Consider the following 57,671-nt stretch of genomic DNA (forward strand, 5'->3'; position numbering starts at 1 on the left):
CAAATCCTACAACTAAATTAGATATAGCAGGGTCAGTAAAAATTACAGACGGTACACAAGGAAATAATAAAGTATTAACATCAGATGCCAATGGTGTAGCAACATGGAAGGATCTTCCAGCAACGACAGATACAAGCATTTATACAAACAACGGAACTCTTACAGGAAACCGTACTGTAACACAGGGTGCCAATACATTAGCTTTTACAAGTACAGCAACAACCGGGACAAACCATTTTTCGGTAGATGGTAATACCTTTTCTGTTGATGCGGCAAACAACAGAGTGGGAATTGGAACAACTTCTCCAACGACCAACTTAGATGTCAATGGTAATGTTAGGCTAAGAAGTGTTCCTGCTTCAAATGCAATGAATTCTACTGATAAAATAATGGTTCTTGGAAGTGATGGAGTTGCTAAACAGGTACCGGCAGATGCCATACTTAATAATGACGATATTAGAGTTATACAATATGCCAGAAGTTTTAGTAGTCCCATAGACAGCTCTACACCTACTAGTTCACAAGTATCAATTGGTAATCTTAGAGTGAGATTTAATGCTACCAGCCCTACCAGTAATGGATTTATAGAATATGGTGTTAATACACCTAATCATACCACTGTTTGGTACAGAAAAAGAGGGAGTTTAAGTTCTATGATAGAGCAGTGGGGGCAACTTTCAATCTCGTCGACAACCTCGTGGAATAGAGTACCCGGAGGTTCTGAAAACTATGTCATGCCTTCTGCTAGAGATACTACAGAAACTATTATTACATTACATAATTCTAAAGAAATTTATAGAATTACTTCAAATATCAATGGAAATATTATGGCTTCAGATGGAGTTCCTGGGGTTATATCATCAGCAACATTATTTGTTGAAAAACTTAACTGGAATTAATAAAAAATGTTAAATATGCATTTTTGAAATTATCCATTAAAAAAATAGAATTATTGATGTAAAAAATTTTTCTTCATTTTTAGTGATAATAAGTCAAAAATTTCCAGTCTCTTACAGCTTTTTATTATTTTATTTTTACGAAACACCATTCACTCACCATAAAACAATTGTTGTTTTTTCTCTAGTGTTTTTAGCCAAAGATTAATTCTTATTAGTCTTTGGTTTTTTTTGTTTAGATACATAAATATAGCAGACTATCAATGAGATGCTTCGTCTGCTTCGCACTCAGCATGACAGTGTTATAGATATTGCTTTTTTGCCATTCCGGATAGGATTTTCAGGTTTTAAAATTATATTTTATGGTTTTGAGTTTTAATTTTTATTCAAACCTCGCCAAAGAAACCTCCTCATGCAAAGGAATATTCTCTTCGATAAAATCATAAAGACTTTTAGAAAAATAGCACCCGTTCAGAATTCCCCTTGCTCCGAGTCCGTTGAAAACATATAAATTCGGATGTTCAGGATGTCTTCCTATGATCGGTCTTCTGTCCTTCACTGTTGGCCGGAAACCAAAATTCACTTCTTCAACTTCAAAATCGTAAGGATAAAACTCCGACAAACCTTTTATAAGCTGTTCTACCGCAGTTTCATCAATGTGGTGATGCAGTTGTTCCCTATCGTAAGTTCCGCCATAGAAATACAGTCCATCATTGATAGGAAATAAAAAATGTTTCTTTTTAATGGTAATATTTTCAGGAATCGGCTGAGAAAGTTTTACTTTAATCTGATGTCCTTTATTCGGATTTACCAGAACGTTTGAAAAATAGGGATTATCTTTTACTCCCATTCCCTCACAAAACAGAATATTTTTAAAATTAAAATTCCTGTATGTGGAATCCGATGCATTAAGTTGGGTATAATCGAATTTCTCGTTAATAAATTGCTCTCTTTCATTTAAAAAACTAAATAAACCGGTAAAAAATCCATTAACATCCAATCTGGCAGACTGATTCACCTTTCCTGAATTAAAATCGTTTTTTACTACGTTTAAATGACCAAAATTTTTGTCTAAAAAATTTACGAGCTCTTCATTTTCCGATTTTTTAAGCCAAAGCTTCTGCTCATTCTCATCATGAAAAATCCTGTGAATAGGAGATTCTATTAAATAATTCTTCCCTGTATAAGATTCTATTTCTTTCAGAGATGTTTTAAGAAAATCAATCTGTTCCTGAGCTTTCCAGAAAGTTGTAAACTTTTTCAGCACCACCGGATTGATAATTCCTGCGGAAACCTGGGACGCGCTTTTCCTGCCTTCTGAAAAGATTACAAATGATTTGTTATTCTTAATCAGCTGATGGGCAAAAAATAATCCTGCATATCCATCTCCTACGATAATATAATCTACATTTTCCATAATAAAAAAACCTGAGTAAAAATACTCAGGTTTTGTATAACTATCAAGTGAAATTTAGTAATTCCACATATCATTTTCCATTTGAAGGATTTGAGCTTTGATTCTGTCGCTCTCCTCGATCTGCTCATCAGCATCTCTAGGAATGTAATCTTTGATGATTCCATCACCTAAACCTGTTGAAGATTTGAAAATTACCGTAGAGAATCTTCTAGCATTGATCAAATCATCAAAAGATAAATCTGCAGATGAATTTTTTCTGTTGAATACGTAGTTATTAGCTAAAATATCTCTCGCATTCGGATAATATACCCAGAAAAGATCGATCAAATCATTAGCTCCCGGTAGAGGCTGTCCGTCCGGTGTTGTTCTACCGATCAATTTAGGATCCGGTCCCATTGCAGCAATACCTAGAGGTCTGTACTTCATTTGTCCGTCTCTCTTATCGATGAACCACATACCGAAGATTTTTAAAACTTTTACTTTTTCAGTAGTTGTTTCATAAACGTCGGTAAGCTCTTTTTTCTCCTGATCTGTTAATTGACGTCCACTGTTAAGGATGTTAATAGCTTCGTCATCAACTCTTACGTCTACCAATCTACTCTTGATTTGCTCAGGAGTAAGTCTTTGAACGAAGTTTTCATCGTCATAAACTTCTTTAATTTCGCCGCTTAAAGCTCCATCAAGTAAAAGTTTGTATAATGATTTTGTCTGTGTAGACAAAAGTCCGTCAGGATTATTATAATAGAAAGGCTGATTGATTTTGTCGTTCATATCAATAACTTCCCAAACAAACATGCTTTTCAGAATATCTTTCTCATCAACAAAACCATATTCAAGTGGCTTAACTTTCTTGTCGATAATCGTGTCTCCTACTTTCATTTTGTTCTCAGCTCTCATTTGTCTAAACTCTTCTGGAGAAGAAGCGTTTAGGATAGTTTGAGAAAACATGAATCCCGAAACTAAAACTAAAAAACTGCTAATATATTTTTTCATAATATTTTTTATTGAATATTAATTAATACAGGTGAAATATTTGGAACTTGCATACTTCCTAATCCAGTGGCAGTCGCTTTGATATCAAATATATAAACCCCATCTCCAGGTCTTAAATTTCTAAACATTCCGGATACACTTTGTAATGAGTTACCCTGAACTTGCATTGATGCTCTTCCCGGTACTCTTACCATGAACGAAGTCACTTGGAAAGACACAGGGAAATCGAAATCCGGAATAACTGCCTGTAAAGACTGGTTTTCCACAGACGTAGCTGGTAATGTCAACATATTTTTACCTCTGATCTGACCTTGTGGCGGAGGTACATTTTTAATTCTATACTCAAATACCTGAGATAAAGATTTTCCGTAAGGGTCTGTTCCTGATAAAGTAATCTTCAAGATGTTTCCTGAACCCGGTCTTACATCCCACTTACCAGGACCAGTGCTCTTCACAGTTGCTCCCGGAGCAGATAATGAAAGTTTCGCGTTATCGGCACCTAAGATAGAACCTGTAACAGGGTTATCAAGACCTCTATACATTACATTCATCTTATCAGCAGAAAGTAATAATCCTTTTTGAAGTTTTACTTCTTGCGGACCTGCAATTACATTATATGTATGCGTGAACGGGAAGTTTTGTGCTTTTCCGGTAGCATCAGTCAATGTAATATTTCCACTGAATACGTGCTCTCCGATTCCACTTGTATTAAGGGTAGCATAACCTTTACCATTCTCCTGTCTGCTTACACCTGACATTACAATTTTGTTACTGTTTGAGTAATTTCCTAGCATTACTACAGCTTCTGCAGGCTTACCGGCAACTACATCCACAGGAGCAGATACGATTGCTTCATAGCTTGAGAACTTGATACTAGCATCAACTTTTTCCTGTAACAATAATGCCAATGCATCAGATTGTACATTTCTTGCATCATTCTGAATAATCTCAAGATTAGACAATGCCGCAATTAGAGGCTGGTGATAGAATTTATTCTGCAACCAAGTCTTATTGTTAGGAGATTGTCCTTTTGCATATTCAGCAATTAATGATTTGTTTGCTCTGTCAACTAAATCTTTCAATTGAGGATTGTTCCCAAAAGTAGCGTTGATAAAGTTTCTTACATCATCAATTTTAGCTTTTAAATCTGTAGCTCCTTTAGATGCAGAATTTTCGTCTCCGTCTCTAAAGAAATATTTTGTAGTCGCTTCGTTGTTGTTCAGTGCAGAGAAATTCTCACTTACATCAATCAGCTTTCCTGTTTTAGGATCTTTTTCTACAAATTCAGATTCCTTTTTTAGTTTATCTTTGATCTGATCTGCGTGTGAAACCAACGCATTGATCTTCTCTTTTAATTGCTTGTACTGAGCCCAAGGCTGAGCATAGGTATCTGGTACCTGCTGAGCTTTAGCTTCAAGAGTTTTCTCGAAAATGTCTTCATTTTTTCTTTCAGTCAATAATCGAGTCTCTTTTAATGCAATTGTAGAATCATAATATGATCTGATGATTTCCGCATCAATATTTAGAGCCATCATAGCGATGAACACCAAATACATCAGGTTGATCATCTTCTGACGAGGGGTCTGTTTTCCTTGTGCCATTCTCTTTTCTTTGTTTTTTGATTAAGTAGTTAAATTTAGAAATGGTTAGGAAATTAAGACTTCATAGCAGTCAACATACCACCATAAACTCTGTTTAAGTTGTTTAAGTTTGATGTTAAACCTTGTAATTCTTGATTGAATTTTTCAGAATGTTCAACAGATTTTTGCATATCTTCAACGTATTTCTTAGCAAAATCAGACTGTCTTTGTCCGTTTTCTAATTGCATCGCATAAAGCGCGTTCATGCTTTCCATGTGCTGAGCAGCTTTGTTTAGCTGATCATTATATTTATGAGTAGAAGCTGAAACGTCAACAGTTTGGTTGATTTGATCAACAGAGCTGGAGAATTTATCAATACCAGTTCTTAGTCTTTCGAATAACTGAACGTCTAGTTTGGCATCCTGAAGCATTTTATCTAATTTACCTGAAAGAGAGTTTTCAAGTTCTGCAAAATGATCAATATTATTTTTAGAAGAAACGTTAGAATGTAAAGGGTTTGGATTAGCATGTTTGTCTAACAATTCCGGATATACATTTTCCCAAGCATAAGATTCTTCTGTTTTTGGCGGGTCGAAAGCGAAAATGATGAAGATGATCGCTTCTGTGATAAGTCCCACTGTAAGGGCAACGTTACCAGTAATAGGTCCGATGTTAATGTGAGTAATTTTAAGCCAAGCTCCAAGAATTACAATTGCAGCACCGAATGAATAGAAGAAATTCATCCAAGCATCTTTAGTCTTAAACATATAAGTTAGTTTTTTTTAATGTTAAATAAATTGTTATTGAAAAATAATAGTTCGATTGAATTATCTGTTAACTCTTTTCGCTTTAACAGCAGCTTCAGGGATATCTTGTACAGTTCTGAATCCGATATAGCTTCTAGCTGAATCTTTTCTCTCCCAATCTCTTGCTCCTGTCATTAACATATAACCTACATCTTTCCAAGAACCTCCTCTTACAGATTTTCTAGTATCAGTTTTATCTTTAATAGTAGGGTTTAGCGTAGAAGCAAATCCGTAAGTAGAGTTATTATATCCAGATTCTGTCCATTCAGAAACGTTTCCAGCCATGTCAAATAACCCAAATCCATTCTTCTTAAATTTCTTTACTGGAGCTGTATATGTATAAGTACCTTTCTTATCGTCTTCCATATAATTACCTCTCTTAGGTTTGAAGTTTGCCAGGTAGCAACCTCTGTCGTCCATTAGGTAAGGACCACCCCAAGGATAAGTAGCATTTTCCATTCCTCCTCTTGCAGCATATTCCCATTCGATTTCCGTAGGAAGTCTGAATTTCAATGGTCTTTGTTTTCTTCTCTTCAAGCTTTCGTTGTAATCAGACTTTAATTTTGATCTGAAGTTACAGTAAGCTCTAGCCTGATCCCAAGTTACCCCAACAACAGGATAATCTTTATAGGCTTTGTGCCAGAAATATTGTTCGAACAAAGGCTCGTTATAAGCAAAGTGGAAATCTTTTACCCAAACAGTTGTATCCGGATACACAGCGATGCTTTCACTTCTAAGGTAGTTTACACCTCTTTCTTTTTCAGCTAAAGCAACATCCATGTCTCCCCATCTGTAAGTGTATTTAAGTTTACTAACGTCAAGGATCCTTTCATTAGAAATTCTTGAAGAAGCAGGTAAATACATTGATTCTAAAACTTCAGCGTATTCTACATCAGGATATTTGGATGTATTCCAGTTCAATGGAACTTTCCAATCCAATTTTTTTGTAGGATCATAGCTATCATCTTCTCTACCTCCCTGTCCTTCTAGATATTCTTGATATGGTGTTAAATTTTCTTCCTTTTGAGCAAGGTATGCGTAATCTCCGATGCTTTGACCTTTACCTTTACCTTCACCACCTTCTCCGGCAGCTTCAGCAAGTAAAGTTCTAGCAATAGAATCTCTTACGTAATTAATGAATACCCTGTATTCTGCATTAGTAGTTTCTGCTTCATCCATGAAGAAAGAAGAAACAGTAACTGTTTTAAGGTTTGCTTTTTCAGGGCTGTTTGTAGGATCCTGATCAGCAAGACCTGCTACGAATGATCCGGCAGGAATGGCTACCATTCCGTATGGTCTTTCAGCAACAAATGATTTAGTTTTTTCTCTTGGTATCAACTCTCCTTTTGTTCCTGGCTTCCCTACAGAAGAAGTACCACCACCTGAACAAGATACCGACGCTACCGACGCAGACAATAATAAAAGAAATATCCTTTTCATGTTAATTTTTATAATTAAGCCGTAAATATATAATTTTTTTAAGAAACTTTTAAGATTTTTTTTGAAATAACGGAAGAAATCTAAATTTATTTTATTTACAACAAATTTTTTATTCTACAGTTACCGACTTTGCTAGGTTTCTCGGTTGGTCTACATTGGCACCTCTGTACACAGCAATATAGTATGCTAAAAGCTGTAAAGGCACTGATGCAACGATCGGCGAGAAACATTCTGCCGTCTCAGGAATCTCGATAACATAGTCTGCCATCTCTCTTACCTGTGTGTCTCCATTATTTACAACAGCAATTACTTTTCCTTTTCTTGCTTTAATTTCCTGAACGTTGCTTACAATTTTATCATAGTGTCCTTTTTTAGGAGCAATGATAACAATCGGCATATTTTCGTCAATTAATGCAATCGGACCGTGCTTCATCTCTGCAGCAGGGTATCCTTCAGCATGAATATAAGAGATTTCTTTCAATTTCAACGCACCTTCCAGTGCTGCAGGATAGTTATATCCTCTTCCTAAATATAGGAAATTTGTCGCATGTACAAAATCTTTTGCAATATTTTGCACCAAATCGTGCGTAGTGGCTAAAACATCTTCGATTTTTTTAGGAATAGCATCCAGCTCAGCAATTAAGCTCATGAATTCTGCATTTCCTAAATTCCCGTTATGTTTACCTAATTTAAACGCAATTAAAGTAAGAATCGTAAGCTGCGCAGTAAATGCTTTTGTAGAAGCTACCCCAATTTCTGGGCCTGCGTGAGTATACGATCCTGCATCCGTAATTCTTGCGATTGAAGAATCTACGACGTTACAAATACCATATATAAATGCGCCTTTTTCTTTTGCTAATTTCAATGCTGCCATTGTATCTGCAGTCTCTCCGGATTGGGAGATTGCAATCACAACATCTTTATCTGTGATAATCGGGTTTCTGTATCTGAATTCCGAAGCATATTCTACTTCTACAGGAATTCTTGCATATTCTTCAATAAGATACTCCCCGATAAGACCTGCATGCCACGAAGTTCCACACGCAATAATGATAATTCTGTTTGCATTCTTGAATCTTTCGATATGATCCCAGATTCCTGCCATTTTGATAACGCCTTCGTCAACAAGAAGCCTTCCTCTCATCGTATCGTGAACAGATTTTGGCTGTTCGAAGATTTCTTTAAGCATGAAATGCTCATACCCTCCTTTTTCAATCTGCTCTAAGCTTAATTTAAGCTCCTGAATTTCTGCTTCTATTTTAGAATTATCATTAATGGTTCTGATGTCTACTCCATTTTCTAATGAAATAGTAGCCATATGACCTTCTTCAAGATAGATTGCTTCTTTCGTAAACTCTACAAAAGGAGAAGCATCTGAAGCGATGAAATATTCTTTATCACCAATTCCGATTGCTAAAGGAGAACCTAATCTTCCTACTACCAATACTCCCGGATAATCCTCATGCATTACTGTAATGGCATAAGCTCCATAAACTTCATTAAGAGCATATCTTACCGCTGTAGGGAAATCCGTTTCAGCATTCAAATCCATAAAATACTGGATAAGATTTACTAAAACTTCCGTATCGGTTTCAGATTTAAAGGTAAATCCTTTTTCGCTAAGCATTGTTTTAATCGTATCATAATTTTCAATGATACCATTATGAATGATGGCGATCTTATTATTATTAGACAAATGCGGGTGAGAATTTCTGTCACTCGGAACTCCGTGAGTCGCCCAACGAGTGTGTCCCATTCCGATTTTAGCCTTTCCTCTTAATTGTCCGGAAATATTAACCAAATCATCTACTTTACCCTTGGTTTTTTCAACTTCAAATGTATTGTTTGTGTCTTCCAAAACAATTCCGGCACTGTCGTACCCTCTGTATTCCAGCCTTCTAAGACCATTAATTACTATATCGTAAGCGTCCTGAAAACCCGTATATCCAACGATTCCGCACATAATTATATCAAGTGTTTAAGTGTTCTAAGTGTTATTTTGTACCGTAAATTACTTTCAGCTGTACTCTGTTTGCATTACTTGGATCTGATCCTACAAATACTGCTCTGTTTGTATTAAATGCTCTGGATGTATATTGATATCCTGCCAATCCTGTTCCTGCAGAATTAGACAAGAAAGATCCCATGTCTATTCTGAAATATAATGTATTTCTTTTAATAGGATCATAACTTCCAGTTGAATAAGAATCTGAATCGTTCTTTTCTACAAGATCTTTTACAGATTTTGTAACAACAAACTCGTAATATGCCGGATTTTTATCTAAATCATAAGATTTATAAATTGTATACCCTGCAAGACCCGATAAATTTAGTAAATCATCTGTAAAGTTTGTTACTGTTTTATTAGGATCAGCTAATGAACCATCAGGTTTGTATTTTCCTTTATATTTTTGTAAGAAAGTAAATGCTGTAGGTTTTATATAACTATTGTCCCAAGAATTCTTATCAGTATAAATTCTGATTCTCGCACCTATGATGGCTGCTTTATTATTGTTATAAAATAGTTTCAGTGAATCTATTTTTTCCTTAGGAATTATAACTCCAATTGAAGGTCCTCCCATCCCTTGTGCAAATAATTTCTGATCTCCAGTAGTTCTATTTCCTATCACTGTATTCTTTAACGTAGATCCATCCCTATCATATTCGTACTGACCGATATGTGCATTTCCGGAACCCAGAGCGAATGTATAAGTCGTCTGTGGTCTCGTCGTTGTGCCATTATCTGTCTTATCATATTTATAATACATGATCATTTCCATGTCATTCGGAGAGAACTGGAATAAATATCCGTCATTCTCATCCACTGCTATCCTAAGACCTCTGAAATATCTGATAAAATTAGACGCATCCTGAAGCTCAGGCTGATCTTTTTTAGCAATGATCTTAGTTTGGAAGAAGTCTTTATCAAGTTTAATTCTGATTCCCGGAGTAGTTGTTGTAAACAGAGAACTGCCATCAGAATCTTTTGTAATGGTAACAGAGCTTACATCTCCTTTAAATTCTTTCGCACCTAAAGCTGTTGGGTTATAAGCAAATTGTTGATTAGACTTTACAGTATCACTGGCAGACTTTAAGAAATCGGTAACCTCAAAAACTTTAATGTTAAAAGTCGTTTTCCCATTTATTTTTGTCTTCCCATATTTGCTTACAGGATACGTATTCACTACTTTTTTAGCATCTACATTTCCGTCAACACCGGCGTAAACGAAGCTTTCATCTGTCGTTGTAGTCACAGAATCAGTAGCATAAATCGGTTTCATCACCAATACCACCGAGTCAACCACGGCATTCGTTCCGAAATCCGGATCGTAAGTCGATAATCTTAATTGAGTAAGATATGAAGCTTTTTGTTTACCAAACTGAGGCTCGTTGAAAGCACCAAGTACTGCAGAACCCAATTTACCCGCATCACTTCTGATACTATCATTATTATCAATGTTAAACGCAATAACGTCAAAAGACTTTTCATTACCTTGTGCAGCCCCGTCTAAAAACAACTGCTCTCCCAAAGAATCTGCATCCGGTTCGCAATTATAAAGCAATACACTTCCAAAAACCACCAGAGACAAAACGGTGATCGCTTTTTTAATAGTATGAATCATTAAAACTGTGTTTTTTTTAATAAAGTTGATTTATAGAATCTACATCAAGATATTCTGATTTCGGAGTAGTCGTTTCATTGAAAGCCTTATCTAAGTCTTCATCCAGAAACTCGTCTCCTTTTACTACCATATCTACATAGTTCATGCTTTCCATTACAAAAGTTTTAACACTAGGATTATCTAACGCTTTTAATCCTGAAATATTATCAAACTTTAGTTTTTCGTCGATATTCGAAGCCAAAGCTGCGTCTTTCTCATTGTATAAAGAAAGTACGATTTTTGCGTCTTTGAAATACGTATCAGATTCGTAGTAAGTTTTCAAATAAATAGGAACAAAAGAAGCCATCCATCCGTTTAGATGGATTACATCCGGAACCCAGTTCAGCTTTTTGATGGTCTCGATTACTCCTCTTGCAAAAAAGATTGCTCTTTCATCGTTATCCTCAAAAGGATTTCCTTCATCATCGAAATAATATTGTTTTCTTTTGAAGTATTCTTCGTTATCGATAAAATAAACCTGAAGTCTTTCTCCCGGAAGAGATGCCACTTTAATAATAAGGGGCTGATCTAGATCATTAATAATAATATTCATTCCGGAAAGGCGGATCACCTCATGAAGCTGGAACTTTCTTTCACTTATTTGTCCAAATCTTGGCATAAAAACTCTTACATCATTGCCTTCATTGTGCATCTTAAGTGCCATTTTGTTTACTACGGCAGCCATATTTGTATCTTCCTGATATGGATACATCTCTGTAGTAATGTACAGTATTTTTTGATTCGGCATAAACTTCTATCTAATTTTTGTAAAAATGCTTTAATGTGCAAAATTACGAAAAAACATTCAACATTATTTTAATTAACATTTTTTTACGATAATTCCCTCCCTGAAATTATTAAAACCAGTCTATATTGTACAATAATTATATGATATTTTTAGTATTTTTGAATTACTATTAAAATAAACTATGGAAGTTCTAAAAAGTAAAAAAGTTCTTCAGGATTTCATTGAAAGACAGAAGGAAATGGGCAAAAAAATAGGTTTTGCCCCTACGATGGGAGCCCTTCATAAAGGTCATTTGTCGCTGTATGAAAAAGCCCGTGAAGAAAATGATCTGGTAATCTCATCAATTTTTGTTAATCCTACTCAATTTAATAATGCCGAAGATCTCGAAAAATATCCGCGCGACATCAATAGAGATATTTTAATTCTTGAAAATTCGCATTTGGTGGACGCTGTTTATATTCCGGAAGTAGTGGATATTTATCCCGAAAAGACTGTAAGCCAACACTATGACTTCGACGGTCTGGAAAATGAAATGGAAGGAAAATCGCGACCGGGACATTTTGATGGTGTCGGAACGGTGGTGGAAGAACTTTTTCATCAGGTAAAACCCGACAATGCTTATTTTGGAGAAAAAGATTTCCAACAATTGGCCATCATCAAAAAAATGGTTGAAAAGAAAAAATTGTTGGTCAATATAAAAGGTGTTCCTATTTATAGAGCCGAAAACGGATTGGCATTAAGCTCAAGAAACCAAAGGCTTCATGAAGACCGAAGAGAGGCCTCGAAAGTTATTTACGAAACTTTAAAAAAAGTAAACGAGTGGTTCAGAGTGATCACAATCCCCGAGATCAAAGAAAGAGTACAGGATATTTTCGATGAACAAAAAGGAATGCAGCTGGAATATTTTCTCATTGCCGATGAAGAAACGCTGAAAGAAACCGATTTCTTTTATAAAGATAAAAATTTCAGAGCATTTATCGTGGTGGTGGTCGATGGAGTAAGATTAATTGATAATATGCATTTGGATTAAATATAGAGATTAAGGTTTAGTCTAAGGCTAAGCTGATATAGTAAGAATTATTCTTTAGAACTAATAAATAGGCGTCGCTTTTGAGCGGCGCTTTTTTTTATTTTAAATTAAAAGTTTAATGTTGTTTAAATTATAGCCCTTCGACTGCTTCGCGCTCAGGATGACATCCGCTAATACTATATGTTATTACTACGCGCTTATCTTAGAAGGCACATTTTTTCGTAGTGTCATCCTGAGCGCGAAGCAGTAGAAGGATTCCAACGAACATTTTTAAACTAATTGAATTATAAAAGAAAAATATAGAATACGGAACCACATAAAAAATCAAAGGCCTCCTGAAGGAAGCCTTTGAAACACCAAATCACAAAATATTAATATGAAAAAAATTTACTTTTCAGTAAACTTGTGACCCGGCTGGGATTCGAACCCAGGACCCATACATTAAAAGTGTATTGCTCTACCAGCTGAGCTACCGAGTCGGCCACAATTAATAATGATAAATATAAAATTAAATTTTAATTTTTCAATATTAATTATTTCAATTTTTCTGCAGTGTGCCTGCGACTGGACTCGAACCAGCACATCCTTAGGAAACCACCCCCTCAAGATGGCGTGTCTACCAATTTCACCACGCAGGCAATTAAATTACAAAACTCTAGTAATTTATTGCTTGTGACCCGGCTGGGATTCGAACCCAGGACCCATACATTAAAAGTGTATTGCTCTACCAGCTGAGCTACCGAGTCGGCCACTTATTCATCAAGTTTTCATTTAAGTAATGTCCCTTGTTTTAAGTGGTGCAAAGATAGGACTTTTTTCATTATCTCAAAACTTTTTTGCAAATTTGTTTAAAAAAAATTCATGATAATTTCACTGGTAGGATACATGGGAAGTGGCAAATCTCACATTTCCAAAATATTAAGCGAAAAATTAGATTTTAAACTAATTGACCTCGATAAAGAGATTTCTCGAAGAAATAAATTAACTATTCCTGAAATCTTCGAGAAAAAGGGCGAGATCTACTTTAGAAAGCTGGAAAGAGAGGCGTTGGAGGAAATTCTGGCAACAGAGGAAAACGTGGTTTTAAGTCTGGGTGGAGGCACTCCGGTTTATTATAATAATATGGAAATTATCAACCACAATTCTAAAAGCTTTTTTTTGAGGGCTTCCATTAATACATTGTCTGAAAGACTTTCAAAACAAAAGGAAAAAAGACCTTTGATCGCCAATATTTCTGAAGAAAACCTTTCCGAATTCATCGCCAAGCATTTATTTGAAAGAAATGAATTCTACAGCAAGGCTCAGTTCAACATCAATACAGACAACCGGGAGCCGGAGGATATTGTAAATGAAATAATAGAAAAGCTCTATCTCTAGAGCTTTTTAATCTTCTTTTTCTTCAGAATCGTCGCCGGTTTCACCAAAAAAATCATCCCAATCGGTAAAATCTGAAGCGATATCATTTTCTACATATTCATCCATATCTCTCCTGTCTTTTTTGGTGGGTCTTCCTTCTCCTTTTATTCTGTAATAGTCCTGAGACATTTTGCGCATTTTTAATAATTCGTATTGTTCTTTATCGGTGACATCCTTTATATGAAGGGGCACCAGCTTGGCTCCTATTCTGCTTTTCGGGATCTGGATGACTTTAATTTTATAATCAATCTGATTTTTTCTAATTTTAATAACATCTCCTTCTCTTACCTCTTTTGATGACTTTACGGTAGACTCTCCTATGGATACTCTGTTTTTCTTAATCTCCTCAGTTGCAATGCTTCTCGTCTTATAAAAACGAATACTCCATAAAAATTTATCTATTCTCATAATTTTTTATACTTTTGTCGTTATATTATTTGTAAAGTAATTAAAGTTTTTGAAATGAAAAAAATATTTTTATATATCCTTGCCGGATCTCTTTGTTTTTCTGCCTGTAAAAAGGATGATGATGTGGAAACTTTTGTAGAACCTGAAGATATAGCAGTAAGAAATTCATATGATGACCAGGCGATCCAGAAATTCATGGATGAAAATTATCTGGATACCCAAGGAAATATAAAGGCATTTAGCACGACGGATACAGTGGATGACAACTACAAAAAATTGTCTCAGCTTAATCCTGTTACACTTCCTTCAGGAGTCATTTATATCGTAAGAGACGGGGCACAGCCGGCAACGGGTGTTACCATAGAACCGGATGCTAAAACTCAGGTTAAAACAATGATCAGAGCCAATTATTACCTGGCAACGAATACCGATGGCAATGTAGCTTTTGGATCAGTCGGAACGCTTTTAAATACCATTAATGGTTCGGGCTCGCCGGTGACAGATCCGATGTTCTATTATGTTAAAAATGCTATACTTAATAATTCAAATAATACGGATATTCAAAAGCAGAGAAGCTATTATGAAATTGAAGGTCTTCAGGAAGGCTTAAAATATTTCAAGGGTTTCCAAAATATGTCAGATGGTGATCCTTACAACCTTCAGGGAGTAATTCTTGTTCCATCTAGAGCTGCTTTCGCAAGAAACCCACACTATAATTACACCGGGTTTTCTCTTCAAAACAACTGTTTTATCTTTAATTTCCAAATCTATAAGGCGAATGTAAGGCCTACAGCCGACGAATAAAAAATATAAAGCGCTTCAAAATTGAAGCGCTTTTTTTGTTTTAATACATTTAAAATTAAGATAATTAAGATCTGGCTTTCTGCTTTACATTTCCTAAAATATCAGGGAAATAAAGATCTGCCAAATGGTCGAATTCGTCACCGCGCATGAACATTGTTGCATCTACTTCTTCATAAGAGCTTTTCCCGGCTGCTGCAATAAGTTCATTACACATATGAAGTGTATTTTTATGAAAATGATACACTCTTTCTGCCTTATCTGTCACATCAAGCCCTTTAATTAACATTTTGTCCTGGGTAGCAACACCTGTCGGACAATTATTGGAATTACATCTCAAAGCCTGAATACAGCCCAGTGAAAACATAAATCCTCTCGCATTATTACACATATCTGCCCCCATTGCGACAGCTCGCAAAATATCAAGACTTGTAAGAACCTTTCCGCTGGCAATGACTCTTAATTTATCTCTTAAATTATAATTTTTAAGCGTTCTGTTCACGAAAATCAAAGCTGGTTCCAAAGGCATTCCGACACCGTCTGAAAACTCCGGTGGCGCCGCTCCTGTTCCCCCTTCTGCTCCGTCAATAGTTATAAAATCAGGATAAATTTTTAATACATTCATCTGAACACAGATGTCTTCAAATTCTTTCGTATCCCCAATACAAAGCTTAAATCCGACCGGTTTTCCTCCTGAAAGCTCTCTTAACTGCTGCACAAACCTCAACAGTCCTGGTGCATCAGAAAAAGCAGAATGCGATGGCGGAGAAATGATCGTCATTCCCGGTGTGACGTGACGTATCTTTGCAATTTCCGGGGTATTTTTCACTCCCGGTAAAACCCCTCCATGACCAGGTTTTGCCCCTTGTGATAATTTAATTTCAATCATCTTCACATTCGGAAGATTGGAATATTTTGAAAATAATTCGGGATTAAATTTTCCTTCATCGTCCCTGCATCCGAAATATCCTGTCCCGATCTGCCAGCAAAGATCGCCGCCTTCCAGATGATAAGGTGAAATTCCTCCTTCGCCCGTATTGTGATAAAAATTTCCTTTTTTAGCCCCTCTGTTTAACGAAATCTGTGCTCTGTCGCTCAAAGATCCAAAACTCATGGCTGAAATATTAAATAAAGAGGCGTGATAAGGCTGAGTACATTGTTCCCCTCCTACCCAAACTCTCGGAAGTTCTTCCGCAGGAGATTTTGCATAAATGGAATGTTTAATTCCTTCATATTTTCTATGATTAACTTCTAATTGTGTCCCAAAAGCGACCGTATCACTCAGGTTTTTGGCACGTCTGTACACCGCAGAACGCTGGTTTCTTGGAAAAGGTTTTCCGTCGGTTTCTCTTTCAATGAAATACTGCTGCATTTCCGGTGAAATACTTTCAAAAAAATACCTGAAATAGCCAACTACAGGAAAGTTTCTTAAAATTGCGTGTTTCGTTTGATAGGCGTTGTACACGCCCAAAGCATAGAAAGCGGACAACAGAATCGGTATCCAATAATGCGCTCTGATCAGTAATGCGACAATCCAGGTAGCAATTACTAATACAATCCCCCAAGATAAAAACTTATCTCTCATGAATGTAAATATTTAAAAAGTTAAAACTAAATTTAGTGGAATTTTTGCAAAGAACCTATGCTTTTGCTAAAAAACTTTCGTAAGAAGATTGCACAGAAACCGTGCCATCTGACAGTATTTTTTCTAAATTCAAGAATTCGATCTGGTTCACAGATGCAGGGTCAAAATCTTTCTGGACTCTCACATAATTTTCTGTGAAGCCGAACATTTTTCCGTCTTTATTTTCGTGTTCCCAAAGTACGGGAAGCGTTTTCCCCAGCTGGGTTTGGTAAAATGCCATCTTTTTCTTTTCAGATAAAATTCTAAGCATTTTGTTTCTTTTTTTTCTCTCAGGAATCGGTACTACACCGTCCATTTCTGCTGCTTCCGTATTTTCTCTTTCAGAATAGGTGAAAACGTGCAAATAGGTAATCGGAAGCTCATTCAGGAAATTATAGGTTTCCATGAATCTTTCTTCCGTTTCACCAGGAAAACCGACGATCACATCCACACCGATAGCGGCATGAGGCATCACTTCACGGATTTTATTAACTCTGTCGTTATATAATTTTGTTAAATAACGACGTTTCATTTTTTTCAATAAATCATCACTTCCCGATTGTAACGGAATATGAAAATGCGGAACAAAACTTTTGCTTTTAGAAACCAATTCGATACTTTCATCTTTCAAAAGATTTGGTTCGATAGATGAAATCCTGATTCTCTCGATGCCTTCAACCTGATCAAGCTCAGAAATTAAATCTAAAAAAGTATGCTCGTGTCGTTTGTTTCCAAACTCACCTTTTCCATAATCACCGATGTTTACTCCTGTTAAGACAATTTCTTTGATGTCTCTTGCCGCAATTTCTTTGGCATTTTTCAGGACATTTTCAATGGTATCGGAACGGGAAATCCCTCTAGCCAAGGGAATCGTACAGTATGTACATTTATAATCACAACCATCCTGAACTTTCAAAAAAGCTCTGGTTCTGTCTCCGATGGAGTAACTTCCGATAAAGAAATCGGTTTCTTCAATTTCACAAGAATGAACGATACCCTCACTTTCGGATTTCTCCAAATCGTCAAGGTAGCTTAAAATATTGAACTTTTCTTTGGCTCCTAATACCAAATCAACCCCTTCGATCTGTGAAATCTCTTCAGGTTTCAACTGTGCATAACATCCGACAATCACCACTAAGCCTTCAGGATTGGCTTTCATGGCTCTTTTCACGTGAAGCTTACACTCACGGTCTGCGTTTTCCGTTACTGAACATGTATTGATGACATAAATATCCGCTTTTTCATCAAAACTTACCTTATCATAACCTGCATCTGTTAATTGACGGGCAATAGTAGATGTCTCCGCAAAATTTAATTTGCAGCCAAGGGTGTGAAATGCGGCCGTTCTGTGAAAAGTTGACATTTTGACTCCTGAATTTAATGGGTGCAAAGATAGTAATTTTAATATGAATTCTAAATTGATTCAATCTATTGCTTAAATTCATCCCGTACTTCAGGACTATTCTGGTAGCAGACAGGCGAAGAATTTGGATGAATATCCCTTCCTGAAAACTTGTTTTTCATTGCAGAATTAAACTCCTGTGATTTGTTTCTTGCGATGGATAATGTTTCCCAATCTTCATTTTTAATCATTTTTGCGATGAAAACAATCTGCCCAATATGATAAGGATAATGTGCCAGTTGCCGGAAAACCGCATCAATCACCGAATGCGCCTCTCCTCTGATGTAGATCGTTGAAGATAAATTTTCATCATTAAGCTGATCCAGGGCATTGAAAAAACATTTCCAGCCTTGTTCCCAGTACTCCAGTACTTCCTGTTTGTTTTTAAAGGTATTGACAAATTCTTCGTCACGGTTTCTCCAGGATTTTTCGCCGTCTTCCGTCAAAAAATTGGTCCATCTCGAAAGCATATTTCCCGCAATATGTTTTACAATAACTGCAATGGAATTGCTTTCTTCATTATACTGCCAGAAAATCTGTTCGTCCGAAAGTTGTTCAAATGATTTGTCGCCAAGATTTTTGTAGTATTCAAAGCGTTTTATGAATAGATCTTTCATAATTTTAATTTGATGATCTAAGTTAAAAAAATTTCATGGAAGTTGTACGTCATCGCGAGGAGTGTTATGACCAAATAATTTATTTAATGATAAAACAAAAATTGAGATTGCTTCGCTTTGCTCACAATGACATGAACTCATGAAAAACAAAAACCGCCACAAGCACGACGGTTTTTTATAATTTATTTTAAAGCTTAATCTCTGTTTTTCACCATGACCCATCCGGAATATTTGAATAATGTATTCTTTTTATCATGTTCGTTCCATGTTACGGAGTACCAGTATGTTCCTGTAGGAATCTTTTTGCCGGCGACCATTCCGTCCCATTTGTAATTATTACTTTTGTCGGCCTGGAAAATTTTCGTTCCGTACCGGTCAAAAATATTGAATACCAGATTTTGTTTGTTGCCCAATGCCGAATAATCGATCACATCATTGATTCCGTCTCCGTTTGGCGTGATGACATTAACCAAGTTTGGTACGACAATCACAACATCAATAGGCTCGCAGTCGTAAGCATCTTTCACAAAAATATGATTATCACCGCGAGGAACATTATTGAACACATTAGAATCCAGCCAGTTGACTGCATCCATAGAGTATTTGTATGGTGGTGTTCCACCCGTTACATTTACCGTTACCGTATTGTTGGCAATATCAATTACTGAAATTACAGGCTGCTTGGAAGGATAAACTTTTACAATTTGTCTTGTAACACATTCTCCCGTTTTCAGATCTACCCAATAGGTTCCGACAGCCACATTATTGATGGTCTGAGTCGTAGCACCCGTACTCCATAAATACCCTGTGAATCCCGGACCTGCATCTAAAGTTGTTGTATCTTCTATACAAATAATTTTGTCTTCCAACACAGTAGAATAAGTCGGAGGAAGCACAATTAAAGTAACTTTAGCGATACCGTAACATCCGTTTCCGTTGATCACTTTTATGAAAATTACGCCATTCGGAGCTATGTAAGCTGTAGGATTTAGAATTTCATTCGTTCCATTTTCGGCATCTGCCAGCGACGGATAGTATTTTTTAGTCCCGCTTTGTGTTGTTACCGGGGCAATCGTTAAATTAAATAAAGCTGTTGACGGTTTTGATTCAATAAAACATGACCTTAAAGTCGCTTCCGTTACCACAACTACCGGATAGAATTTCAGTGAAATTTCTGCGGTGGCCGTACATCCGTATTGAGAAATGATTTTCACATAAACTGTTCCTTCTGCAGATACAAAAGCTGTAGGCGTAGTAATTTCATTAATACCAGCATTAAGATCAGCAATAGAATTATAATATTTTTTTATCGCCGTAGGATCAGAAAATACTGCCGCCGATGTAAGATCATATGTTGCTACTCCGGTATTGTTATTATTACAACTATAAAGACTGACATTAGTTCCTGTAATAGTTCCTTGTTTAAATTTAAACAGACCTACCTGCCGGCAAGAATTGATCGGATTATTAGGATTCGCAGGATCTACATAATGAATACTGTAATAATAGGTCGCAGTTGTACTGATAGTCTGAGGTGTCAATATCGGATTCGCCCCTGAAAGCGCATCATTGGAAGAAGTGTGATAACTGATCAGGAAATTCGAATTCCCGTTGATAATACCCGCTGATAAAGAATTGAAATTAAAAACCATAGGATTTTCGCAAATAATCACTTCTCTCGGATCTGCAGGATTTGCCGCAGGAACTCCCGGCGGAACAAACGGCTGCGTCTGTATAGTAGGATCTGTGAACGGTGAAGCCAATGTTGCAGTACCGCCCCACGTTAAAGAAAACGGCGCCATTGTGTTGCTTCCCGCTCCTACCCAGTTGTCTATGTACAAATAATAGGTCTGGCCAGCGAGAACATCCATATATTTACAATAAGGAGTAAGAGAACCACCCGCCGCGGTTAAAAGCGTACTTGTCATATTCAGTCCGGTATTTGCTCCGATTCCGAGAACGGTTGCAGCATTACAGCGTATCGGTGATCCTAAGCTTCCGCAGGAAACATTCGGGCCGTAAATCGCCCAGTCGTAATCGGCATTCGGATCGGTAGGAACCAGATCAAAAGTGAGTGTCCCTCCGGTAGCTATAGTGATTCTGTACCATATCGAATTATGCTCGCCCGTCGTCAGACATCCTCCCAAATTCTCATTTACAGCACCAATTCCTGTCGGGGAATAGGTAATATTCGAATTTCCACAAACCTGAAGTGCAGAAGAACAATCTGCCTGTGAAAAAAATAATTGTGAAACCAATAAGTAAAAAAACAGTAAATTTTTCTTCATATGTTTTTTCAATTTAATTATTATTTAAATGATGTAAAACAGTGTATATCAAATATAAAACATTTTACATCAATAGCAATGTATTTCTGAAAAATAATTCATCAAAAATTGAAAAATAATGAATTTTTATCAATAATTACTTGATACTCGTAATATTTCCGCAGAGGTTTTCGAGATGGAAAATCTTATGAAAAGGACTTTTTACCTGCTGCAAATGTTCCTTATCCTGGATAAATGTATAGCGCGACGCCAGAGAATTCATATCTGAAACAATAACCAGCCAGCATTCATCAACCGTATTGTCGTAGTAAGGAAATTTTTCGTTTTTCTTTTCGATAAGCTCTAAAATTTTCTCTGAACAAAGCTCATCAAACAGATTCATATTGTATTCATAGGTGATGAAAACATTTCTACGATGGACAGATTTTCGTAAACTTTTAACACATCCGAAAGGTTTTCCTCTTTTAATGCTTTTATAAATATTTAAAATAATTTCTTCATGGCTTTCCAATGTATCCAGCTTAATATTGGTGTGAAATTCTAAAAAATAAACACCACGATATTTCGTAGTGTCTTCTTGTTCTAACAATATTTCTGCCTGACGGAATATTTTATTTAAGTTGCTTTCAACCTTCTTCATTTCAAGGTGATTGATCACTTCTGTCAATTCAATACCGATCTTTTTGTCGTTGAATTTTGCGATAAAGTCGGGACTTTCGCAGGTAAGGTTTTCAAACTGTACTTCGGGAAAATGGTGCATAAAAGAATTCAGCAGTAAAATTTCAGATTTCTTCTTATACTTTTCACGATCGTGAAGCGAAGATTCGTCTATTTTACGGTGATACTTCTCTATCGGCTTTTTTTTCAAATGTCGATTCAGATAGTATAAACTGAGATTCTTGATCAGATCTTCGTCAGAAAATGCCTTTTTCATATCTCCCGTTTTTGGTGTTTCCAAATTACCGTGAAACCGAGATCTCACGCCACAAAGTTTTTGATTATCAAAAATTTATAGCTTAAAGTTAAGTAAAAAAACTATTCAATGTATACTTTTAAAATAATTTATCACATAATTAATATAAAGTTTATTTTCATAATTAATACCTTTGCCCCTTCACAAATAAAATTGCGATTCATGGATTTTAAAAATTTTAAAATACCCTTCAGCATCAATCCACAATATTCTAAAAAAGTAGCCTATTTTTCGATGGAATTTGCCATTGAACAGGTCTTAAAAATATATTCCGGAGGTCTTGGATTTTTGGCAGGATCCCATATGAGAAGCGCTTACAACCTTAAACAGGATCTTATAGGAATCGGCATCCTGTGGAAGTTTGGTTACTATGACCAGGCGAGAAATCATGATCAAACCTTGCAGCCGACATGGACGAGAAAAATGTACAGTTTCCTTGAAGATACAGGTATAAAATTCCAGATTGAAATTCACAGCGCTCCGGTTTGGGTGAAGGTTTGGTATCTTGATCCTGAGATTTTCAACACCGCTCCGATGTTTTTCCTTTCTACCGATGTTCCTGAAAATGATCATGTTTCAAAAACAATTTGCCATAAATTGTACGATGCCAACGAATCAACAAAACTGGCTCAATATATCCTTCTTGGAAAAGGCGGCGCGAGATTATTAGACGAGATGAACATTGAAAGAGATGTTTACCATTTAAATGAAGCTCACGGACTTCCTGCAGCCTTTCATTTGCTGAAAAAATACAATGGAGATGTAAAGAAAGTTAAAGAAAAATTATATTTCACGACGCATACGCCTGAGGAAGCCGGAAATGAAAAACATAATTTAAGACTATGTTACGACATGTCCTATTTTTCAGGGTTCAGCATGGAATATGTAAAAAATATCGAAGGTTCTGATGACGACCGTTTCAACCACTCTCTTTGTGCTTTGAAAATGGCAAAAGTAGCCAACGGAGTTTCTCAGCTTCATGGTGTTGTTTCCAGAGCGATGTGGAGCAAATATCCTGGAATTTGTGAAATAAAATCCATTACCAACGCCCAGGAATTCAAATATTGGTCGGACAAGCCTTTGTACAACGCCAAAGACGAGCACAACAGTACCTTATTCGATTATCGCAAAAAGCATTTGAAGAAAAGACTTTTCGAAATTGTTGCAGACCAGACGGGAAATTTATTCAATCCTAATGTTTTCACTATTGTCTGGGCAAGAAGATTTGCCGGCTACAAGCGCGCTGACCTCCTTTTACACGATAAAGACAGATTTTATAAATTATTAAATCATCCTAAATATCCGGTGCAGATTATTTGGGCCGGAAAGCCTTATCCGATGGATTATTCTGCAATTTCTACCTTCAATTCGTTGGTTGAGGAAAGCAAAAATCATAAAAATATGGCGGTTCTTACAGGATACGAACTTTCTTTAAGCAAATCATTAAAGCAAGGTTCTGATCTTTGGCTTAATAATCCGAGAGTTCCGAGAGAAGCTTCAGGAACTTCAGGAATGACTGCGGCTATGAACAGTTCTGTAAATCTTTCCACAGACGACGGATGGATCCCTGAGTTTGCAAAACACGGAGAAAATTCTTTCGTTGTTCCAAAAGCAGATTACAACAATATGAGTATCTACGAACAGGATAACTATGATTTAAATAAATTATACGAAATTCTTGAAAATGAAATCCTTCCGACGTATTATGACAATCCGGATCAATGGAGAAAGATTCAGTATAACTCGATGAATGATGTGAAAGACCAGTTCAACAGTGATAGAATGGCTGATGAATATTATAAGGTGCTTTATAATTACGAAGGATAAGTTTGACAAGGGAAGCTAAGAAACCCAATATCTTTTAACCATTTAAGGAAATTAAGTTATTAAGGATTATTAAGCTTGCTACGCTTAAATTTGTAATCAGAATGATTATCTTAATTGCACTTAACTTCTTAAATACCATCTTAATGGTTCAAAAAAAATTAAATTATTATTTAAAAATAACAAAAACACGGCTTGAAAATTTCAAGCCGTGTTTTTTTGATCAATCTTTTTTCTTTTTCTCTTTAGGCACTTTCAAACCTTTTTCTCTCGCTTCAGAAATACCGATGGCTACTGCCTGTTTTCTGCTTGTCACTTTCTTTCCGGAAGAAGATTTTAGTTTTCCTTCCTTGAACTCGTGCATTACTTTTCCTACTTTGTCCTGAGCTTTTTCTGAATATTTTGTATTGCTCATGATAAAAAATTTTTAAGATTTTAAAAGGGAAACCCCAATTTCATATACTTTAGCATGCTTCAAATATTTTGAACGCTCTCTGGAAGTTACCGATTCAAAATGATCATTTTTAATCACGATAATCGGGTCTTCTGCATTTTCTATTTCAAAGTTGGCCAGATATCTTTCATCCGGCGGAGATTGCTGTTGTCTTGCTTTTATTTTCTGCAGCTCATCTGCATATTTTCGGAATCCCGGGTCAGATGAATGGATAAACTTATATTCGTCGCCCGCATCTACACAATAATGAAGTTTTTTTTCAAGCAAATGAGCTTCATCGCAGATCTCCGGGTTATCATTACCATCCTTAAAGCCTACTTCCACCAAAGTTCCACCTTTTTTCTGCGCACATTCTTCGGCTTCTTTAAAGCTTGAAAAACCTGTGTAAACTATCTGATCGTTTAAAACATAACGGTTCAGCTTCTGGTTGAATGCATTCGTTTCCATAATTATTATTTGATTTGATTACCCGTTATAGTATTCAATTCTTTTGCCAAAAGTCTCGTTTTAAAAAGCTTTTTTTAGCATTTATAAAATTATTATATTTGAGATCTTTTAAATTTAGTAATGAAAAAATTCATATTAACGCTTACAGTTGCTGCAGCATTTCAAAGTTTTTCAGCACAGGAGATCACTTTAGATAAAATTTATTCAGGATATTACCGTGGAAAAGGCATTGCCGGAATCACTTCCATGAAAAACGGTGAAAATTATCTAGTTATTGAACCTACAGGAATTGCAAAATATTCTTACAAAACTTCACAAAAAGAAGGAAACATTGTTGACGGACAATTTGAAAGCTATGAGTTTTCTGATGATGAGTCAAAGATCCTTTTATTAAAGGAAAGTGAGCCGATTTACAGACATTCTTTCTTGGGGAAATTTGATGTTAAGGATTTAAAATCGGGAAAAGTAATCAGCCTTAATGACGGAAAAAACGTTCAGGAGCCAAGATTCTCTCCGGATGCTACGAAAGTCGCTTTCATTTCTGAGAATAATTTATACTATCAAGACTTAAACTCAGGAAAAATTACACAAATAACTGAGCATGGCGTTAAAAATAAAATATTAAACGGACTTGCAGACTGGGTGTATGAAGAAGAATTCGGACATGCAAGATTGTATGAATGGACAAAAAATTCGGATGCGATCGTTTTCGTAAAATTAGACGAAACAGAAGTTCCGGAAATTTATATTCCGATCTACGGGAAATCGCTTTATCCAAAAGAAATGCGTTACAAATACCCGAAAGCAGGGGAGAAAAACTCTGTCGTTTCTGCACATATTTATCAACTAAACGATGGGAAAAAGACGAAAGTTAATTTAGAAAATTTTAAAAATTACTATATTCCAAACGTTGTACAGACTGCAAAACCTGACGAAATTGTTTTAATAACTTCCGAGAGAGTGCAAAATGCGTCTGATGTTTTAAAAGTGAATACAAAAACAGGAGAAGTAAAAAAACTCTTCACCGAAACGGATGAAAAATGGATCGATACCGACAGCCCTACCCTTGAATTTTTAGAAGATAATTCTTTCCTTTGGGGTTCTGAAAGAGACGGACACCGCCATTTATATTGGTACGACAAAGACGGGAAACTGAAAAAACAGGTAACAAAAGGCGATTGGGAAGTAACTGATTATTATGGATTTAATCCAAAATCAAAGGAAATTTACGTTCAGACAACAGAAAAAGGAAGCATCAACAAGGTTGTTTCTAAAATCAATATTGAAAACGGAAAAGCCCAGCTGATCTCAAACGGAGAAGGAAATAATTCTGCAAACTTCAGCAAAAACTATAATTATTTCATTGAAACATCTTCTACCGCTGCAAAACCTTACACGTATATTTTAAAAGACGGAAACGGAAAAGTGGTAAAAGAACTTCAAAATAACAACGACCAGCTTCAAAAATTAAAAGCTGATAATTTCGTTGAAAAAGAATTCATTACCATTCCGAATGAAGCCGGAGACCAGATGAATGCATGGGTAATGAAGCCGAAAAACTTCGATAAAAACAAGAAATATCCATTATTCATGTTCCAATATTCCGGGCCGGGATCTCAACAGGTTGCTAATTCTTGGGATAATGGTAATACCCTATGGTTTAATCATTTGGTTCAGAAAGGATATATCGTAGCTTGTGTTGACGGACGTGGAACGGGTTATAAAGGGGCTAAATTCAAGAAAGTAACTTACATGAATTTAGGGAAATATGAGATTGAAGATCAGATTGCAGCAGCAAAATGGTTCGGAAATCAATCATACATCGACAAAACAAGAATCGGAATGTTCGGATGGAGTTTTGGAGGTTATATGACCAGCTTGGCTATGACAAAAGGAGCCGACGTTTTCAAAGCCGGAATCGCTGTAGCACCGGTTACCAACTGGAGATATTATGACACGGTTTACACCGAAAGATTCATGAGAACACCTCAGGAAAACCCTGATGGATACGACAAAAACTCTCCTACTAAATATGCTAATTTATTAAAAGGGAAATTCTTAATGATTCACGGAACAGCCGATGACAACGTACATTTTCAAAATTCTATGGAATTCTCGGAAGCTTTGATTCAAAACAAAAAACAATTTGATTTCATGGCGTATCCTGACAAAAATCACGGGATTTTTGGTGGACAGACAAGACCGCAGCTGTATCAGAAAATGACTGATTTTATTTTGGAGAATCTTTAATTTATATATTTAAAAAGTCGTTGTTAATTAACAACGACTTTTTTATTAGTAAAAATGAAAACTTCGGTTATCAATAATGGTGACAAGAAAAATTTTATCATTTATTTCCTGATAGATTAATGAATTGTTTTCATCAATAATACATTTTCTTAAATTAAGAATTTTTGATTTCGGACAAATTGTAACATGATTTTTTAGATTATCAGTCAATTTATTAAAATGATTTTCAAATCTTTCAACTTCTTTTGTCCAGTTTTCAAACAAATAATCAATTACCTTTAAATAGTTTTTTAAAGTTTCTTCAGACCAAATAATTTCCATCATTATTTCTTTGAAGCAATATAATCCTTGATTTTCTTTTGGGCAGATTCATGACTCAGAGTTTTTTCATTTTCTATATCATCAATTCCTTTTTTAATTGATTCTCTCTGAGGTTCAGATAAAATTCCTGACCAATCTTCAGCATTTGCTCTAGTGTATTTTGTCTTCAAAAAATCAATAAAATCATTCACTTCTTCGTAAAAATTTTCGGGAAGTGTTCTGATATTGTTTTCTAAATCTTTTAATGTAATTTCCATTTCCTCACCTTTATTTTATCCAAAGTTAATAAAATTCGATTATTATTTTTAAAATTCTATATTTGTGAAATTTGAAATTTATCAACTATGAAGACTAAACATCCTAAGGGATTGCCTTTCCTCTTCTTTACGGAAATGTGGGAGCGTTTCGGGTACTACCTGATTCTCGGAATTTTTGTTTTGTATGTAATTGAACCAACTGGTTTAAAAGGTGGTCTCGGACTTCCCGACAAAACAGCAGACGACATTTTCGGAACTTATATCGCTTTGACTTATTTGACGCCATTTATCGGTGGATTCCTGGCAGACAGAGTGTTAGGATATATCAAATCCATTTATTTGGGAGGAGTTTTAATGGCAGCCGGATACATCGGGATGGGAGTTTTCAAGGATCTGACGTTGTTCTACTCTTCTTTAGCATTGATTATCATCGGAAACGGTTTCTTTAAACCAACAATTTCTACACTTTTAGGAAATCTATACTCCGAGGAACCTTATAAAGCCAATAAAGATTCCGGGTACAATATTTTTTACATGGGAATCAATATTGGAGCGTTTATTTGTAACATTATTGCGGCATTTATGAGAAATAAATTCGGTTGGGGTGAAGCCTTCATCACTGCCGGAGTCGGAATGCTGATCGGTTTAATCATTTTTACCATCGGAAGAAAACATTATATCCATGCGGCTCAAATGAAGCCTGTACAGGAAGGTGATACGAAGCTTTCTGAAATTTTGGTTAAAGTTTTCTTACCGGCAATTATCGCAGGAGCAATTGGCTGGGTAATTCCCGAAAATATCTTTGGAAGTGACAATACTGATGCCTTTATTTTTGCCTGCGTTCCTGTTATTTATTTTTATGCTTCCCTTTATTTTAAGGCAAAACCGGAAGAAAAATCTTCCATCGGAGCTTTGTTATCGGTTTTCTTAATCAGTATGTTTTTCTGGGCAGTTTTCAAACAAAACGGGACAGCTTTGACGAGATGGGCCAATTATTATACCGATAGAAGCGTTCCTGCAGCTTTAGAAAAGCCTTTGGAAGGAATCTATATGGTGGACGGAAAAGGCTATGAAGACAAAGAAGTTTCTGTCTACGACGACCAGTATCAGTCTCAAAAAGACAAGGATGGAAAAACTATTAAAGAAACAGGAAAAGATATTTATTTCAGGAATATTTCGCCCGAACAAAGAGCAGATTTAGAAAAAAATCCTGATAAAAAGGTGTATTTATACAATACAGAATTGTTCCAATCGATCAATCCGTTTTGGGTAATTGCTTTAACGCCGATTGTCGTAGGATTCTGGGCACTTTTAAGGAGAAAAGGAAAAGAGCCTTTGACGCCAACGAAAATTGTTTTGGGATTATTCATTTCGGGATTATCCTGTTTGGTGATGGTTCTCGCCGTTTGGGCCGGAGATAACGGAGCTGTAAAAGTTTCACCTTGGTGGCTGGTTGCAAGCTACGGAGTCATAACAGTCGGCGAATTATGCCTTTCTCCGATGGGGCTTTCATTCGTTTCCAAGCTTTCTCCTGCGAGAATTACCGCTTTGATGATGGGTGGATTTTTCCTTGCAAACTCAGTCGGGAACAAGCTTTCAGGAATTTTGGCAAGCACATGGTACAGCTACGACAATAAAATGAATTATTTCCTAGTAAACTTCGCTTTACTGATATTTGCTACACTTTTAGGACTTTCTATGTTAAAAAGATTAAACAAAATCATGAAAGAAAAAGGACATTAATCCTTATTTATAATAAAGAAAATCAGGCTGTAGAGTTATTCTGCAGCTTTTTTATTTAAATATAAAATTAAAACCTTGCCGAAAACACAAAAAAAACTATATTTGCTAGTCTTAACAAAAATTAACAATAAAAATGGATAATACTGAAGCATTAAGTCCGAAACCGGATGAATTTGTAGAGAATAAGAATTCCAGGCATCCAAAAGGATTATGGGTTCTGTTCGGAACAGAAATGTGGGAGCGTTTCAACTTTTATGGAATGAGAGCACTTTTGACGCTCTTCATGGTAAATTCCTTATTAATAAAAGAAGCTGATGCAGCAATCATCTATGGTGGATTTTTAGCTTTATGTTATCTTACTCCACTTTTGGGAGGTTTCATCGCCGATAAATACATCGGAAACAGAAATGCCATCTTAATCGGTGGATCGCTGATGGCTATCGGGCAGTTTTTGCTGTTCATCAGTGCATCAACATTCTCTGCAGATTTAGGAAGTGCAAAAATGATCATGTGGCTGGCTTTATTCATTATTATTTTCGGTAACGGATTTTTCAAGCCAAACATTTCTTCCATGGTGGGAAGCCTTTATCCAAAACAGGAAAAATCAAAACTAGACTCCGCTTTCACGATTTTCTATATGGGAATCAATATCGGGGCATTTTTAGGACAGTTTATTTGTCCATACGTAGGAGACGTAAAAGATGCTGCAACGGGAGTGAGAGATATTTTCGCCTTCAAATGGGGATTCTTAGCCGCTTCACTTGCTATGGTTATCGGAACAATCACGTTCTTTATCCTTAAAAACAAATATGTAGTAACGCCGGAAGGAAGACCTATCGGTGGATTACCAAAACATAATACCAGTGCAGATTTCGAAGAAGGAGAAACGCAGACTGCTAAATTCTCAGGAAAAGCTTTGGGAATTACAGGAGTTCTATTCGTTATTTTATTTTTCGCTTTCAGATATTTATTGGTAGGAGAATTCGGATTCAATTCTGTGGAAATGGGGCAGTTAATCAAAGGAATTATTTATCCTTTCATTTATGCAGCCGGTATTTCCTTAGCATTCCTTATTATGAGCTCTGCTGAAAATAAAGTAGAAAAACAAAGAATCTGGGTAATTTATATCGTATCATTCTTTATTATTTTCTTCTGGGCAGCTTTCGAACAGGCAGGTTCTTCACTTACCTTCATCGCAGATAACCAGACTGACAGAAACATCTTCGGATGGAATATGCCGCCTTCAATGGTTCAGATTTTCAACGGGATCTTCGTTGTATTATTGGCAGTTCCTTTCAGTTTATGCTGGGATAAATTAAGAGCAAAAGGCAAAGAGCCGGTTTCTCCAATGAAGCAGGCGATTGGTTTGGCTTTAATTGCTTTAAGTTATTTCATCATTGCACACAACGTAAAAGATCTTGGAAACTCGGGATTATTGGCCATCAAATGGTTGATGTTATTATATTTCATCCAGACTTGTGGTGAGCTTTGTTTATCACCGATCGGATTGTCATTGGTAGGAAAATTAGCTCCAAAAAGATTCGCTTCATTATTGTATGGTGTATTCTTTATTTCTAATGCCGCTGGTTATGCATTGGCAGGTTCATTAGGAGCATTGATCCCTGCAACAGGTGATAAATTCTCTAAAGCACAGGAAATCGGAGTAAATCTTCAGGATGTTTTAGATAAAAAAGTGACTTTAACGGCTGATCAGGCGGCGGCATTTGAAAAGGCTCAGTTGCCTATAGCAAACCCTACTTTTGCCGGATTTGAGATCCACAACTTATTCGAATTCTTCATGGTATTCGTGGTGCTTTGTGGTATTGCTTCCGTTATTCTGGCTTTAATTTCGCCAATCTTAAAGAAAATGATGCACGGTGTAAACTAATCCGCATCAATAAAATACAACTAAACCTCTGCTAAGTCGGAGGTTTTTTTTATTTTTGATGTTTATCAAAAATAAAATGTGACACAATGTGTCAAGAATTATACCCCTATTAAAACTTAATCATATACCATTATGAGTTTAACTTTAGACGAAATACAAGACTTCAAAGGAAAATACCCAAGCCAGATCTGGAGCCTTTTCTTCTCCGAAATGTGGGAACGTTTCTGTTTTTACGGAATGCGTGGGATGCTGGTTTTTTTTATGATCTCACAATTAAATTTACATGAAAAAGAAGCTAATCTTCAATATGCCGCAACACAGGCATTTGTTTATGCATTCACTTTTATAGGAGGTCTTTTTGCTGATAAAATTTTAGGTTTCAGAAAATCTCTTTTCTGGGGCGGACTTTTAATGATCATCGGAAGTTTAATTCTGGCAGCAGATCCGCATAAGTTCTTTTTCCTTGGAATTTCCTTTACTGTTGTAGGTACGGGGTTCTTTAAACCTAATATCTCCTCAATGGTGGGACAGCTTTATAAGCCCAATGATTCAAGAGCAGACGCAGGATTTTCACTTTTCTATGCAGGAATAAATCTTGGTGCTTTATTGGGTGGTTATCTTTGTATTACCATAGGAAAAGGAGAAATTCTTACTTCCCTTATCCCAGAAAACATGAGATGGAACGTAGCTTTTGGTTTAGCAGCAATCGTAATGGTTGTGAGCTTAATAAATTTCATTTTCACTCAAAAAAGACTTGGAACAATCGGACTTCAGCCCGGACATCCTATGGCAGAAGTAAAATCTGCTCCCATACCCAAATGGCAGGAATACGGAGTATATGTTTTATCATTAATTTTTATTCCGATCATTATGATCATGGTAGCAAAAACACAGTATACAAACTATTTTATGTATACCGTGGGTCCTCTTACCCTTCTTTATCTTTTCTACGAAATGACGAAAGTAACCCCTTCGGAGCGCAAAAAACTCTGGGCAGCTTTGGTTTTCATTTTATTTTCGATTTTATTCTGGGGAATTTACGAACAAAGCGGAGGTTCGTTGAGTATTTTCGCCGCCAAAAACTTAAATAAAGATCTTCTCGGTTTAGATCCAAATGGTGTAAATAATTCCGGAGGAGCGTTTTTTATTATTTTCCTGGCTCCATTAATTGGGTTGCTTTGGATATGGCTGAACAAAAGAAAAATTGAGCCGAATACGCTCATCAAATTCGGGTTAGGATTTATCTTCCTGGGGTTGGGGTATTATGTATTATTTGCTACAAGACTTTTTGTAAATGCCGCAGGAATTACATCACTAAACTTCTTTACCCTCGCTTTACTCATTATTACTTTAGGAGAGCTTTGTTTATCGCCCATCGGATTATCGATTATGACTAAACTTTCCACTAAAAATCTTCAGGGAATGATGATGGGAATGTGGTTTTTGGCCTCAGCTTACGGACAGTATGTCGCAGGAATCATAGGGGCAAGCATGGCAACAGAAAAGAAAGGGGCATCCAACTATGATGCTTTTATCACTTATACCGATGGATATAAACAATTAGGATTGTATGCGGTAATTGCCGGCGTAGTATTAATTTTGATCTCTCCTTACGTGAAAAAATTAATGCAGGATGTAAAATAAAAATAAGTAAATTATGCTTATTTTTACTTAAATATCAAATTATGAAGAAAATTATAAGCATAATCCTACTTTTTTGGTTAAACTTCAGCTTTGCGCAGGTAAAGTGGATGACCATTGATGAGGCCTTGAAAGCGCAGAAAGAAAATCCTAAAAAAATATTGATTGATTTTTATGCAGACTGGTGCGGACCATGCAAGATCATGGATAAAAAAACCTACGGAAACCAGATTATTACTGATATTTTAAATCAAAATTATTATGCTGTAAAATTTAATGCTGAAGAAAAAAAATCGTTTGAAATTTTCGGACGCCTATTCTCAAATCCGAATATTGAACAAAAAAAAGGAAGAAACTCTTTACATGAATTCACAGAATATATGAATGTGGGAGCAGTTCCGAGTACTGTTTTTCTCGATGAAAACGGCGGACCGATTACCATTTTGCAAGGAGAATTATCGGCAAAAGAACTGGAACCTTATCTGGAATTAATTTCAAAAAATCTTTTCAAAAAAATCCGGACGAGACAGCAATGGGAAGACTATCAGAAGAAATTCAAATCCAGAATTGATGAGATTTAATGATTTTTCTCAGTACAAAAGAATAACACAATTATCTTAAGTTCATTATTGAACTATAAACAAGAAACAATATTTGTAAAAATCTCCGATTTTCATTTCGTGTGATCTTATATTTAAGTTTTAAATTTAAATATAATGTGACTCATTTGTCAAAAAACTTTTGTGATTAAAAGAAAAAGTTTAAACACACTTATAAAAAATCATCAGACTTTCATTTTTTTTTGGAAGTCTTTTTTATTTTACCGAAATTCGAACCTTTGTTTTTTCATTCAACATTTGGATCTCGAAACCCGAATCTCAGATAAAATTGAATCTTGAAACCTCCATAGAATACGTCAAAGGAATCGGTCCCGAAAAAGCCAAACTCATCAAAAATGTGTTGGGAATTTCCACCGTGGAAGATTTTCTAAACTTTTTCCCTATCCGTTATCTGGACAAAAGTAAAGTTCATAAAATTGCCCAGTTAAAAGACGTCAGTACAGACGTTCAATTAAAAGGAAAAATCACAAGCGTTCAGGAAATACAAACGGGAAAAACAAAACGTCTTTCCGCGAAATTCAATGATGATACCGGCACGATGGATCTGGTTTGGTTTCAGTATTCAAAATGGATGAAGGAACAGCTTCCGATCAATCGGGAAATTTATATTTTCGGCAAGATCAATGTTTTCAACAACCAGTTTTCTATGCCACATCCAGAAATAGAAATCGAGGAAAAAAAAGATACAGACAACCGATTAAAACCAATTTATCCAAGTTCGGAAAAATTAACCAAAAGAGGATTAAACCAGAAATTCTTTCAGACCATTTTAAGAAATATCTGCAAGGAAATTCCCAATCTTATCCATGAAAATTTTCCGGATTATCTGATGAAAGCCTTTAAGTTTTTATCGAGACAGCATACTTATCTTAATGTTCATTTCCCAAAAGATATGGAACACTTTGAAAAGGCCAATTATCGATTGAAATTTGAGGAATCTTTCTTTTTCCAGTTGGGATATGGTTTAAAAAAACTTCATCATAAAAGCCATACTGCAGGAAATCCTTTTCCAATTGTAGGCGATCATTTCAATAATTTCTATGAAAATCATCTTCCGTTTGATTTAACAGAAGCTCAGAAAAGAGTTTTAAAAGAAATCCGTTTGGATATGAAAAAGCCCATCCAGATGAACAGGCTTCTGCAGGGAGATGTGGGATCGGGAAAAACGATGGTGGCTTTGTTGACCATGCTTATTGCTTTAGACAACGGATTCCAGAGCTGTATGATGGCTCCCACAGAAATTCTTGCCCAGCAACATTACAACGGAATTAAAGATCTCTTAAAAGAAACCAAAGTGAATGTGAGACTTCTCACCGGTTCGACCAAAGCTGCCGAACGGAAAATTATTCATAAAGAACTGGAAAATGGTGAACTTTCTATTTTGGTGGGAACACACGCTGTCTTGGAAGATAAAGTGAAATTTAAAAATCTTGGATTAGCAATTATTGACGAACAGCACAGATTTGGTGTCGCGCAAAGAGCCAAACTTTGGGCAAAAAATAAAATTCCGCCGCATATTCTGGTAATGACTGCCACTCCGATTCCGAGAACACTGGCGATGAGCTTCTACTCTGATCTCGATGTATCGGTGATCGACGAAATGCCGGTTGGCAGAAAACCGATTATTACTGCTCACAGGCGGGAAAAAGATCGTGCTTATGTGTATAATTTCTGTCGTGAAGAGATTCAAAAAGGCAGGCAGGTTTATTTTGTATATCCGCTTATTGAGGAGTCTGAGACTTTGGATTATAAAAATTTAATGGAAGGCCTTGAGAACGTAATGGATAATTTTTCAAAATATAACGTCACCATGCTGCACGGAAAAATGAAGCCCGATGAAAAGGATGCTGCCATGAATTATTTTGCTTCGGGAAAATCTGAAATTATGGTCGCCACAACGGTAATCGAGGTAGGTGTCAACGTTCCGAACGCTTCTGTGATGGTGATTGAAAGTGCCGAAAGATTTGGGTTGTCTCAGCTTCATCAGCTTCGTGGGCGTGTTGGCCGAGGCGCGGAACAGAGCTATTGTATTCTGATGACTTCCGACAAGTTATCCAGCGACAGCAGAACCCGCATCAAAACGATGGTTGAGACCAATGACGGATTTAAAATTTCTGAAGTAGATATGCAGCTTCGTGGTCCCGGAGATATTCTGGGAACCCAGCAAAGCGGTGTTGTAGATTTTAAAAGACTGGATTTGGTGAATGATTCAGCGATTATTAAAACAACGAAAAATACGGTGGAAAAAATCCTGGAAGCCGATCCTTTATTAACCAGACCAGACAATCAGATTATTAAAAATTACTATTTGAGGAATTATAAAGGAAAAAATAAATGGGGCAAAATCTCATAAAAAAACCGCAAAAAGAAAATCTTTCCGCGGTCCCCCTTATAAAACTGTTATTTTGAAGAAATTACTTTGCTTCTTAATAATTACTTTAATTTTTTTCAGTTTAATATTTTGTGATGTGGTGTGAAAATATTTATATTATTCTGATTATTAAAGCTTTATTCTAATAAAAAAACAAAATGAATTATGTTTCCAACTTGTTTATTATAAAAACTAACTGTTTTTTTTCGTTAAAGGATTTTTTATGAAACGAATAGATATCCTCTAACTACTTTTTAAGTTTTCATGATTGTACCGTTTTGTTTAAAGATCTTCTACGCTTTCTAATTGGAAATTGATATAATTCATTTTGTTTAACTAACATTGTGATTTATATAATTTAGTTTCTAGATGAAACAATTATTTTTCCATTCATTCATTGTTTTTTATATAGCAAATTTGTGTTACAATTCTACAATACAAAAGTGTTAATTATGCAGGATTATTTTTTATATTATTTACTAATTATAAAATTATCACCCTGTTGTGAATATTAACGTAGCAAATATAAAGATTAAATTTCAAACCTGAAAGAAGAAAAGTATTTTTTTCACACCTTCATGATAAAATTATTTTTGTTTAAGCCCGATGTGTGATATTGCCAATTGATTGTAATGATTTCTGAAAGAACTTTTTTCATATCCGCATAATTATCAGGCTTTTTCATAAAAACATTGGCTCCTTTTACAAAAACATCTTCCTCCTCTCCTACTGATAGCTCGTCAGAATAAATGACATTAACCATCTGATCAAATCTGAAATCAATTTTAATCTCTTCCAGACATTCTAGGCTATTTTTCTTCGGAATATCATATTTCATGAATAAAATTTCCGGAATCAATGCATCTTCGCTGTTTAAAAAATTCATCAAATCCCTACCATTGTTGAATATCTGAACCTTAACTCCTACTTTTAAATCTTTAAATATATTTTTAAAAAAAATCTGGTTTCCTTCATCATCATCTACCAGGATTACATTCAGGTATTCCTTATTCATACTGCATTTCAATATTACCGATCATACTTTGCACTTTTCTTCTCTTGGTTACAATTTTATGAAACAGAGAAGGCGTGATTCCTGTCGTATTTTTGAACTGAGTGCTCAGATGTGCCACACTCGAATAATTCAGTCTGTGTGCAATCTCTGTTAAGCTTTGTTTATTTCTGATAATCAGCTCTTTTGCGTATTCAATTTTTTGCAGGATAATAAAATTTTCTATCGAAGTATACGTCACTTCCGAAAACAGATTGGATAAATATCCATAACTGTGATTCAGTTTTTCTGCGATATAAATCGAAGCTTTCACGGGAATAATGTCATTTGAAAAAACCAGCTCCACAATAACATCTTTAATTTTCTGAACTAAAGCTGTTTTCTGACTTTCTATGATTTCTATTCCATAATCTTCAAGATTTTTCTTGAAAATTTTATGCTGTTCCTGGGTAAGCGATTCATAAAATTCTACTTCTCCAAAATTCAGGAGCCGGTATTTCAACCCATGCTCTTTGAGTTTTTCATCCAACACCTTTTTACAAAGCGCATTGAAATCAAATTTTACGTACATTTTCATCCTTAATAAGTGTGTCAAATTTTACGTAAATATAATAAATTATTTCAATAAAAAGTGAATTAGTTATATAAATTTATCTTAACATACTTCAACAAAAAAAACTCCTGCATTGTGGAATACAGGAATTTAAACACTAAGGATGAAAAAAAATATACTGATAAAAAGCTAAGATAGCTTAGAACCAAGCATATGAATGTATTGTTATGAGTGATTTGGTTCTTGTACAAAGTTGCACAAAAATAATAGATCACCTTTTATAGAATTACAGTAAAATGTTACAGAATTTTAAGTCAATTATTTGTGAATTAATAACTCCATTTGATAATCATCCATTACGAAGTTTCGTCCAATATCTAAAACCAATTCATTATATACTCTATACCCTTGAGATTCGTAAAAATTTTTAGCTGAATTCTCTTTATTAACGTTTAAAATAATTCTTCCATCTCCACTTTCGGAAACTTTACTTTTTAAAAAATCCAATGCTCCTTTTCCGAATCCTTTCCCTTTACTTTCGGGAACAAGATAGATTCGGTGAAGTTTTGTTGTCCCCTCTTCATAGCCATGTTCATAGCCGATGAAACCTTCGAAAGAGTTATTATTCTCATCCAAAATCAGATAATAATGATAATTCGGATTCTGAAGATGCTCAGAAATCTCTTTTGTCGAGTACATTTCGCTCAGCATATACTCTATTTGTTCGTTTGAAATTATTCCTACATACGCGTTCTCCCAGGATCTTCTTGCCAAATCCTGAATCAACGGAATATCCTTTTCTGTTGCTTCTATTAATTTCATTTTTATTTTAATTTTTTTAAAGTTTAATGTTTTAAAGTTGATAAAAGACTTTTTACCAGCAAAAAAAATCAATAAAAAAGGGGAAAAGCATTAGACTTTTCACCCCCTTATATGTTTTGTTAATTGTCAATTTTACTTTGCAAATGAATTATAAAATGTAAACAACTTGTTATTAAATTCACAATTGATTATTCGCTTTTCACAATTTTGACCATTCACTTTTTAAATGTTCGCCATTTCAGCTTTAATTTTAGCATAAAGCCCTTCTGAAGCTGGAACTAAAGGAAGTCTTAAATAATTTTTAGTAATTCCTTTTTCAGTCAAAATCACTTTAATTCCGCAAGGATTTCCTTCCGCAAAAATCAATCTTGTGATGTCGACTAATTTATTGTGAATTTCGTAGGCTTCCTTCACTTTTCCGTCGAAAGCCAACTGAACCATTGTAGAAAATTCCTTTGGATATGCCTGTGCAATTACGGAAATCACACCATCTCCACCTGCCAAAGTTACAGGAAGTGTAAATTCATCGTCACCCGAAACAAGAGAAAATCCTTCTGGTTTTTTTCTCAAAATATCAAAATACTGTAAAATATTTGGTGCGGCTTCTTTAATTAAGAATAAATTCGGGAATTCTTTAGCCAGACGTATAGTCGTTTCAGCCTCAATATTTTGTCCTGTTCTCGAAGGAACATTATAAATAATGATATTTTTCCCTGTGGAAGCCAATGCTTTATAATGCTGATAAAGCCCTTCCTGATTAGGTTTATTGTAATATGGAGACACAGAAAGCACTGCTTCAAACGCAGAAAGGTCTGCTTCTTCGATCTGTTTCTTGACTTCAAGAGTATTATTTCCGCCGATTCCCAACACGAGTGGAAGACGTTTATTATTAACCTTAATGACATGCTCAATTACCTGTTTCTTCTCCTCCTCAGAAAGCGTTGCAGCCTCTGCCGTAGTTCCCAAAACAACTAAATAATTGGTTCCGTTTTCAATGTTGTATTCCACAAGTTTTGTCAAACTGTCGAAATCCACGGATAAATCTTCATTAAAGGGTGTCACCAACGCAACACCTACTCCTTTTAAAATGCTCATCTGTTCGAATTATTTTTGTCAAATTTAATAATTTACACCAAGAATTTATAATAAATAATAATGTTTTATTATACATATAATTATATTTGCATATACTAAAAGATATTATGAAATCTCTATGACCGAAATTGTTTTCAAAAACACTACAGGTTCTGGCGATTACGTATGACCTTTAATAAAAATTATTTGCTGCATATGAAAAATAAATTCTTGTTAATAGGAATTGCCCTGACTGCCCTTTCCGCTTGTAAGACGGCTTCTCCGCTGCAGGTGGCGAATGTACAGACTCAGAAAAATATTTCTATTAATAATGAGCTAAAAAATGATGAGGAGTTTGTAAAAATTATTGAACCTTATAAGCAAAAATTGGATAAAGAGATGAATCAGAAAATCTCCCATACCAATACAGACCTTACAAAACAGGGGGACAATAGTAATCTGGGTAATCTTTTAGCAGACTACACCTTCGATGGAGCTGATGAATGGGCGAAAAAAAATCTTCAAAAAAATGTCGATGCCGCACTGATCAATATCGGAGGAATCCGTACAACGATCGGGAAAGGTGATATTCTCCTGAAAAGTGTGTTTGAAGTAATGCCTTTCGAAAATGAAGTGATTATTGTAAAAATGAAAGGAACGGATTTGCAGGGGCTTTTTGATTATTATGCAAAAACTCAGGTGAATAATCCGGTTTCTCATTTGTACATTGAAACCAATAACGGACAATTAACCAAAACTTTAATCAATGGAAAAGCGGTAAATCCTACTCAGGATTATTACATCGCAACATCTGATTATCTGGCTTTGGGTGGTGATAATATGAAATTTTTCGCTAAAGGAGAATCGACCCCGACAGGAATTAAACTAAGAGATCTTTTTATTGATTATTTTAAGAAAAATCCTGAAGTGGTGGCCAACACAGATGTTCGTTTAAATTTTATCGGTAAAAAGTGATGGATAGAAAAAAGTTTTTAAAAGCAATAGGTGGTGGAACTTTAGCAATGGCTTTAGCTCCGAATATGATGATGGCGGAAGAATTAAACATTCTTGATCTGAAATCCACAAAGAAACTAACCATTCTCCACACCAACGACCAGCACAGCAGAATAGAACCTTTTGACGCAAGCTATACCAAAAGTCCCAATCAGGGTGGTTTTGCGAGAAGGGCGAGCTTAATTCAGCAGATCAGAAATCAGGAAAGCAATGTGTTGCTTCTTGATTCAGGCGATATTTTTCAGGGAACTCCTTATTTCAATTTTTTTGGGGGTGAACTGGAGTTTAAGTTAATGTCCATGATGAAGTACGACGCTTCCACCATGGGAAATCATGATTTTGATAATGGTTTGGACGGGTTTTTAAAGGTGTTGCCAAATGCGCAGTTTCCTTTTATCTGTTCAAATTATGATTTTAAAAATACAGTTCTCGACGGAAAGACGTCTCAATACAAGATTTTCAATAAAAACGGAATCAAAGTAGGACTTTTCGGAGTGGGAATTCAACTGGATGGATTGGTTGGCAAAAAGCAATACGGGGAAACTGTTTATTCGGATTCGATTGAGGTGGCTCAGCATTATTCCAACTTTCTGAAAACCGAACAAAAATGTGATCTTGTCATCTGCCTTTCACACATCGGCTATGATTATAAAGATGAACCTAATAAAGTAAGTGATAAAATTTTAGCCGCCAAAACAGAAAATATTGATATTATTCTGGGAGGGCACACTCATACTTTCTTGCCCGAACCACAGACTTTTACCAACAGACAAGGTAAAAATGTTCTGGTCAATCAGGTGGGATGGGCAGGTCTTCTTTTGGGCAGGATAGATTTTTATTTTGATACAGACAAAAACGTAAAACATATTTCCTGGAATAATCAGGTAATAGACAGCAGCATAATAGCATAAGCATGAAAAAAATCTCTTTAATTTCTCTTGGTATTTTAGCATCCCTGCAATTTGTAAATGCACAGAATATTTCTTCAAAAAAATGGACGGATCTGTTTTCGTACAACAACGTTCTTGCCATGAAAGAAGATAATGGAAGACTCATTGCAGCCGCAGAAAACGGAATATTCTATTATACAGTATCAACAGGTGAAATTACGAAGCTGTCGAAAGCCAACGGCTTACATGAAGTGAAAATTTCAGCCTTCGATTATAACCCGCAGACAAAGATCGGGCTGGTTGGTTACCAGAACGGTGCTTTGGACGTTATTGCACCGGACGGAGTTACGTATGTCGTAGACATTCCGATCGCAACAGGATATAATGGAAGTAAAAAAATTAATCATATTTCGATTACAGGAGATCTTGCGGTGATTTCTGTAGGATATGGTGTTTCTATTTTTGACCTTAAAAAGAAAGAATTTAAAGACTCTGCTTTTTTCTTATCCGGAGGAACGTATGAGGCCAGCAACGAAGCAACAATTTTTGGCAATAAAGTGTATGCTGTATCCAATACAGGATTTAAAAGCCATGAAATGAACGTTACTTTCCCTGTGTATTCAACATGGACTGTTGAGATGGCTGGTTCATATAATCATATTGATTCTGAAGGTATTTTAAGTTTCTCATCACCGACTACAGGTTATCTGTACAACGGAGGAGTACCGGTACCGCTTTCACAGGCATTTACAAATGTTCATGATGTAGTGGTTAATTCCAACAACATTATCGTTACCGATCAGAACAGGGTTTATACATTCAATACCAATGGAAATTTCACCAATACCGTAACGTTTGGAGAAGAGTGCAATACCGCGACTACTGTGGGAAGCAGCGTTTATGGCGGAACCATTTTATCAGGAATAAAAAATGAAAGCAACAATTCTTTCAAGCCGGATGGTCCTTATTTTAATTATGCTTATAAAATAAGTTTATTCGGTGAAAACCAACTTTTGGTATCAAGTGGAGGAAGAGAAAACAGATTCAACACTCCTATTAATAACCTAAGAAATCCCGGCTTCTATTATTTCAACGGAATGGAATGGATCTATCCTTCCTACTTTATAGGAAATACAACAAGATTTAATATTCTGGACGTTGTCTCAGATCCCGTAAATCCTGATGATATATTCTTTACAAATTATAACAACTCTACTGGACGTGGTATTTATAAAATGAAATACAATTCCGGAAGTAAAGATTTTACATTCACCAAAAATTATGATTTAGGAACTTCAGACTTTTATACAAGACGTCCTGTAGGTCTTACTTTTGATGATTCAAATAATTTATTTACATCTATAGCCTTTTCCGGAGAAGGTGCTGCTCAGGGACCTTTAACAGCCGTTGGTGCTTATGACAGGGCAACCGATACTTTTCTTATAAAGAATACAACTATTTCAGGTGGTGCTGCTCAAAAACCTTTGTATTATGAGGGCTTATTGTGGATGCCTCTACCCAGGGTAAGTAGCTTTCTGGCATACGACTATAAAAAAACCATCAATACATCTGATGATACGGAATATATCTTGAATCAATCCAATGGTTTTGCATCAAACTCCAATGGAACAGTTTCCGTAGCCGTAGATAAATCCGGTGATGCATGGATAGGATCAGATGCCGGTTTAAGGATTTTACCTAATGCTGCTTCAGAAATTAAAACTCCTTCAACGGCTACTGTAGAACCCATCATTATCGAACAAAACGGTTTGGGTGAAGAGCTTTTCAGAGATTCACAGATCCTTCAGATCGAAGTAGATGCAGGTGATCACAAATGGGTTTCTGTAGATGGTGGTGGTGTGTATTACCTTTCTCCGGACGGACAGCAGACCATTAAACATTTTACCAAAGAAAATTCACCGTTACCGACTAATAGCATTACAGACATTAAAGTAGACAGAAAAACCGGAAAAGTTTATTTTGTTTCCTACGACGGAATTGTAACCTATCAGGGTGATGTTGCAGATGTGACATCCGATTTCGGAAATGTTGTGGTATATCCGAATCCTGTCGTTTATACTCAGTTTAAAGGAAAAGTTACCATTAAAGGTTTAGCGGAAATTACCAATATCAGAATTGCCGACGCAGCTGGAAACGTAGTACATTCAGCGGTGGCAAGAGGTGGATATTACGAATGGGATCTTAATAATCAAAGAGGCGTAAGAGTGGCTTCAGGAGTATATTTTGTACTTATGACAAACGAAGACGGCTCAGATAAAGCTACTGCAAAGATAGCTGTGGTTAATTAATGAATTCACAAAACGGATTTTTATTATCATACATAAAGTACGGAGAGAATGATGCGGTTTTGCATTGTTTTACAGAGGAAGATGGCTTTCAGTCTTATTTTTTAAAGGGAATCTACGCCAAAAGAAATAAGAAAAAAGCCCTGCTTCTGCCATTGAGTAAGTTTAATTTTTCTTTAAATCCTTTAAAAGGCAACGGAATACAGACCATTTCAAAATTTGAACTGGTAAAAAGCAACGATATTTACATGGATATTAAATGTAACTCGGTTGTTTTCTTTATTTCAGATTTTTTAAATCAAAACTTAAAGCACGAAAATAAAAATCCTACTATTTTCTTTTGTTTAGAAGAATTTATTGACGAATTAGAACATCAAAATTATCAGTCGCATTTAGTTTTTTTAATTAAAATTTTAAAAATTCAGGGCGTTGCGCCTTTGCTTAATGAAGGAAATTTCCTCGATCCGGAAACCGGAACTTTTTCGCAAGAACTCACACATCAGCTATTCAGTGAAGACATCTCAACCATCTGGAAAGCCATTCTGTATGCGGAAAATCCGTATGTGATAAAAGTACATTCCACTTTCAGGAAAGATTTTCTGGATAGTGTTCTGGTGTATTATCATTATCATATTACAGATTTCAAAACGCCGACTTCCCTAGAAGTCATTCAACAAATATTTGAATAAATCTTAAAAAATTGTTCAGCAACGCACACTTTGTCAAAGTTTAAAACTTTGACAAAGTTCATTTTCAGCAAAAAATTTCATTTCTCTCAAACTTTCAGAAAAAAATAACCATCCCAATTTCCACCCCGAATCCCGAATCCCGAACCCCAAAACCTCGAAGCCCGCACCTCGCATCACTTCGCATCATCCGGCATTTCCGTTTCCGATTCTGCAATTTCCTTTTTCGAAAATCTTGGCATGAGGATTTTTGCAATCAGTCCCGTCCATCCCGTTTGGTGGGAGGCTCCTACTCCACGGCCATTGTCTCCGTGAAAATATTCGTAAAATAAAATATAATCCTTAAAATCCGGATCCGTCTGAAATCTTGGATATTGACCGTTGACAGGGCGGTTTCCGTTTTCATCTTTTAAAAATATTTTGGATAATCTTTTGCTTAATTCATCTGCAATTTGATCAAGATTCAGGAAATTCCCACTTCCAGTCGGATATTCAACCAGAAAATCCGGACTGTAATAAAAAAAGAACCGCTGTAAACTTTCAATAATTAAAAAATTGACCGGAAACCAAATCGGACCGCGCCAATTGCTGTTTCCCCCAAAAAGTCCACTATCACTTTCTGCAGGAGTATATTTTACGATATAATCGGTGCCGTTTAATTTTAAAGTATAGGGATTTTCTTCATACTCTTTCGATAAAGCGCGAACGCCGAACTCGCCTAAAAACTCATCAGGATTCAGCATTCTGTGAAGCAGTCTTTTCAAGCGATGCCCCCGCAACAGGGAAAGTAAATGCTTAGAATCCTGACCTTTTACTTCCCAGTGGGAAACCAAAGCAGCTAATTCAGGCTTATTTTCCAATACCCATTCCATTCGTTTTTTAAAATTTGGGAGATTTTCAATCATTTCATCATCAATCACCTCAACCGCAAACATCGGAATCAGACCAACAACCGTTCTCATTCTCAAATACATATGATTCCCATCACTGGAAGCCAGCGCATCGTAGAAAAATTCGTCTTCTTCATCCCAAAGACTGAAATGCTCATCACCCATATTGTCGAGAGAATTGGCTATGTAGAGGAAATGCTCAAAAAATTTCATTGCCATTTCTTCGTAAACACTGTTGTAAAGGGCTAATTCCAGAGCAATTCTCATCATATTCAGGGCAAACATGGCCATCCAGCTTGTACCGTCGGACTGTTCGAGGTGTTCTCCGTTCGGAAGCGGTAAATTCCGGTCAAAAACCCCAATATTGTCGAGCCCAAGAAATCCGCCTTCGAAAATATTGTTTCCGTTGCTGTCTTTTTTGTTGACCCACCAGGTAAAATTCATCAACAGCTTTTGAAAAGCACTTTCCAGAAACTCTAAATCTGGCTCGCCTTTTAAATATTCATCAATTTTAAAAACCCTAAAAACCGCCCAGGCATGAACGGGAGGATTCACATCACTGAAATTCCATTCGTAGGCCGGAAGCTGTCCGTTCGGATGCATATACCATTCGAAAAGGAACAATTTGAGCTGATGTTTGGCAAAATCAGGATCAATTATGGAAAAACTTATCGTGTGAAAAGCCAGATCCCAGGTTGCATACCAAGGATATTCCCATTTATCGGGCATGGAAACAATATGTTCATTATTGAGATGTTTCCATTCAAAATTCCGGATTTTTTGGCGGGATTTGGGTGGGGTAATTTCTGCAGGGTCACCTTTCAGCCATTTTTCGACGTTGTAATGATAGAACATTTTGTTCCAGAGCATTCCTGCGAAAGCCTGTCTCTGAACGAGTTTTTCATCCTCTGTTTTTATTCCTTTCTGGACTTCAGCATAAAATTCGTCTGCTTCCTTTTGTCTTGATTCAAAAATGTCATTGAAATCGTCAAATGGCTTTTTTAGCTCTTTATCAGAAATTCTGAATTCAAATATTTTTGTTTCTTTTGATTTAAATTTTTCATTAATAAAAAATGAAGCTTTTGTTCCGAAATCTTTCGGATTAACGGACTGAGAATTTCCATTGACTGCAAAATCATTGATCCCGTCTTTGGTATATTTTGATTTATTCGGACATTGATAAAGCCTCTCATTATTGGTTTCATTGTCACAGAAAAGAACTTTCACAGATTGTTTTGCATAAACATTTTTGATTTCCAAATCTTTATGATTTACTTTTATGGAAGTTGCTTCCTCGGATGTCATTTGGGGTTTGTAATCGTCGTATCCCCAGTTCCATGTATTTCTGAACCAAACTGTCGGTAAAATGACTAGCGGGGCTTCATTTTCGGATTTGTTGATGATGGTAAGCTTTACCAAAATATCATTCTGGCTTTCTTTGGCGTATTCAATAAAAATGTCGAAATATTCATTCTCGTCAAAAATTCCGGTGTCGAGCAATTCATATTCCGCTTCTTCTTTGGTTCTTGTGGCATTTACCGTTAATAAATCTTCATAGGGAAAAGCATTTTGCGGATACTTATACAACATTTTCATGTAAGAATGAGTAGGTGTAGAATCCAGGTAATAGAAATATTCTTTTACATCTTCCCCGTGATTTCCCTGTCCGTTTGTGAGGCCAAAGAATCGTTCTTTCACCATTTTATCCTTTTTATTCCAAAAACCGACGGAAAAAACCAACTTCTGGAAGTCATCACAGATTCCGCAGATTCCTTCCTCTCCCCAACGATAGGTTTTCGCTTCGGCTGTGTCGTGAGTCGTGTAATTCCATGCATCGCCATCTGCGCTGTAGTCTTCGCGTACCACTCCCCATTCGCGGTTGCTGACATAAGGTCCCCATTTTTTCCAGGAAATATCGGATAGTCTTTCTTTTTCTTTCATACTATTTTTGTTGTGAATTTGCGTTGCAAGCCAATTTTGCTGCGCAAGTGAATGGTGAATTTTAAATTCTATTACTATTGACAAGTGAAACGAATTGACAATTGACAAGTGACTTTTCAAGCGACTGCTATTTCTATGATGCCTATTCGCGCCCCGGATTGAACGGCCTGTCTGAGCTCTTTTTGTAAGCCCCGGCAAAAGCAAGGCACAAAAAAGCGAGTAGTGAAAGCCGGAAATGTGCGCCCAAAAACTACCCTCCCGTGGAAAAACTCTCGAAAGTCGTCATTCCGCCGTCTACGAAAATACTCGCTCCGGTAATATAATCCGACAGATCGCTCGCCAGGAAAACCGCCAGATTTCCGATATCCTGCGGCTGCCCGATTCTGTTGTAGGGAATTAAGGTAAGAAGAGAATTCAGTGCTTGCGGAGTATTCCACGCATTGGTATTGATCGGCGTCTGAATCGCTCCCGGACAAATAGAATTGACCCGGATTTTATCTGCTCCGTATTCCTGCGCCAAAGTCTGCATCAGCATTCTGATCGCCCCTTTGCTCGCCGCATAATTGGCGTGACCCGCCCAGGGAATAATCTCATGAACCGAACTGATATGAATGATTTTTCCGCAGGCAACCGAACGTGAAGTATCGATTCCGCGTCGTAGGAATTCTTTGATCGCTTCTCTGGCGCACAAAAATTGCCCGGTAAGATTGACTCCGATCACAGCGTTCCACTGATCCAAAGTCATTTCCGTAAATTTTGCATCTTTCTGAATTCCGGCATTGTTGACCAGAATATCCACCGTCCCAAATTCGGAAACTACCTCCTGAAACATCTTCACGACCTGATCTTCTTTGGAAACATCGCATTGGTAGGTGATTCCTTTTCCTCCGGCATCAGTAATTTCCTTTAGAACAGCATTTGCTTCATCCGTAGATCGTTCCGAAGAGTGATTCACAATGACAACAGCTCCCGCCGAAGCCAGTGATTTTGCTATGCCTGAACCAATTCCGCTGGAGGCTCCTGTGACCACAGCAACCTGATTTTGAAGTGATATTTCCATGTTTTATTATTTGATGTTACTCAAAGTTAGCTGAAAGTATCACGCCAAACATGAAAATTTTGATTAAAAATTTCTTAAAGTTTGATAATTATTAAGTTTTGGCTAAAGCCGTTTTGAGTTTTATTAAATAAACGGGCTAAAGCCCGTTCCTATTGAATCTGAATTCTGTTTTACAGTTTTTTGAACATCAAATATTGCGGTCCGCTTCGGCCGATTCTGGTTTTTCCATCGTAATGGTAACCTGTTTTTACATACAATTCGTACGCAGAAATGTTATTTTGATTAACAGCCAATACAATCTCATCACAATCTTTGAAATGTTTTCTGATAAAATCATCGATCTGCAGCATTGCTTCTTTTCCGATTCCTTTTCCCTGTAGTGCGGGATTTACAGACAATGATCTCAGCAATGTGGAATTGGGATTATCCGTTAGATCCAGCTTGTCTTCCCCGAAATCAAGCACAAAAAATCCGGCTGGTTTTTCGTCATTAAAAATGGTAATGGGGAATTCCAGATCAGTGTTTCGTTCTTTTATTCTTGCCAGTGCAAATTTTGCAGGTGAAGTGTATTGCAACTGTAGTTCATCCAAAGTATAATTTACTTCAGGAAAATCTTCTTCATTAAAAAATTTTAGGCTAACCATAGATTAATGATGATAAATATCTTCATACATTACTCCTGCGCGAATTTCAACCGGTAATTTATTCTCATCCGGAACGATCGGGCAATTGTAATCGTAGGCGTTGTAAGCACAATAAGGCTGGTAAGATTTATTAAAATCCAGAATGATCATATTTCCTTTCGGAATCGTAAGATCCATATATTTTCCACCGCCGTAGGTTTCTTTTTCGTTGGTCGCATCACGGAAAGGCAGGAAAAGATAATTCCTGTATTTTTCCTGTTTGATTAAATCTAAACTTTGATATAATGTAAGTGTGTAAGATTTTCCGTCAATTTTAAATATTGCTTTACCATATTCTCTATAAGATTTTGTTTTCCCGGAAGATGTCGGAAGATCAAACGGTTCAGCGTTTTCTGTTCGGACAAATTTTGCGGTGATTCTGTATTTTGAATTAAACGGAAAAAACGGATGCTCTTTAAATTTTGTAAAATTATCTCCTCGAAGTGGTGTTTCTTTAGGATTCAAATATTCGGCATTGAGCTCTTTCTGGAATTTTTTCACCTCCATTTCTTCTTTTGAAATCTTTTTCTGTGAAAAGAACAGCAAAGGCATTAAAACCAATATCAGAATATATTTCTTCATGAATTTATTTTAAAATAAAAATTAAAGCTATGAATTTTTAATTTTATCTGTGTTAAAAAATGTTTACAAAAAATTGTTGCTTGTTTTTAATACAAAGTCCGCAAGGATTTTTGAACTGTTTGTGGATATCTTTCGTCGGAAAGGCTGAACTACGTTCGTAAACCTTCACTTTATACTCAGCAAATGAAACATCCTATAAATATTTTCTTTATTTAATTAAAATTAGATAAATTTTAAAACGAAAACTAAAAACTTGATGATGGAAAAATATAAATAATCACAATTAAGTTTAAATACTATTAAAGTCCTGTTTTCTAGCATATTTTTTGGACATCTTGAGCAAATTTCATCAATGGACAGAAAGAGTTTCATTAAAAACAGTCTTTTGGCAGTCGGCGGTTTTTATTTTTTACAATCCAATCTTTTTCATGCGGCTCAACCGGCTATTAAACAAGAAAAAAACATCGATGCTCCGATTATTATCATCGGTTCAGGATATGGCGGCGCTGTTTCTGCGCTTCGTCTTTGTGAAGCCGGGAAAAAAGTAGTGATGCTGGAAATGGGCATGAACTGGGGAAAATCAGGAATCCCTTATTCCAATTTGCTGAAACCGGACAAGAGTGCGGGCTGGCTGAAAACAAAAACGATTGCTCCATTTTTTAATATTTTTTCATTAAAGCCTTTTACGGGCGTTCTCGACAGGCTGGATTTTGAACATATCAATATCTGGGTCGGAAGAGGTGTCGGCGGCGGCTCGCTGGTAAACGGCGGAATGGCTGTCACCCCGAAAGAAAGTTATTTTAAGGAAGTTTTTCCCAATTTAGATTCAGATAAATTTTATAATATTTATTTTCCGAGAGCGAGGCAGGAGTTGAAAGTGAATATCATCAGCGAAGAATTTTTAAAAGAATGTCCGTTTTACAAATTCACGAGAGTGGGTGAAGAAGAAGCCCATAAAGCAGGCTTCAAGACGATGAGAATTCCGAATGTGTATGATTTCAGTTATATGGAAAAGGAATATAAAAATGAAGTTCCGCGTTCGGCTTTCAATACGGAAGTGATTTATGGAAATAATCATGGGAAAAACAGTTTAGATAAAACTTATTTACAAAAAGCGCTGGATACCGGAAATTTAGAAATCCTAGACCTGCATTCTGTGGATGAAATTAACGTTAACCAAGATAAAAGCTATACTTTAAAAGTCCATCAGATCGATACTTTGGGAAAAACTATTGCCGAGAAAACTTTCAATTGCAAAAAACTGATCGTTGCGGCGGGAACGATGGGAACTTTAAAATTATTATTAAAATCAAATGCGGTAAATAACCTTCCCATCCCTGAAAATCTAGGAAAAAATTGGGGAAATAATGGAAATTTCATGACCGGAAGAAATTGGGTAAAACCACTTTCGGGCGGAACAGGAGCCAAACAATCGACCATTCCTGTAGCCGGAGTTGACAACTGGAACGATCCGGAACATCCTTTCTTCGCCGAAATTGCCCCGCTTCCGATGGGAATGGATGTGGCGACGGCTTTGTATCTGCAGATTAACAGAGTTGATAAAAAAGGTTCTGTTTATTATGTTGATGATAATTTAAAAGTCAATTGGGATGCCAGTAATACCCAGAAAATGCGAGAAAATGCCGATTATTTCATCAAAAAAATGAATAGAGCGAATGGCGGAACCCGTGCCCATCTTCTTTTTGACAATGGTTTTGGAGCCAATATCTGTTATCACCCTTTGGGTGGATGTGTTTTGGGTGAAGCAACCAACGAATTTGGAAAATTAAAAAATCATGACCATCTTTTTGTATTGGACGGTTCGCTGATCCCCGGAACGATTGGGGTGAATCCGTTTGTGACGATTGTTGCGCTTACGGAGTACTGCATTGAAAATTTAATTCAAAATAATGAATTTGCTTAATATTTTTCCTCCGTGGATTTCATAGATTTTAAGTTTTAAATTATAATGTAAAAAATCACTTTTAAACAAAAACTCCATCATGGTGATGGAGTTTGATACTATATATAAGATTCTGAAATTTTCACCCGATAAATATCCGAAGAATTCCGTTTTATAGATTCTACAAAGAAGCCGCCTTCTTCGGGAATAACCTCCTTTAAATCAAAACTTTTACAATCTGTCGGAAGTCCCGAAAAAATTAATGTAAACCAGAAATCCTGCATAAAAGGAACCGGTGTCCAATTGGGAAAAATAGTGATATTCTCCGCATGAATCAGCCTGCTTCTGTGATCTGATTGATTATCAAAAAGATACGTCGAATGCCAGATTCTGATAAGATTTCCTAAAAACGGTGACGCAGGAAAACAGCAATGTACAATTACCTGCTTTTCCTCTTCCACTTTGGTTTGAAGAGATTCCAGAAGTTCTTTTACGATGATCGGCTTTACGAGTGTATCGGACATAGCTTTTTTGTCAATGGTGAATTGTCAATCATTTTGCAAATATCAATTTTAAAATTCACAATTGGCAACTCACTATTCACTTTTTTTAATATTCAAGTTCTAATATTTCTTTTGTATACTTCCTTATCTTTTCCGTAAGCTCCGGATGATCAGCCAGTTTTTGACCGTAGGAAGGAACCATTTCCAATAGTTTACCTTTCCATTCGCCATGAAGTTTTTCCGGAAAACATCTTTCCAGAACGTTGAGCATAGCGTACACTGCCGTTGAAGCACCGGGAGAAGCACCCAGCAATGAAGCAATCGTTCCTTTTTTATTCACTACCACTTCAGTTCCGAATTCCAGTTTACCACCTTCTTTTTCATCTTTTTTGATGACCTGAACCCTTTGTCCGGCTATTTTCAGTTCCCAGTCGTCTTCTTTGGCATCTTTGATAAACTCCCTCAAATGCTGCATTCTCTGAGATTTTGTCATCGCCACTTGCTGAATAAGATATTTCGTTAAAGGAATATTATGCCACCAGGCTCCGAATAATGATCTTAAATTCTTAGTATTTACACTTTCAGGCAGATCAAGATAGCTTCCTTCTTTTAAAAATTTTGTTGAAAATCCTGCAAACGGGCCGAAAAGAAGTGCTTTTTGTCCATCAATAATTCTCAGGTCCAAATGGGGAACAGACATCGGCGGCGCATCTACCGTGGCTTGTGTATATACTTTTGCATGATGCTTTTCCACCAATTCCTGATTATGACTTACCAGCCACTCCCCGGAAACCGGAAAACCTCCGTAGCCTTCGCTTTCTTTAATATCTGAGCTGTCCAGCAACGGCAATGCATATCCTCCCGCCCCGATGAATACGAAATCCGCTTCCACTTCCTGTTTATGGTTGTGAATCCTGTCTTTCACTTTCATTTCCCAGGTTCCGTCTTCTTTCGGATCGATGTCTTTCACTTCATGATAAAGGAAAACCTCAACATTGGAGTCTTCCAGGAGATGTCTTCCCATTTTTCTGGTCAGTGTCCCGAAGTTGACGTCGGTTCCCATATCCATTTTTGTGGCAGCCATGATTTCGGATTGGTTTCTTTTGCTCATCACCAAAGGAATCCACTCTTTCAGCTTTTCATGATCTGCGGCGAATTCCATGCCTTTGAACAGTACAGATTCCGACATTTTTTCATGGCGTTTTCTTAAATATTCAGCATCTTTTTCACCAAATACCAGGCTCATGTGCGGACAGGAATTGATAAAATCTTTTGGCTCGTGAATATATCCTTTCGTGATCAGGTAAGACCAGAACTGTTTTGAAATTTCAAACTGTTCTGCAATGCTTTCCGCTTTGGAAATATCAATGGAGCCGTCGGGTTTTTCGGGAGTATAATTAAGCTCACAAAACGCTGAGTGGCCAGTTCCCGCATTATTCCAGGCGGCAGAGCTTTCCTTTGCAAACCTGCCCAGCCTTTCGAAGATGGCGATCTCCAGATTGGGATCAAATTCGTGTAATAATGTAGCTAAAGTGGCACTCATAATTCCGCCACCTATTAGAACAACGTCGTATTTTGGTTTCGGCGTTCTGCTTGTAAGCGATTGTGACATAATTTAAATTTTATTATATCAAAGTTCGTGAAAAGTTTTAAAACATACGGTTTTGTTTTGGTTATTTTAACAAGAGAAATTTCATGTTTTTATTAATTCTACCTTACAGATTTTCATTTTGCTGACTTCAAAACATCGATCACCTACCACAAATAAGTATCAAATAACCAGCAATTTAACATAAAATTATTTTTATTAATGTTAAAATTTACATTTAATTAAAATTATTAATGTTTTAATATTATTTTATGAATAATATAAGTTCATTTAAGTTTACATAAAGAAAGTCTTTAATCATAATAGTTTACAGAATTAATTTTAATCAATAATTAGTGAAATTTTTAAATATTTTACATTGAATACTCCAAAACAAGTGAAAAATAACATTTAAAAACGCCTTAAAAATGTAAAATATTCATTTTTCTACTGATTTTTTACGTAATTTGCACCCAAAATAATACGACCTAATGAAATCGTATTAAAATTATTTCGAATTTAAAAAAACAGGGATGAAAATTTTTAACTTGGTGAGTATCATACTCGCCCAACTTCTCTTTTCCCAAAGCGGAAATGTAGGAATCAACACGTCCAATCCGGACAACAGTGCTATTTTACACATTGAAAACTTTAACGGAACTCCGGCGACGGCAACAGCAACCATATCGGGTGGTGTGGTTACAGCCATCAACATTACCAATGGAGGGAGCGGCTACAAGACTGTACCGACCGTTAATTTTTATGATGGAGGATCTATCGTAAACGGAGGATCGAAGGCAAGAGCTACGGCTACCATTACCAGCGGCGTAGTAACGGGAATTACCATAAACAATGGAGGAAGCGGCTATACAAGCATACCTTCAGTTGTGATATCGGGAGGAAATAAGGGACTTTTATTTCCAAGTTTGAATATTGCGAACTTAAGCAGCACCACAACTCCGGTTGCTTCTCCGGCAGACGGATTAATCGCTTTCAACGGTGGGACAAACAGCAACAGCAAGGCGTTACATTTTTTCAACGGTACTATCAATCAGTGGCAAAGTACCATTGATGCAGAAGATACTCCCAAAATCGCGTATATACAATTGACCGGAAATCTGGCTGTATTGGATAATGCCATTCAGGGGGTAAGTGCAAGGCTTTTGCCTAATCCTCTGTCTGTATCGGCGGTTTCTAATATTAATGGATTTAAAGTAGTGCCTAATGACAATGCATATTCTTTGGTGTTACCGCAGGGAAATTATCTGGTAGAAGTAAATCTGAACCTCAACTCTCCCCAAGAAAATCCTTCCGGATTCAACGGAACGGCTCCGTTAACGGGAAGTACCTATTATCTTATGGGATATTTTATGGATTTTTATAATGATACTTATAATAATTCAACGGGAGTTTTCACATCTGGTCCGGCATCGAGAAAGGAAATTCCTATTGTCTCTAAGGTTAGTACCAATCACCTGGCAAGCTGGTCGTATTATTACAGTGTTCCTGCGAATGCCAATGCCAATATTATCGGCGGTCTGAGATTGTACCTCGGAAGAATGCAGGGAAGTACTTTTTACGATCTGGTAAATGTTATTTCGAGCGAATCTTACATTAAAATTTCAAAGCTTTAATTAAAAAAACATGAAAAAAAATTATATCGTGATCTTATTGATGCTTGTCAATATGGTCTATAGTCAAGTAGGCATTGGGAAAACTATACTGAACAGTTCAGCCGTTCTAGATATTTCGAATTCCACCAATAAAGGAGTGCTTCTTCCAAGAGTAGATATCGTGGATATTCTGAATAATACGACACCGATCAGCAGTCCGGCAGAAGGATTGATCGTTTATAATAAAGGAAATACCATCAGCCCGGGATTGTATATATGGAAAAACAGCAAGTGGACACAAATAGCGGATACTTATAACCTGGTGAGTTATTTAATGCTTCAGAGAACTACAGATTACAGTGTTTTGGGAGGATTGGCGAACGGAACTTTTAAGAATTTTAATGATGCACAATTTACTGTAGTATCCAATGACATTGGAGCTTCTTACAACACCAGCAACGGAATCATTACCCTTCCCGGAAACAGCGGATATCTTGTTAATATCTGTTTCGACATTAGGGATACAGAAGAAAGTGCTACCGCCGGTATCGGAAATACGGCAGTACACGTTCATCAATATGTATTAAAATTGATAGATCCGGCCACCAATACGCAATACGGCAAATCCATCAGTGTAAATGCACAGTCGATCGCCAGTAACAAGACGCATACCATCAACCTGAGCTTTTCTTTTGTGACTACTTCCGCTACACCGATTAACCTTTTACCGGCAATTTCGCATGCTGCAGGAGGAACGTATCAGTCCGGAAGTGGCGGAACAACCCTGAACAACGGAGGAATCATTATTACCAATGCAAAAGTTGATATCCAAAGATCAGCTCTTAACCCATAATTAACAAAGATGAAAAAACATATTTTAACCTGTATTCTATTTATTTTTACATTTAGTTTACCAATAAACGCTCAAGTGGGAATTAATACCAGTTCCCCAAATGCAAGCAGTATTTTAGATATTAACTCAACCAATAAAGGAGTGCTTTTTCCGCAATATGACCTGACGGTGCTGAACAGTACTTCTACTCCTGTGGCCAATCCTGCAGAAGGTTTAATGATTTATAATAAAGGAGGAGTATCTACCTACCCGAAAGGATATTATATCTGGATCAAAAATCAATGGCAGCGCGCGATTATTTCGGGTTCGGAGCCTCAGAATATGTCGCTTGTCAATATTACGGTGACGCCTCCCAACGTATTAATTACCGCAAATAACACCAATAGCGTCGTTCCTAATCTCGTTGTGGGATCTAATAAAATAACAGGAGCTTCACTTGGTGCCGACAAATCGACCATCACATTGCCTGCGGGAACCTATATTTTCAGGTATTCTGTAGATGCGGTTACCGGAACCAATAATACAGGTCCTGCGAATACCCAATACCTTTCCCGGAATTTTGTCTGTACGAGATCGTATTTGGTGAATGCTGCCACGAATGCCGTTATCACCGAATCTAATAAGATGTGTCAGCTAAGTGATACTTTTACCTTTTTCCAAGGAACATTTTTCCTGAAACTGACGGCTCCTACGACCATCAAGCAAAAATTTGAATTTGATACAGGAAACGGATTTACCAGAAGTGATCTTTTGATACGATCTTCTTTCGCTATCAACATAACACGAATGGCTCAATAAAAAAAACTCAGGTCAACGGCCTGAGTTTTCAAAATATTTTAAAGCAAGATTTTATTTTAAAGTCTTGTTTTTTTGTTTAATTCAATTTCGTAGTAAGCTTTCTGAACTGTTTTTCGGCATTTTTTCCTTCATACAAAATCGCGTAGATTGTATCGATGATCGGAAGTTTTAGCCCTTTTTCCTTTGAAGTTTTATAAATAGAATCTGCTGCGTAATACCCTTCTGCCACCATGTTCATCGACTGGATCGCAGATTTTACCGTATATCCTTTTCCAATAAGGTTTCCTAAGCTTCTGTTTCTTGAAAATAACGAGTAAGCCGTTACCAGTAAGTCTCCCAGATAAGCACTTTCGTTCACGTCTCTTGGAGCTTCATAAATAGCCTCGAGGAAAGTCTCCATTTCACGGATGGCGTTTGAAACAAAGACCGCCGTAAAGTTGTCTCCATAGCCTAAGCCGCTTGCAATTCCTGCTCCGATAGCGAAAATATTTTTAAGAATTGCACTGTATTCATTTCCTAAAATATCCTTGCTGGAATGTACTTTAATAAAATCAGAATTAAAAATCTCTACCAGTTTTTCCGAAGTCTCATCCTCCACCGTTGCAATGGTAAGATAAGAAAGTCTTTCCATCGCTACTTCTTCTGCGTGACAAGGTCCTGCAATCACGGCCTGGTTTCTAAATCCAATTTTAAATTCGTCTCTTAAATAATGCGCTACGACATCATTCACTTTAGGAATAATTCCTTTAATGGCGGAAACAAAAATTTTGTCTTTGTAGTCACAATTCATTTTATCCAAGGTATCGGAAAGATAAATGGACGGCGTTGCCAGCACAATGATATCACAGGCAGAAACCAGCTCATTGATGTCTGTTGTGAGCTTTAAATTTTTAAGATTAAAATTCACTGCCGTAAGGTAAGTCGGATTGTGACCGCGAAGCTCGATCGCTCCCTTCACGAACTCATTCCTTACACACCAATGC

General features: G+C 36.3%; 47 protein-coding genes, 3 tRNA genes and 1 pseudogene (1 of these 51 running past the window's edge). 19 read left to right on the top strand and 32 right to left on the bottom strand.

From position 1 onward, the window contains the following. Window positions 1-899: pseudogene (locus tag BMX24_RS19395) on the top strand (hypothetical protein); the annotation flags it as partial. Window positions 900-1,278: 379 nt separating this feature from the next. Here BMX24_RS19395 and BMX24_RS19400 read toward each other — a convergent pair. The 8 genes from BMX24_RS19400 to BMX24_RS19435 form a co-directional block, all read right to left on the bottom strand. Further along, entirely contained in the window at window positions 1,279-2,313 is a 1,035-nt protein-coding gene (locus BMX24_RS19400; RefSeq protein ID WP_089795821.1) for an NAD(P)/FAD-dependent oxidoreductase, read from the bottom strand. Between the two features lie 54 nt (window positions 2,314-2,367). After that, entirely contained in the window at window positions 2,368-3,306 is a 939-nt protein-coding gene (porN, locus tag BMX24_RS19405; RefSeq protein WP_089795823.1) for a type IX secretion system ring subunit PorN/GldN, read from the bottom strand. 8 nt (window positions 3,307-3,314) lie between these two features. Further along, entirely contained in the window at window positions 3,315-4,907 is a 1,593-nt protein-coding gene (porM, locus tag BMX24_RS19410; RefSeq protein ID WP_089795825.1) for a type IX secretion system motor protein PorM/GldM, read from the bottom strand. A gap of 53 nt (window positions 4,908-4,960) precedes the next feature. Further along, window positions 4,961-5,653, bottom strand: coding sequence for a type IX secretion system motor protein PorL/GldL (porL, locus tag BMX24_RS19415; protein ID WP_089795826.1), 693 nt, complete (start codon window positions 5,651-5,653; stop codon window positions 4,961-4,963). A 60-nt stretch (window positions 5,654-5,713) separates the two neighbouring features. Continuing rightward, window positions 5,714-7,132, bottom strand: a complete 1,419-nt coding sequence (gene porK / locus BMX24_RS19420) for a T9SS ring complex lipoprotein PorK/GldK (protein WP_089795827.1) — start codon at window positions 7,130-7,132, stop codon at window positions 5,714-5,716. Window positions 7,133-7,241: 109 nt separating this feature from the next. Continuing rightward, entirely contained in the window at window positions 7,242-9,095 is a 1,854-nt protein-coding gene (glmS, locus tag BMX24_RS19425; protein ID WP_089795829.1) for a glutamine--fructose-6-phosphate transaminase (isomerizing), read from the bottom strand. Window positions 9,096-9,126: 31 nt separating this feature from the next. Next, complete coding sequence (locus BMX24_RS19430) at window positions 9,127-10,755, bottom strand: DUF4270 family protein (protein ID WP_089795832.1); 1,629 nt, start codon at window positions 10,753-10,755, stop codon at window positions 9,127-9,129. A gap of 16 nt (window positions 10,756-10,771) precedes the next feature. Next, window positions 10,772-11,542, bottom strand: a complete 771-nt coding sequence (locus tag BMX24_RS19435; RefSeq protein WP_089795834.1) for a glycogen/starch synthase — start codon at window positions 11,540-11,542, stop codon at window positions 10,772-10,774. Window positions 11,543-11,723: 181 nt separating this feature from the next. Here BMX24_RS19435 and panC point away from each other — a divergent pair, with 181 nt between their 5' ends. Continuing rightward, window positions 11,724-12,572 (top strand): pantoate--beta-alanine ligase, encoded by an 849-nt coding sequence (gene panC / locus BMX24_RS19440; protein WP_089795836.1) that lies wholly within the window; start codon window positions 11,724-11,726, stop codon window positions 12,570-12,572. 406 nt (window positions 12,573-12,978) lie between these two features. Here panC and BMX24_RS19445 read toward each other — a convergent pair. The 3 genes from BMX24_RS19445 to BMX24_RS19455 all read right to left on the bottom strand — a co-directional run bounded on the left by BMX24_RS19445 (window position 12,979) and on the right by BMX24_RS19455 (window position 13,318). Further along, window positions 12,979-13,051: transfer RNA gene (locus BMX24_RS19445), tRNA-Lys, on the bottom strand. A gap of 76 nt (window positions 13,052-13,127) precedes the next feature. Continuing rightward, window positions 13,128-13,210 (bottom strand) — tRNA-Leu (locus BMX24_RS19450). Between the two features lie 35 nt (window positions 13,211-13,245). Further along, window positions 13,246-13,318 (bottom strand) — tRNA-Lys (locus BMX24_RS19455). A 115-nt stretch (window positions 13,319-13,433) separates the two neighbouring features. Between BMX24_RS19455 and BMX24_RS19460 the strand changes: the two genes are divergently transcribed. Further along, entirely contained in the window at window positions 13,434-13,949 is a 516-nt protein-coding gene (locus BMX24_RS19460) for a shikimate kinase (protein WP_089795838.1), read from the top strand. Window positions 13,950-13,955: 6 nt separating this feature from the next. Here BMX24_RS19460 and BMX24_RS19465 read toward each other — a convergent pair whose 3' ends face one another. Next, window positions 13,956-14,396, bottom strand: a complete 441-nt coding sequence (locus tag BMX24_RS19465; protein WP_089795840.1) for an RNA-binding S4 domain-containing protein — start codon at window positions 14,394-14,396, stop codon at window positions 13,956-13,958. Window positions 14,397-14,450: 54 nt separating this feature from the next. Between BMX24_RS19465 and BMX24_RS19470 the strand changes: the two genes are divergently transcribed. Then, entirely contained in the window at window positions 14,451-15,200 is a 750-nt protein-coding gene (locus BMX24_RS19470; protein ID WP_089795842.1) for a hypothetical protein, read from the top strand. A 64-nt stretch (window positions 15,201-15,264) separates the two neighbouring features. On the opposite strand, the gene BMX24_RS19475 is transcribed toward BMX24_RS19470, so the two are convergent. The 5 genes from BMX24_RS19475 to BMX24_RS19495 all read right to left on the bottom strand — a co-directional run bounded on the left by BMX24_RS19475 (window position 15,265) and on the right by BMX24_RS19495 (window position 22,062). Beyond that, window positions 15,265-16,782: an FMN-binding glutamate synthase family protein gene (locus BMX24_RS19475; RefSeq protein WP_089795844.1), complete on the bottom strand. Its 1,518-nt coding sequence runs from the start codon at window positions 16,780-16,782 to the stop codon at window positions 15,265-15,267. Window positions 16,783-16,837: 55 nt separating this feature from the next. Further along, the gene (mtaB, locus tag BMX24_RS19480) at window positions 16,838-18,184 is read right to left on the bottom strand and encodes a tRNA (N(6)-L-threonylcarbamoyladenosine(37)-C(2))-methylthiotransferase MtaB (protein WP_089795846.1); all 1,347 of its coding nucleotides are present in this window, start codon (window positions 18,182-18,184) and stop codon (window positions 16,838-16,840) included. A gap of 65 nt (window positions 18,185-18,249) precedes the next feature. Next, window positions 18,250-18,840 carry a DUF1572 domain-containing protein gene (locus tag BMX24_RS19485; RefSeq protein ID WP_089795849.1) on the bottom strand — a complete coding sequence of 197 codons (591 nt, stop codon included), beginning with the start codon at window positions 18,838-18,840 and terminating at the stop codon, window positions 18,250-18,252. Between the two features lie 194 nt (window positions 18,841-19,034). After that, window positions 19,035-21,128, bottom strand: coding sequence for a T9SS type B sorting domain-containing protein (locus BMX24_RS19490; protein WP_089795851.1), 2,094 nt, complete (start codon window positions 21,126-21,128; stop codon window positions 19,035-19,037). Between the two features lie 136 nt (window positions 21,129-21,264). Continuing rightward, window positions 21,265-22,062, bottom strand: a complete 798-nt coding sequence (locus BMX24_RS19495) for a hypothetical protein (protein WP_089796073.1) — start codon at window positions 22,060-22,062, stop codon at window positions 21,265-21,267. A 201-nt stretch (window positions 22,063-22,263) separates the two neighbouring features. Here BMX24_RS19495 and glgP point away from each other — a divergent pair, with 201 nt between their 5' ends. Next, the gene (gene glgP / locus BMX24_RS19500) at window positions 22,264-23,928 is read left to right on the top strand and encodes an alpha-glucan family phosphorylase (protein WP_089795854.1); all 1,665 of its coding nucleotides are present in this window, start codon (window positions 22,264-22,266) and stop codon (window positions 23,926-23,928) included. Window positions 23,929-24,148: 220 nt separating this feature from the next. Here glgP and BMX24_RS19505 read toward each other — a convergent pair whose 3' ends face one another. Both BMX24_RS19505 and BMX24_RS19510 read right to left on the bottom strand, forming a co-directional pair. Beyond that, window positions 24,149-24,340 (bottom strand): DUF6496 domain-containing protein, encoded by a 192-nt coding sequence (locus BMX24_RS19505; RefSeq protein ID WP_089795856.1) that lies wholly within the window; start codon window positions 24,338-24,340, stop codon window positions 24,149-24,151. Window positions 24,341-24,352: 12 nt separating this feature from the next. Next, complete coding sequence (locus tag BMX24_RS19510; RefSeq protein ID WP_089795858.1) at window positions 24,353-24,826, bottom strand: hypothetical protein; 474 nt, start codon at window positions 24,824-24,826, stop codon at window positions 24,353-24,355. Between the two features lie 120 nt (window positions 24,827-24,946). Here BMX24_RS19510 and BMX24_RS19515 point away from each other — a divergent pair, with 120 nt between their 5' ends. Further along, on the top strand, window positions 24,947-27,076 hold the full coding sequence (locus tag BMX24_RS19515) for a S9 family peptidase (protein WP_089795860.1): 2,130 nt from the start codon (window positions 24,947-24,949) through the stop codon (window positions 27,074-27,076). Window positions 27,077-27,121: 45 nt separating this feature from the next. On the opposite strand, the gene BMX24_RS19520 is transcribed toward BMX24_RS19515, so the two are convergent. Together BMX24_RS19520 and BMX24_RS19525 are read right to left on the bottom strand one after the other, a co-directional pair. Then, the gene (locus BMX24_RS19520; protein ID WP_089795862.1) at window positions 27,122-27,400 is read right to left on the bottom strand and encodes a type II toxin-antitoxin system RelE/ParE family toxin; all 279 of its coding nucleotides are present in this window, start codon (window positions 27,398-27,400) and stop codon (window positions 27,122-27,124) included. Next, on the bottom strand, window positions 27,400-27,654 hold the full coding sequence (locus BMX24_RS19525) for a DUF2281 domain-containing protein (RefSeq protein ID WP_089795864.1): 255 nt from the start codon (window positions 27,652-27,654) through the stop codon (window positions 27,400-27,402). The genes BMX24_RS19520 and BMX24_RS19525 overlap by 1 nt, the downstream gene beginning before the upstream one ends. Before the next feature lie 87 nt (window positions 27,655-27,741). Between BMX24_RS19525 and BMX24_RS19530 the strand changes: the two genes are divergently transcribed. The 5 genes from BMX24_RS19530 (at window position 27,742) to recG (ending at window position 35,899) form a co-directional block, all read left to right on the top strand. Beyond that, window positions 27,742-29,397, top strand: a complete 1,656-nt coding sequence (locus BMX24_RS19530) for a peptide MFS transporter (protein WP_089795866.1) — start codon at window positions 27,742-27,744, stop codon at window positions 29,395-29,397. Window positions 29,398-29,530: 133 nt separating this feature from the next. Further along, window positions 29,531-31,285 carry a peptide MFS transporter gene (locus BMX24_RS19535; RefSeq protein ID WP_089795868.1) on the top strand — a complete coding sequence of 585 codons (1,755 nt, stop codon included), beginning with the start codon at window positions 29,531-29,533 and terminating at the stop codon, window positions 31,283-31,285. Between the two features lie 132 nt (window positions 31,286-31,417). Further along, window positions 31,418-32,929 carry a peptide MFS transporter gene (locus BMX24_RS19540; RefSeq protein WP_089795870.1) on the top strand — a complete coding sequence of 504 codons (1,512 nt, stop codon included), beginning with the start codon at window positions 31,418-31,420 and terminating at the stop codon, window positions 32,927-32,929. Between the two features lie 41 nt (window positions 32,930-32,970). Further along, entirely contained in the window at window positions 32,971-33,507 is a 537-nt protein-coding gene (locus tag BMX24_RS19545; RefSeq protein ID WP_089795872.1) for a thioredoxin family protein, read from the top strand. A 274-nt stretch (window positions 33,508-33,781) separates the two neighbouring features. Beyond that, window positions 33,782-35,899, top strand: coding sequence for an ATP-dependent DNA helicase RecG (gene recG / locus BMX24_RS19550; protein WP_394332547.1), 2,118 nt, complete (start codon window positions 33,782-33,784; stop codon window positions 35,897-35,899). 586 nt (window positions 35,900-36,485) lie between these two features. On the opposite strand, the gene BMX24_RS19555 is transcribed toward recG, so the two are convergent. The 4 genes from BMX24_RS19555 to dapA form a co-directional block, all read right to left on the bottom strand. Further along, window positions 36,486-36,932: a response regulator gene (locus tag BMX24_RS19555; RefSeq protein ID WP_089795876.1), complete on the bottom strand. Its 447-nt coding sequence runs from the start codon at window positions 36,930-36,932 to the stop codon at window positions 36,486-36,488. Next, window positions 36,925-37,506 (bottom strand): helix-turn-helix domain-containing protein, encoded by a 582-nt coding sequence (locus BMX24_RS19560; protein ID WP_089795878.1) that lies wholly within the window; start codon window positions 37,504-37,506, stop codon window positions 36,925-36,927. Before BMX24_RS19560 ends, BMX24_RS19555 begins: the two co-directional genes overlap by 8 nt. A gap of 294 nt (window positions 37,507-37,800) precedes the next feature. Further along, window positions 37,801-38,304, bottom strand: a complete 504-nt coding sequence (locus tag BMX24_RS19565) for a GNAT family N-acetyltransferase (RefSeq protein WP_089796075.1) — start codon at window positions 38,302-38,304, stop codon at window positions 37,801-37,803. 222 nt (window positions 38,305-38,526) lie between these two features. Beyond that, the gene (gene dapA / locus BMX24_RS19570; protein WP_089795880.1) at window positions 38,527-39,399 is read right to left on the bottom strand and encodes a 4-hydroxy-tetrahydrodipicolinate synthase; all 873 of its coding nucleotides are present in this window, start codon (window positions 39,397-39,399) and stop codon (window positions 38,527-38,529) included. A 195-nt stretch (window positions 39,400-39,594) separates the two neighbouring features. Between dapA and BMX24_RS19575 the strand changes: the two genes are divergently transcribed. Genes BMX24_RS19575 through recO form a run of 4 tightly spaced genes read left to right on the top strand, consistent with a single transcriptional unit; the run spans window position 39,595 to window position 44,277 of the window. Next, the gene (locus BMX24_RS19575; RefSeq protein ID WP_089796077.1) at window positions 39,595-40,353 is read left to right on the top strand and encodes a 5'-nucleotidase C-terminal domain-containing protein; all 759 of its coding nucleotides are present in this window, start codon (window positions 39,595-39,597) and stop codon (window positions 40,351-40,353) included. Further along, window positions 40,353-41,303, top strand: a complete 951-nt coding sequence (locus tag BMX24_RS19580; RefSeq protein WP_089795883.1) for a bifunctional metallophosphatase/5'-nucleotidase — start codon at window positions 40,353-40,355, stop codon at window positions 41,301-41,303. The genes BMX24_RS19575 and BMX24_RS19580 overlap by 1 nt, the downstream gene beginning before the upstream one ends. A gap of 2 nt (window positions 41,304-41,305) precedes the next feature. Then, entirely contained in the window at window positions 41,306-43,591 is a 2,286-nt protein-coding gene (porZ, locus tag BMX24_RS19585; protein ID WP_170835759.1) for a type IX secretion system anionic LPS delivery protein PorZ, read from the top strand. Continuing rightward, a complete protein-coding gene (gene recO / locus BMX24_RS19590) occupies window positions 43,591-44,277 on the top strand; it encodes a DNA repair protein RecO (protein WP_089795885.1) in 687 nt (228 codons plus the stop codon). The genes porZ and recO overlap by 1 nt, the downstream gene beginning before the upstream one ends. 173 nt (window positions 44,278-44,450) lie before the next feature. On the opposite strand, the gene BMX24_RS19595 is transcribed toward recO, so the two are convergent. The 4 genes from BMX24_RS19595 to BMX24_RS19610 form a co-directional block, all read right to left on the bottom strand. Next, window positions 44,451-47,105: an MGH1-like glycoside hydrolase domain-containing protein gene (locus BMX24_RS19595; RefSeq protein ID WP_089795887.1), complete on the bottom strand. Its 2,655-nt coding sequence runs from the start codon at window positions 47,103-47,105 to the stop codon at window positions 44,451-44,453. A gap of 250 nt (window positions 47,106-47,355) precedes the next feature. Further along, window positions 47,356-48,165 carry a glucose 1-dehydrogenase gene (locus BMX24_RS19600; protein ID WP_089795889.1) on the bottom strand — a complete coding sequence of 270 codons (810 nt, stop codon included), beginning with the start codon at window positions 48,163-48,165 and terminating at the stop codon, window positions 47,356-47,358. Window positions 48,166-48,335: 170 nt separating this feature from the next. Further along, window positions 48,336-48,809, bottom strand: a complete 474-nt coding sequence (locus tag BMX24_RS19605; RefSeq protein ID WP_089795891.1) for a GNAT family N-acetyltransferase — start codon at window positions 48,807-48,809, stop codon at window positions 48,336-48,338. 3 nt (window positions 48,810-48,812) lie between these two features. Further along, window positions 48,813-49,430 carry a DUF1684 domain-containing protein gene (locus BMX24_RS19610; RefSeq protein WP_089795893.1) on the bottom strand — a complete coding sequence of 206 codons (618 nt, stop codon included), beginning with the start codon at window positions 49,428-49,430 and terminating at the stop codon, window positions 48,813-48,815. Window positions 49,431-49,782: 352 nt separating this feature from the next. On the opposite strand from BMX24_RS19610, the gene BMX24_RS19615 reads away from it, so the two are divergent. Beyond that, window positions 49,783-51,354 carry a GMC family oxidoreductase N-terminal domain-containing protein gene (locus BMX24_RS19615; protein ID WP_089795895.1) on the top strand — a complete coding sequence of 524 codons (1,572 nt, stop codon included), beginning with the start codon at window positions 49,783-49,785 and terminating at the stop codon, window positions 51,352-51,354. 98 nt (window positions 51,355-51,452) lie between these two features. Here the strand turns inward: BMX24_RS19615 and BMX24_RS19620 are convergent, their stop codons facing one another. Together BMX24_RS19620 and mqo are read right to left on the bottom strand one after the other, a co-directional pair. After that, window positions 51,453-51,857 carry a hypothetical protein gene (locus tag BMX24_RS19620; protein WP_089795897.1) on the bottom strand — a complete coding sequence of 135 codons (405 nt, stop codon included), beginning with the start codon at window positions 51,855-51,857 and terminating at the stop codon, window positions 51,453-51,455. A gap of 85 nt (window positions 51,858-51,942) precedes the next feature. Next, on the bottom strand, window positions 51,943-53,448 hold the full coding sequence (gene mqo, locus BMX24_RS19625) for a malate dehydrogenase (quinone) (RefSeq protein ID WP_089795900.1): 1,506 nt from the start codon (window positions 53,446-53,448) through the stop codon (window positions 51,943-51,945). Window positions 53,449-53,957: 509 nt separating this feature from the next. On the opposite strand from mqo, the gene BMX24_RS19630 reads away from it, so the two are divergent. From BMX24_RS19630 to BMX24_RS19640, 3 genes are read left to right on the top strand one after another with little or no spacing between them, the layout of a single operon-like run. After that, complete coding sequence (locus BMX24_RS19630) at window positions 53,958-55,058, top strand: hypothetical protein (protein WP_089795902.1); 1,101 nt, start codon at window positions 53,958-53,960, stop codon at window positions 55,056-55,058. A gap of 10 nt (window positions 55,059-55,068) precedes the next feature. After that, window positions 55,069-55,890: a hypothetical protein gene (locus tag BMX24_RS19635; RefSeq protein ID WP_089795904.1), complete on the top strand. Its 822-nt coding sequence runs from the start codon at window positions 55,069-55,071 to the stop codon at window positions 55,888-55,890. Between the two features lie 9 nt (window positions 55,891-55,899). Then, on the top strand, window positions 55,900-56,688 hold the full coding sequence (locus tag BMX24_RS19640) for a hypothetical protein (RefSeq protein ID WP_139176910.1): 789 nt from the start codon (window positions 55,900-55,902) through the stop codon (window positions 56,686-56,688). Between the two features lie 76 nt (window positions 56,689-56,764). On the opposite strand, the gene BMX24_RS19645 is transcribed toward BMX24_RS19640, so the two are convergent. After that, window positions 56,765-57,671 carry the 3' portion of an NAD(P)H-dependent glycerol-3-phosphate dehydrogenase gene (locus BMX24_RS19645; protein WP_089795908.1) on the bottom strand. The gene runs 134 nt beyond the window's last position, so 907 of the gene's 1,041 nt are visible here — the last part of the coding sequence; its start codon lies beyond the right edge, outside the window; it ends in the stop codon at window positions 56,765-56,767.

Origin of the sequence: Chryseobacterium wanjuense, assembly GCF_900111495.1 — a bacterium.
In the GTDB taxonomy this organism is placed as follows: Bacteria; Bacteroidota; Bacteroidia; order Flavobacteriales; family Weeksellaceae; genus Chryseobacterium; species Chryseobacterium wanjuense.

What these genes read in the sequence shown, in the direction of transcription:
- BMX24_RS19400 (WP_089795821.1), bottom strand. Translation starts at nt 2,313, where the DNA reads ATGGAAAATGTAGATTATATTATCGTAGGAGATGGATATGCAGGATTA.
- porN (WP_089795823.1), bottom strand. Translation starts at nt 3,306, where the DNA reads ATGAAAAAATATATTAGCAGTTTTTTAGTTTTAGTTTCGGGATTCATG.
- porM (WP_089795825.1), bottom strand. Translation starts at nt 4,907, where the DNA reads ATGGCACAAGGAAAACAGACCCCTCGTCAGAAGATGATCAACCTGATG.
- porL (WP_089795826.1), bottom strand. Translation starts at nt 5,653, where the DNA reads ATGTTTAAGACTAAAGATGCTTGGATGAATTTCTTCTATTCATTCGGT.
- porK (WP_089795827.1), bottom strand. Translation starts at nt 7,132, where the DNA reads ATGAAAAGGATATTTCTTTTATTATTGTCTGCGTCGGTAGCGTCGGTA.
- glmS (WP_089795829.1), bottom strand. Translation starts at nt 9,095, where the DNA reads ATGTGCGGAATCGTTGGATATACGGGTTTTCAGGACGCTTACGATATA.
- BMX24_RS19430 (WP_089795832.1), bottom strand. Translation starts at nt 10,755, where the DNA reads ATGATTCATACTATTAAAAAAGCGATCACCGTTTTGTCTCTGGTGGTT.
- BMX24_RS19435 (WP_089795834.1), bottom strand. Translation starts at nt 11,542, where the DNA reads ATGCCGAATCAAAAAATACTGTACATTACTACAGAGATGTATCCATAT.
- panC (WP_089795836.1), top strand. Translation starts at nt 11,724, where the DNA reads ATGGAAGTTCTAAAAAGTAAAAAAGTTCTTCAGGATTTCATTGAAAGA.
- BMX24_RS19460 (WP_089795838.1), top strand. Translation starts at nt 13,434, where the DNA reads ATGATAATTTCACTGGTAGGATACATGGGAAGTGGCAAATCTCACATT.
- BMX24_RS19465 (WP_089795840.1), bottom strand. Translation starts at nt 14,396, where the DNA reads ATGAGAATAGATAAATTTTTATGGAGTATTCGTTTTTATAAGACGAGA.
- BMX24_RS19470 (WP_089795842.1), top strand. Translation starts at nt 14,451, where the DNA reads ATGAAAAAAATATTTTTATATATCCTTGCCGGATCTCTTTGTTTTTCT.
- BMX24_RS19475 (WP_089795844.1), bottom strand. Translation starts at nt 16,782, where the DNA reads ATGAGAGATAAGTTTTTATCTTGGGGGATTGTATTAGTAATTGCTACC.
- mtaB (WP_089795846.1), bottom strand. Translation starts at nt 18,184, where the DNA reads ATGTCAACTTTTCACAGAACGGCCGCATTTCACACCCTTGGCTGCAAA.
- BMX24_RS19485 (WP_089795849.1), bottom strand. Translation starts at nt 18,840, where the DNA reads ATGAAAGATCTATTCATAAAACGCTTTGAATACTACAAAAATCTTGGC.
- BMX24_RS19490 (WP_089795851.1), bottom strand. Translation starts at nt 21,128, where the DNA reads ATGAAGAAAAATTTACTGTTTTTTTACTTATTGGTTTCACAATTATTT.
- BMX24_RS19495 (WP_089796073.1), bottom strand. Translation starts at nt 22,062, where the DNA reads ATGAAAAAGGCATTTTCTGACGAAGATCTGATCAAGAATCTCAGTTTA.
- glgP (WP_089795854.1), top strand. Translation starts at nt 22,264, where the DNA reads ATGGATTTTAAAAATTTTAAAATACCCTTCAGCATCAATCCACAATAT.
- BMX24_RS19505 (WP_089795856.1), bottom strand. Translation starts at nt 24,340, where the DNA reads ATGAGCAATACAAAATATTCAGAAAAAGCTCAGGACAAAGTAGGAAAA.
- BMX24_RS19510 (WP_089795858.1), bottom strand. Translation starts at nt 24,826, where the DNA reads ATGGAAACGAATGCATTCAACCAGAAGCTGAACCGTTATGTTTTAAAC.
- BMX24_RS19515 (WP_089795860.1), top strand. Translation starts at nt 24,947, where the DNA reads ATGAAAAAATTCATATTAACGCTTACAGTTGCTGCAGCATTTCAAAGT.
- BMX24_RS19520 (WP_089795862.1), bottom strand. Translation starts at nt 27,400, where the DNA reads ATGATGGAAATTATTTGGTCTGAAGAAACTTTAAAAAACTATTTAAAG.
- BMX24_RS19525 (WP_089795864.1), bottom strand. Translation starts at nt 27,654, where the DNA reads ATGGAAATTACATTAAAAGATTTAGAAAACAATATCAGAACACTTCCC.
- BMX24_RS19530 (WP_089795866.1), top strand. Translation starts at nt 27,742, where the DNA reads ATGAAGACTAAACATCCTAAGGGATTGCCTTTCCTCTTCTTTACGGAA.
- BMX24_RS19535 (WP_089795868.1), top strand. Translation starts at nt 29,531, where the DNA reads ATGGATAATACTGAAGCATTAAGTCCGAAACCGGATGAATTTGTAGAG.
- BMX24_RS19540 (WP_089795870.1), top strand. Translation starts at nt 31,418, where the DNA reads ATGAGTTTAACTTTAGACGAAATACAAGACTTCAAAGGAAAATACCCA.
- BMX24_RS19545 (WP_089795872.1), top strand. Translation starts at nt 32,971, where the DNA reads ATGAAGAAAATTATAAGCATAATCCTACTTTTTTGGTTAAACTTCAGC.
- BMX24_RS19555 (WP_089795876.1), bottom strand. Translation starts at nt 36,932, where the DNA reads ATGAATAAGGAATACCTGAATGTAATCCTGGTAGATGATGATGAAGGA.
- BMX24_RS19560 (WP_089795878.1), bottom strand. Translation starts at nt 37,506, where the DNA reads ATGAAAATGTACGTAAAATTTGATTTCAATGCGCTTTGTAAAAAGGTG.
- BMX24_RS19565 (WP_089796075.1), bottom strand. Translation starts at nt 38,304, where the DNA reads ATGAAATTAATAGAAGCAACAGAAAAGGATATTCCGTTGATTCAGGAT.
- dapA (WP_089795880.1), bottom strand. Translation starts at nt 39,399, where the DNA reads ATGAGCATTTTAAAAGGAGTAGGTGTTGCGTTGGTGACACCCTTTAAT.
- BMX24_RS19575 (WP_089796077.1), top strand. Translation starts at nt 39,595, where the DNA reads ATGAAAAATAAATTCTTGTTAATAGGAATTGCCCTGACTGCCCTTTCC.
- BMX24_RS19580 (WP_089795883.1), top strand. Translation starts at nt 40,353, where the DNA reads ATGGATAGAAAAAAGTTTTTAAAAGCAATAGGTGGTGGAACTTTAGCA.
- porZ (WP_170835759.1), top strand. Translation starts at nt 41,306, where the DNA reads ATGAAAAAAATCTCTTTAATTTCTCTTGGTATTTTAGCATCCCTGCAA.
- recO (WP_089795885.1), top strand. Translation starts at nt 43,591, where the DNA reads ATGAATTCACAAAACGGATTTTTATTATCATACATAAAGTACGGAGAG.
- BMX24_RS19595 (WP_089795887.1), bottom strand. Translation starts at nt 47,105, where the DNA reads ATGAAAGAAAAAGAAAGACTATCCGATATTTCCTGGAAAAAATGGGGA.
- BMX24_RS19600 (WP_089795889.1), bottom strand. Translation starts at nt 48,165, where the DNA reads ATGGAAATATCACTTCAAAATCAGGTTGCTGTGGTCACAGGAGCCTCC.
- BMX24_RS19605 (WP_089795891.1), bottom strand. Translation starts at nt 48,809, where the DNA reads ATGGTTAGCCTAAAATTTTTTAATGAAGAAGATTTTCCTGAAGTAAAT.
- BMX24_RS19610 (WP_089795893.1), bottom strand. Translation starts at nt 49,430, where the DNA reads ATGAAGAAATATATTCTGATATTGGTTTTAATGCCTTTGCTGTTCTTT.
- BMX24_RS19615 (WP_089795895.1), top strand. Translation starts at nt 49,783, where the DNA reads ATGGACAGAAAGAGTTTCATTAAAAACAGTCTTTTGGCAGTCGGCGGT.
- BMX24_RS19620 (WP_089795897.1), bottom strand. Translation starts at nt 51,857, where the DNA reads ATGTCCGATACACTCGTAAAGCCGATCATCGTAAAAGAACTTCTGGAA.
- mqo (WP_089795900.1), bottom strand. Translation starts at nt 53,448, where the DNA reads ATGTCACAATCGCTTACAAGCAGAACGCCGAAACCAAAATACGACGTT.
- BMX24_RS19630 (WP_089795902.1), top strand. Translation starts at nt 53,958, where the DNA reads ATGAAAATTTTTAACTTGGTGAGTATCATACTCGCCCAACTTCTCTTT.
- BMX24_RS19635 (WP_089795904.1), top strand. Translation starts at nt 55,069, where the DNA reads ATGAAAAAAAATTATATCGTGATCTTATTGATGCTTGTCAATATGGTC.
- BMX24_RS19640 (WP_139176910.1), top strand. Translation starts at nt 55,900, where the DNA reads ATGAAAAAACATATTTTAACCTGTATTCTATTTATTTTTACATTTAGT.